The 57,671-nt window shown below is 41.8% G+C and carries 63 protein-coding genes, 1 tRNA gene and 1 other RNA gene (1 of these 65 running past the window's edge); 54 read left to right on the top strand and 11 right to left on the bottom strand.

Features of this window, described 5'->3' with window-relative positions; genetic code table 11:
• The 4 genes from DVB69_RS00780 to DVB69_RS00765 all read left to right on the top strand — a co-directional run.
• Positions 1 to 27: the end of an AraC family transcriptional regulator gene (locus tag DVB69_RS00780; RefSeq protein ID WP_233505290.1), read on the top strand. Its footprint begins 747 nt before the window's first position; the window shows 27 of its 774 coding nt (coding positions 748-774); its start codon lies off the left edge, out of view; the stop codon is at positions 25 to 27.
• Positions 28 to 86: 59 nt separating this feature from the next.
• Positions 87 to 1,136 (top strand): flavin-containing monooxygenase, encoded by a 1,050-nt coding sequence (locus tag DVB69_RS00775; RefSeq protein WP_255415289.1) that lies wholly within the window; start codon positions 87 to 89, stop codon positions 1,134 to 1,136.
• Positions 1,137 to 1,299: 163 nt separating this feature from the next.
• A complete protein-coding gene (locus tag DVB69_RS00770; protein ID WP_116015594.1) occupies positions 1,300 to 1,614 on the top strand; it encodes a MazG nucleotide pyrophosphohydrolase domain-containing protein in 315 nt (104 codons plus the stop codon).
• 37 nt (positions 1,615 to 1,651) lie between these two features.
• Complete coding sequence (locus tag DVB69_RS00765) at positions 1,652 to 2,218, top strand: LOG family protein (RefSeq protein ID WP_116015626.1); 567 nt, start codon at positions 1,652 to 1,654, stop codon at positions 2,216 to 2,218.
• Positions 2,219 to 2,452: 234 nt separating this feature from the next.
• Here DVB69_RS00765 and DVB69_RS00760 read toward each other — a convergent pair whose 3' ends face one another.
• From DVB69_RS00760 to DVB69_RS00745, 4 genes are read right to left on the bottom strand one after another with little or no spacing between them, the layout of a single operon-like run.
• Positions 2,453 to 3,595, bottom strand: a complete 1,143-nt coding sequence (locus DVB69_RS00760; RefSeq protein WP_116015592.1) for an ABC transporter permease subunit — start codon at positions 3,593 to 3,595, stop codon at positions 2,453 to 2,455.
• Positions 3,592 to 4,554: an ABC transporter ATP-binding protein gene (locus DVB69_RS00755; protein ID WP_233505289.1), complete on the bottom strand. Its 963-nt coding sequence runs from the start codon at positions 4,552 to 4,554 to the stop codon at positions 3,592 to 3,594. The genes DVB69_RS00760 and DVB69_RS00755 overlap by 4 nt, the downstream gene beginning before the upstream one ends.
• Positions 4,464 to 5,204, bottom strand: coding sequence for a hypothetical protein (locus DVB69_RS00750; protein WP_116015588.1), 741 nt, complete (start codon positions 5,202 to 5,204; stop codon positions 4,464 to 4,466). The genes DVB69_RS00755 and DVB69_RS00750 overlap by 91 nt, the downstream gene beginning before the upstream one ends.
• Positions 5,197 to 5,751, bottom strand: a complete 555-nt coding sequence (locus DVB69_RS00745; protein ID WP_116015586.1) for an RNA polymerase sigma factor — start codon at positions 5,749 to 5,751, stop codon at positions 5,197 to 5,199. Before DVB69_RS00745 ends, DVB69_RS00750 begins: the two co-directional genes overlap by 8 nt.
• Positions 5,752 to 5,937: 186 nt before the next feature.
• Here DVB69_RS00745 and DVB69_RS17760 point away from each other — a divergent pair, with 186 nt between their 5' ends.
• From DVB69_RS17760 to DVB69_RS00735, 3 genes are read left to right on the top strand one after another with little or no spacing between them, the layout of a single operon-like run.
• Positions 5,938 to 6,171, top strand: a complete 234-nt coding sequence (locus DVB69_RS17760; protein ID WP_233505288.1) for an RNA polymerase sigma factor — start codon at positions 5,938 to 5,940, stop codon at positions 6,169 to 6,171.
• The gene (locus DVB69_RS17755; RefSeq protein ID WP_233505287.1) at positions 6,168 to 6,443 is read left to right on the top strand and encodes a sigma-70 family RNA polymerase sigma factor; all 276 of its coding nucleotides are present in this window, start codon (positions 6,168 to 6,170) and stop codon (positions 6,441 to 6,443) included. The genes DVB69_RS17760 and DVB69_RS17755 overlap by 4 nt, the downstream gene beginning before the upstream one ends.
• Complete coding sequence (locus DVB69_RS00735) at positions 6,436 to 7,377, top strand: anti sigma factor C-terminal domain-containing protein (RefSeq protein ID WP_116015584.1); 942 nt, start codon at positions 6,436 to 6,438, stop codon at positions 7,375 to 7,377. The genes DVB69_RS17755 and DVB69_RS00735 overlap by 8 nt, the downstream gene beginning before the upstream one ends.
• 276 nt (positions 7,378 to 7,653) lie before the next feature.
• Here the strand turns inward: DVB69_RS00735 and DVB69_RS00730 are convergent, their stop codons facing one another.
• Positions 7,654 to 9,021, bottom strand: coding sequence for an aspartate kinase (locus tag DVB69_RS00730; protein ID WP_116015582.1), 1,368 nt, complete (start codon positions 9,019 to 9,021; stop codon positions 7,654 to 7,656).
• Positions 9,022 to 9,178: 157 nt separating this feature from the next.
• Between DVB69_RS00730 and DVB69_RS00725 the strand changes: the two genes are divergently transcribed.
• The 5 genes from DVB69_RS00725 (at position 9,179) to DVB69_RS00705 (ending at position 13,888) form a co-directional block, all read left to right on the top strand.
• Positions 9,179 to 10,471, top strand: a complete 1,293-nt coding sequence (locus DVB69_RS00725; RefSeq protein WP_116015580.1) for a homoserine dehydrogenase — start codon at positions 9,179 to 9,181, stop codon at positions 10,469 to 10,471.
• A 3-nt stretch (positions 10,472 to 10,474) separates the two neighbouring features.
• Positions 10,475 to 11,533, top strand: a complete 1,059-nt coding sequence (gene thrC, locus DVB69_RS00720) for a threonine synthase (protein ID WP_116015578.1) — start codon at positions 10,475 to 10,477, stop codon at positions 11,531 to 11,533.
• Positions 11,534 to 12,436, top strand: coding sequence for a homoserine kinase (thrB, locus tag DVB69_RS00715; RefSeq protein WP_116015576.1), 903 nt, complete (start codon positions 11,534 to 11,536; stop codon positions 12,434 to 12,436).
• Positions 12,437 to 12,752: 316 nt separating this feature from the next.
• A complete protein-coding gene (locus DVB69_RS00710) occupies positions 12,753 to 13,508 on the top strand; it encodes a DUF2087 domain-containing protein (RefSeq protein ID WP_116015574.1) in 756 nt (251 codons plus the stop codon).
• 23 nt (positions 13,509 to 13,531) lie between these two features.
• Complete coding sequence (locus DVB69_RS00705) at positions 13,532 to 13,888, top strand: GIY-YIG nuclease family protein (protein WP_116015572.1); 357 nt, start codon at positions 13,532 to 13,534, stop codon at positions 13,886 to 13,888.
• Between the two features lie 171 nt (positions 13,889 to 14,059).
• Here DVB69_RS00705 and DVB69_RS00700 read toward each other — a convergent pair whose 3' ends face one another.
• Together DVB69_RS00700 and DVB69_RS00695 are read right to left on the bottom strand one after the other, a co-directional pair.
• Entirely contained in the window at positions 14,060 to 15,241 is a 1,182-nt protein-coding gene (locus DVB69_RS00700; RefSeq protein WP_116015570.1) for a hypothetical protein, read from the bottom strand.
• Positions 15,242 to 15,307: 66 nt separating this feature from the next.
• Complete coding sequence (locus tag DVB69_RS00695) at positions 15,308 to 16,036, bottom strand: hypothetical protein (protein ID WP_116015568.1); 729 nt, start codon at positions 16,034 to 16,036, stop codon at positions 15,308 to 15,310.
• 473 nt (positions 16,037 to 16,509) lie between these two features.
• On the opposite strand from DVB69_RS00695, the gene DVB69_RS00690 reads away from it, so the two are divergent.
• Positions 16,510 to 17,367 (top strand): helix-turn-helix domain-containing protein, encoded by an 858-nt coding sequence (locus DVB69_RS00690; protein WP_116015566.1) that lies wholly within the window; start codon positions 16,510 to 16,512, stop codon positions 17,365 to 17,367.
• A gap of 440 nt (positions 17,368 to 17,807) precedes the next feature.
• On the opposite strand, the gene DVB69_RS00685 is transcribed toward DVB69_RS00690, so the two are convergent.
• Positions 17,808 to 17,900, bottom strand: a tRNA-Ser gene (locus DVB69_RS00685).
• Positions 17,901 to 18,028: 128 nt separating this feature from the next.
• Here DVB69_RS00685 and ffs point away from each other — a divergent pair.
• Positions 18,029 to 18,296, top strand: an RNA gene (gene ffs, locus DVB69_RS00680) — signal recognition particle sRNA large type.
• A 178-nt stretch (positions 18,297 to 18,474) separates the two neighbouring features.
• Here ffs and DVB69_RS00675 read toward each other — a convergent pair.
• Positions 18,475 to 20,751 (bottom strand): family 10 glycosylhydrolase, encoded by a 2,277-nt coding sequence (locus tag DVB69_RS00675; protein WP_116015564.1) that lies wholly within the window; start codon positions 20,749 to 20,751, stop codon positions 18,475 to 18,477.
• Between the two features lie 834 nt (positions 20,752 to 21,585).
• On the opposite strand from DVB69_RS00675, the gene dnaX reads away from it, so the two are divergent.
• The 15 genes from dnaX (at position 21,586) to rsmI (ending at position 32,266) form a co-directional block, all read left to right on the top strand.
• Complete coding sequence (dnaX, locus tag DVB69_RS00670) at positions 21,586 to 23,370, top strand: DNA polymerase III subunit gamma/tau (RefSeq protein WP_116015562.1); 1,785 nt, start codon at positions 21,586 to 21,588, stop codon at positions 23,368 to 23,370.
• Between the two features lie 26 nt (positions 23,371 to 23,396).
• Positions 23,397 to 23,717 (top strand): YbaB/EbfC family nucleoid-associated protein, encoded by a 321-nt coding sequence (locus tag DVB69_RS00665; RefSeq protein WP_039043168.1) that lies wholly within the window; start codon positions 23,397 to 23,399, stop codon positions 23,715 to 23,717.
• 11 nt (positions 23,718 to 23,728) lie between these two features.
• On the top strand, positions 23,729 to 24,325 hold the full coding sequence (gene recR / locus DVB69_RS00660) for a recombination mediator RecR (RefSeq protein WP_116015560.1): 597 nt from the start codon (positions 23,729 to 23,731) through the stop codon (positions 24,323 to 24,325).
• A complete protein-coding gene (locus DVB69_RS00655; protein WP_233505286.1) occupies positions 24,322 to 24,552 on the top strand; it encodes a YaaL family protein in 231 nt (76 codons plus the stop codon). Before recR ends, DVB69_RS00655 begins: the two co-directional genes overlap by 4 nt.
• 63 nt (positions 24,553 to 24,615) lie before the next feature.
• Entirely contained in the window at positions 24,616 to 24,879 is a 264-nt protein-coding gene (locus tag DVB69_RS00650) for a pro-sigmaK processing inhibitor BofA family protein (protein WP_116015558.1), read from the top strand.
• 105 nt (positions 24,880 to 24,984) lie between these two features.
• A complete protein-coding gene (locus DVB69_RS00645) occupies positions 24,985 to 26,433 on the top strand; it encodes an aminotransferase class I/II-fold pyridoxal phosphate-dependent enzyme (RefSeq protein ID WP_116015556.1) in 1,449 nt (482 codons plus the stop codon).
• Complete coding sequence (tmk, locus tag DVB69_RS00640; protein WP_116015554.1) at positions 26,426 to 27,055, top strand: dTMP kinase; 630 nt, start codon at positions 26,426 to 26,428, stop codon at positions 27,053 to 27,055. Before DVB69_RS00645 ends, tmk begins: the two co-directional genes overlap by 8 nt.
• A gap of 47 nt (positions 27,056 to 27,102) precedes the next feature.
• Complete coding sequence (locus tag DVB69_RS00635) at positions 27,103 to 27,432, top strand: cyclic-di-AMP receptor (RefSeq protein ID WP_025783662.1); 330 nt, start codon at positions 27,103 to 27,105, stop codon at positions 27,430 to 27,432.
• A gap of 21 nt (positions 27,433 to 27,453) precedes the next feature.
• Positions 27,454 to 27,894 (top strand): YaaR family protein, encoded by a 441-nt coding sequence (locus DVB69_RS00630; RefSeq protein ID WP_116015552.1) that lies wholly within the window; start codon positions 27,454 to 27,456, stop codon positions 27,892 to 27,894.
• Positions 27,895 to 27,949: 55 nt separating this feature from the next.
• Positions 27,950 to 28,957 carry a DNA polymerase III subunit delta' gene (gene holB, locus DVB69_RS00625; RefSeq protein WP_233505285.1) on the top strand — a complete coding sequence of 336 codons (1,008 nt, stop codon included), beginning with the start codon at positions 27,950 to 27,952 and terminating at the stop codon, positions 28,955 to 28,957.
• Positions 28,950 to 29,768, top strand: a complete 819-nt coding sequence (locus tag DVB69_RS00620; protein ID WP_116015548.1) for a PSP1 domain-containing protein — start codon at positions 28,950 to 28,952, stop codon at positions 29,766 to 29,768. The genes holB and DVB69_RS00620 overlap by 8 nt, the downstream gene beginning before the upstream one ends.
• Positions 29,769 to 29,789: 21 nt before the next feature.
• On the top strand, positions 29,790 to 30,143 hold the full coding sequence (gene yabA, locus DVB69_RS00615) for a DNA replication initiation control protein YabA (protein WP_116015546.1): 354 nt from the start codon (positions 29,790 to 29,792) through the stop codon (positions 30,141 to 30,143).
• A 248-nt stretch (positions 30,144 to 30,391) separates the two neighbouring features.
• Positions 30,392 to 31,144, top strand: a complete 753-nt coding sequence (locus DVB69_RS00610; protein ID WP_116015544.1) for a tRNA1(Val) (adenine(37)-N6)-methyltransferase — start codon at positions 30,392 to 30,394, stop codon at positions 31,142 to 31,144.
• Complete coding sequence (locus tag DVB69_RS00605) at positions 31,128 to 31,397, top strand: GIY-YIG nuclease family protein (RefSeq protein WP_116015542.1); 270 nt, start codon at positions 31,128 to 31,130, stop codon at positions 31,395 to 31,397. Before DVB69_RS00610 ends, DVB69_RS00605 begins: the two co-directional genes overlap by 17 nt.
• The gene (gene rsmI, locus DVB69_RS00600; RefSeq protein WP_116015540.1) at positions 31,394 to 32,266 is read left to right on the top strand and encodes a 16S rRNA (cytidine(1402)-2'-O)-methyltransferase; all 873 of its coding nucleotides are present in this window, start codon (positions 31,394 to 31,396) and stop codon (positions 32,264 to 32,266) included. The genes DVB69_RS00605 and rsmI overlap by 4 nt, the downstream gene beginning before the upstream one ends.
• 60 nt (positions 32,267 to 32,326) lie before the next feature.
• Here the strand turns inward: rsmI and DVB69_RS00595 are convergent, their stop codons facing one another.
• A complete protein-coding gene (locus DVB69_RS00595; RefSeq protein ID WP_025783670.1) occupies positions 32,327 to 32,602 on the bottom strand; it encodes a transition state genes transcriptional regulator AbrB in 276 nt (91 codons plus the stop codon).
• A gap of 968 nt (positions 32,603 to 33,570) precedes the next feature.
• Here DVB69_RS00595 and metG point away from each other — a divergent pair.
• From metG to DVB69_RS00470, 25 genes are all read left to right on the top strand, one after another.
• Positions 33,571 to 35,538 carry a methionine--tRNA ligase gene (gene metG / locus DVB69_RS00590; protein ID WP_116015538.1) on the top strand — a complete coding sequence of 656 codons (1,968 nt, stop codon included), beginning with the start codon at positions 33,571 to 33,573 and terminating at the stop codon, positions 35,536 to 35,538.
• Positions 35,539 to 35,661: 123 nt separating this feature from the next.
• Positions 35,662 to 36,429 carry a TatD family hydrolase gene (locus DVB69_RS00585; RefSeq protein ID WP_116015536.1) on the top strand — a complete coding sequence of 256 codons (768 nt, stop codon included), beginning with the start codon at positions 35,662 to 35,664 and terminating at the stop codon, positions 36,427 to 36,429.
• A 135-nt stretch (positions 36,430 to 36,564) separates the two neighbouring features.
• Positions 36,565 to 37,815, top strand: a complete 1,251-nt coding sequence (locus DVB69_RS00580; protein ID WP_116015534.1) for a resuscitation-promoting factor — start codon at positions 36,565 to 36,567, stop codon at positions 37,813 to 37,815.
• 206 nt (positions 37,816 to 38,021) lie between these two features.
• Complete coding sequence (gene rnmV / locus DVB69_RS00575) at positions 38,022 to 38,582, top strand: ribonuclease M5 (protein WP_116015532.1); 561 nt, start codon at positions 38,022 to 38,024, stop codon at positions 38,580 to 38,582.
• Positions 38,576 to 39,466: a 16S rRNA (adenine(1518)-N(6)/adenine(1519)-N(6))-dimethyltransferase RsmA gene (rsmA, locus tag DVB69_RS00570; RefSeq protein ID WP_116015530.1), complete on the top strand. Its 891-nt coding sequence runs from the start codon at positions 38,576 to 38,578 to the stop codon at positions 39,464 to 39,466. The genes rnmV and rsmA overlap by 7 nt, the downstream gene beginning before the upstream one ends.
• A 163-nt stretch (positions 39,467 to 39,629) precedes the next feature.
• Positions 39,630 to 39,896 carry a biofilm formation stimulator Veg gene (gene veg, locus DVB69_RS00565; RefSeq protein ID WP_025783693.1) on the top strand — a complete coding sequence of 89 codons (267 nt, stop codon included), beginning with the start codon at positions 39,630 to 39,632 and terminating at the stop codon, positions 39,894 to 39,896.
• 125 nt (positions 39,897 to 40,021) lie between these two features.
• A complete protein-coding gene (locus DVB69_RS00560; protein ID WP_025783695.1) occupies positions 40,022 to 40,207 on the top strand; it encodes a small, acid-soluble spore protein, alpha/beta type in 186 nt (61 codons plus the stop codon).
• A gap of 191 nt (positions 40,208 to 40,398) precedes the next feature.
• The gene (gene ispE / locus DVB69_RS00555) at positions 40,399 to 41,262 is read left to right on the top strand and encodes a 4-(cytidine 5'-diphospho)-2-C-methyl-D-erythritol kinase (protein ID WP_116015622.1); all 864 of its coding nucleotides are present in this window, start codon (positions 40,399 to 40,401) and stop codon (positions 41,260 to 41,262) included.
• Between the two features lie 58 nt (positions 41,263 to 41,320).
• Complete coding sequence (gene purR, locus DVB69_RS00550; RefSeq protein ID WP_116015528.1) at positions 41,321 to 42,154, top strand: pur operon repressor; 834 nt, start codon at positions 41,321 to 41,323, stop codon at positions 42,152 to 42,154.
• The gene (locus tag DVB69_RS00545; protein ID WP_116015526.1) at positions 42,151 to 42,528 is read left to right on the top strand and encodes a RidA family protein; all 378 of its coding nucleotides are present in this window, start codon (positions 42,151 to 42,153) and stop codon (positions 42,526 to 42,528) included. The genes purR and DVB69_RS00545 overlap by 4 nt, the downstream gene beginning before the upstream one ends.
• Positions 42,529 to 42,675: 147 nt before the next feature.
• Positions 42,676 to 42,960: a septation regulator SpoVG gene (gene spoVG, locus DVB69_RS00540; RefSeq protein ID WP_116015524.1), complete on the top strand. Its 285-nt coding sequence runs from the start codon at positions 42,676 to 42,678 to the stop codon at positions 42,958 to 42,960.
• Between the two features lie 197 nt (positions 42,961 to 43,157).
• Positions 43,158 to 44,531 (top strand): bifunctional UDP-N-acetylglucosamine diphosphorylase/glucosamine-1-phosphate N-acetyltransferase GlmU, encoded by a 1,374-nt coding sequence (gene glmU / locus DVB69_RS00535; RefSeq protein WP_116015522.1) that lies wholly within the window; start codon positions 43,158 to 43,160, stop codon positions 44,529 to 44,531.
• 15 nt (positions 44,532 to 44,546) lie between these two features.
• Positions 44,547 to 45,506: a ribose-phosphate diphosphokinase gene (locus DVB69_RS00530; protein WP_116015520.1), complete on the top strand. Its 960-nt coding sequence runs from the start codon at positions 44,547 to 44,549 to the stop codon at positions 45,504 to 45,506.
• Positions 45,507 to 45,610: 104 nt separating this feature from the next.
• Complete coding sequence (locus DVB69_RS00525) at positions 45,611 to 46,249, top strand: 50S ribosomal protein L25/general stress protein Ctc (protein ID WP_116015518.1); 639 nt, start codon at positions 45,611 to 45,613, stop codon at positions 46,247 to 46,249.
• Between the two features lie 75 nt (positions 46,250 to 46,324).
• Positions 46,325 to 46,888 carry an aminoacyl-tRNA hydrolase gene (pth, locus tag DVB69_RS00520; protein WP_116015516.1) on the top strand — a complete coding sequence of 188 codons (564 nt, stop codon included), beginning with the start codon at positions 46,325 to 46,327 and terminating at the stop codon, positions 46,886 to 46,888.
• A gap of 56 nt (positions 46,889 to 46,944) precedes the next feature.
• A complete protein-coding gene (locus tag DVB69_RS00515; RefSeq protein WP_116015514.1) occupies positions 46,945 to 47,172 on the top strand; it encodes an anti-sigma-F factor Fin in 228 nt (75 codons plus the stop codon).
• An 80-nt stretch (positions 47,173 to 47,252) separates the two neighbouring features.
• Complete coding sequence (gene mfd, locus DVB69_RS00510; RefSeq protein WP_116015512.1) at positions 47,253 to 50,786, top strand: transcription-repair coupling factor; 3,534 nt, start codon at positions 47,253 to 47,255, stop codon at positions 50,784 to 50,786.
• 82 nt (positions 50,787 to 50,868) lie between these two features.
• Positions 50,869 to 51,405, top strand: a complete 537-nt coding sequence (gene spoVT, locus DVB69_RS00505; protein ID WP_116015510.1) for a stage V sporulation protein T — start codon at positions 50,869 to 50,871, stop codon at positions 51,403 to 51,405.
• Between the two features lie 123 nt (positions 51,406 to 51,528).
• A complete protein-coding gene (locus DVB69_RS00500; protein WP_116015508.1) occupies positions 51,529 to 53,118 on the top strand; it encodes a putative polysaccharide biosynthesis protein in 1,590 nt (529 codons plus the stop codon).
• 4 nt (positions 53,119 to 53,122) lie between these two features.
• Entirely contained in the window at positions 53,123 to 54,580 is a 1,458-nt protein-coding gene (yabN, locus tag DVB69_RS00495; protein ID WP_116015506.1) for a bifunctional methyltransferase/pyrophosphohydrolase YabN, read from the top strand.
• 1 nt (position 54,581) lies between these two features.
• On the top strand, positions 54,582 to 54,872 hold the full coding sequence (locus DVB69_RS00490) for an RNA-binding S4 domain-containing protein (protein WP_116015504.1): 291 nt from the start codon (positions 54,582 to 54,584) through the stop codon (positions 54,870 to 54,872).
• An 85-nt stretch (positions 54,873 to 54,957) separates the two neighbouring features.
• Positions 54,958 to 55,254: a sporulation protein YabP gene (gene yabP, locus DVB69_RS00485; RefSeq protein WP_116015502.1), complete on the top strand. Its 297-nt coding sequence runs from the start codon at positions 54,958 to 54,960 to the stop codon at positions 55,252 to 55,254.
• Positions 55,251 to 55,718, top strand: coding sequence for a spore cortex biosynthesis protein YabQ (yabQ, locus tag DVB69_RS00480; RefSeq protein WP_116015500.1), 468 nt, complete (start codon positions 55,251 to 55,253; stop codon positions 55,716 to 55,718). Before yabP ends, yabQ begins: the two co-directional genes overlap by 4 nt.
• Positions 55,719 to 55,774: 56 nt before the next feature.
• Positions 55,775 to 56,194 (top strand): FtsB family cell division protein, encoded by a 420-nt coding sequence (locus DVB69_RS00475; RefSeq protein WP_116015498.1) that lies wholly within the window; start codon positions 55,775 to 55,777, stop codon positions 56,192 to 56,194.
• A 129-nt stretch (positions 56,195 to 56,323) separates the two neighbouring features.
• Positions 56,324 to 56,749 carry a S1 domain-containing RNA-binding protein gene (locus DVB69_RS00470; RefSeq protein WP_116015496.1) on the top strand — a complete coding sequence of 142 codons (426 nt, stop codon included), beginning with the start codon at positions 56,324 to 56,326 and terminating at the stop codon, positions 56,747 to 56,749.
• A 780-nt stretch (positions 56,750 to 57,529) separates the two neighbouring features.
• On the opposite strand, the gene DVB69_RS00465 is transcribed toward DVB69_RS00470, so the two are convergent.
• Positions 57,530 to 57,671: transposase (locus DVB69_RS00465; protein ID WP_199562779.1), on the bottom strand; the 142-nt coding region annotated here is incomplete at its 5' end.

Raw genomic sequence — 57,671 nt, 5'->3', positions numbered from 1 at the left:
AAAGATAGCAGATATATGCAAGTTTGAATATCCTTTTCCACTTATACTTGAAAAAGTAACTATAGGAGGAATGGACGTGAAAAAACGTGTCGAAAAAACTGTTTGAAGTTATCATTATTGGTGCAGGTCAAGCTGGTATTGCTATGAGTTATCAATTAAAACAAAAAGGAATTGAAAATCATCTAATTATAGATACACAAAAACGTATTGGAGACTCTTGGCGTAATCGGTATAAATCACTTGTATTATTTACAACGAAGTCTTACTCAGTTCTCCCGGGTCTAAAAATGAAAGGTGATCCGAAGTCATATCTAACAAAAATTGAAATGGCTGATTATCTAGAGCGGTATGTAGCACACTTCAATTTACCATGCAGAATGAATACTATGGTTACTGGAATTGAAAAAAGGAATGACTATTTTAACATATATACGGATGATGAGAAGTTTCAATCAAGGAAAGTTATCGTAGCTTCAGGAGCTTTTCAAAAGCCATTTATACCACAAGTAATTAAGATTGAAGACAAAGCAGTATTAAATGTTCATTCTTCTTTATATATTGAACCGAAAACCCTCCGTAGTGGTTCTGTGTTAGTTGTGGGCGGTGGTAATTCAGGAGCACAAATTTCGGTAGAATTATCAACCGACAGAGAAGATGTTAGCCTTGCTATCTCATATGAACCCAAATTTTTACCCTTACGATTTCTAGGGAGAAGCATTTTTTATTGGTTGGAGAAATCACAACTTTTATATGCGGGCACAGATACAGTTAGAGGACGACAGTTTCAAAAAAGTAATGATCCCATCTTTGGAATGGAATTGAAGCGGGCCATCAAAGAACAAAAAGTGAAGATTAAACCTAGGGTAACTGAAGTCAAAGGAGACCAAGTGACCTTCTCTGATGGTAGTAAGATGAAAGTAAACAATATTATCTGGGCAACTGGTTTCGTTCCATCATATGAAATGATTCGTATTGAAGGAGCAATAGATAAAAAAGGTAGACCTGTACATAATCGAGGTGTAAGTCCAATTAATGGATTATATTATATAGGGTTACCATGGCAGTATAGTCGCGGTTCTGGTCTTGTTTGTGGCGTTGGAAGGGATGCTAAGTTTTTAGTAGATAAAGTACTCTAATCTATTAGAGTTTGGCGCGTAAACGTAATGAAAAGTGCTCCCTTTTATAAACAATCTGCCATTTAAATTGAAGGTAAGTTTAAACGTTTCTTTCTATCAAACCATATGTTGTGTTACATTTGAGAAGATTTGACTATATGTAGATAGGGGAGGCGAATCTTAAATGGAAGCGAAAGAATTTCAAAAGTGGGTTGCTGAATATTATAAGACAAGGGGATGGTCTGATTTAGATATATTCGTACGTATTGGTTTCTTGTCAGAAGAGACAGGAGAAGTAGCTAGAGCAATAAGAGCTCTTGAAATCGGACGAGATCGGCCAGACGAGCATCCAATTTCATTGACTGAAAGTAAGAGGAATTTAACAGAAGAACTCGGTGATGTAGTAGGTAATGTAGTTGTTATTGCAAATAAATATAATATCGATTTGGAAGAAATCTTCTTAGAGCATAAACATAAACTGACTAATAGATACCAATAACTTGGTAAACAGAGAGCAAAGAGGTGGCAAAATGGAAATTAAAAATCTTGCTGTATTTTGTGGGTCAAGTAAAGGGATAAATAGTGTTTACATAGAGCATGCAGAAAAGTTTGGAGAAGAATTAGCGAATAATGATAGAACTTTGATTTATGGTGGAGCCCAGGTAGGATGTATGGGCGCATTGGCTGATGCCACCCTAAATAGTGGGGGTAAGGTGATAGGAGTGATTCCTCAAAGACTAAAGGCTGTAGAGATTGCTCATGATCAATTAACGGAGCTGCATGTAGTTAATACAATGCACGAGCGTAAATCAAAAATGGCAGAATTAGCGGACGGATTTGTCGCTTTACCTGGGGGTGCTGGCACACTAGAAGAGTGGTTTGAAGTATTTACTTGGTCACAGCTAGGTGTTCATGCAAAGCCTTGTGGATTACTAAACATAAATAACTTTTTTGATCCGTTAATTGCCATGCTAGATCATACAATTGAACAGGGGTTTATGAATAAAGATTATCGAGAAATGATAATTATCTCCTCAGACCCAAAAGAGTTATTAGAAAAAATGGATGCTTATAGTCCGAGCTATGCCGTAAAATGGACTTAAATGATTTGTAATATATCGCAATAAACGAAAAAGTATGTATATAAAATTATGTAAAACCTCTCAATCATAAGGAAGATTGAGAGGTGTGTTGGTTGTTAACTAAACTGTTACCTTTTTACAGCGTGGATATAATAAATTGTTTCAAAGGCAAACAAATAACCTGAGCGATTACTAAAGTCTCTTCCATTTCATCATAAGCAAAACGAAACTTCATTTCCAGGTCGTCTAAAAACATCATGTCTCTTGATACTGTTTCATCCGCTGATACACAGCAAAGTTAAAAATAATTGTAATCGCGACTAGAACAACCATGGTGAGTATCATATTTTGCATGAAATTATCGAAGAAAAACTCTTTTTCCGTGCTCATTAATGTTAAAAAGTCTTTAACTGGATAATTATTGATTGGAAACAGATTTAGCAGGTGATAGATGGGCCCTCTTTTAATAAGTTGTGTCAATGCTTTCGGCAAAAGGAATAGGCCTAATGCGATGAGTAATGAACTGAACGGCGAACGTGTAGTAGAGGAGACATATAGTGTCAGCGCAACAATTGCCAGCAAGCCGATAAATTGAAGCGCAACCGCTAAACCAAATACGTGTAACTGATTGAGTTCAACTGGAAACTTAAACAGCTCCATTGAGACGTTTGTTTGAATACTTGTGTCCCACCCCGTGAAGCCGCCATTGTATATAAAAAATGCTCCTAGTGATAGTGCATGGATAGAAAGGAATACCAAAATTGAAAAGAACGTTGCCGCTATGATCTTGGCAATGGTCAATTGCTTTCTGCCAAGCTTTGTAGACAATAGTAACGGATTCATATTTCTTGACGTATCGCTTGAGAAAACGAGACAGCAAACTAAAATCACCAGAATACTTATGAGAAGAAATATCTGGCTTGTGACGTTATAAAGGTCCTTCCATGTCACAAAACTACCTACTTTTAAGGGCTCTAGAAATTCAGCAAAGCCGATTTCCTTTATCGATTTAATGCTGATTTGATCGATGGTTAATTTGTCACCTTGCTTCATTGCATTATTCATCTGGTCATAGACATCTTCTCCATTAGCGATAAATGTATTTGCAATTTCCCAGGAAAACAAGTCAAAGCTCCTGTTGTCCACGTTGTCGCTTTGATAGTGATCTATGTAATTGGTTAGAACTTCTTTTACTTTTTGATCATTAAACTCTCCGGTGCTTTTCTCTACGACCTGGTGATAATGTTCAACCCCATTACGGTCTATTCCATAAAGTTGCGCCTGATAGAAGCCAATGTACAATATTCCAGCTAACACAAGTAATGAAATGACTAGCGCACCAATAAATGTTTTATTTTGCTGTATTTTTTCCATTTCATACTTCACAATTGTTTTCATCGTCCCGCCTCCTCCCTAAAATAATATAAATACAGGTCTTCCAATGTTGGGTGCACTTGTTTCGCGTTAGGGGCAGGTTTTTCTATCGAAATAATTCGTAGGACTGTCCTGTTGCCCTCGTGTTTTTGGTTGCTGATCAAGTGATCCATCAACATTTGATCAAGCTTATCGTTTTCAACTTCAGTTTCCCATACGTACCCGCGAATGGTTTCGATCAACACGGAAGAAGGCCCTCTGTTTTCGAGAATCCCTTTATTTAGGACGAGAATTTCGTCAGCAATATATTCAATATCTGAAACAATATGTGTTGAAAGGATGACGATTTTATTTTTAGAGAAGGAGCTAATTAAATTCCTGAATCGTACGCGCTCTTTTGGATCCAAGCCAACGGTCGGTTCATCGAGTATCAATACTTCTGGATCATTGATCATTGCCTGCGCAATGCCTAGCCGTTGTTTCATGCCGCCAGAGTATTTTTTTATTTTTTTATTTTTCACGTCCTCTAAGCCGACTAATGTTAAAAGTTCCAGGCATCTTTTTTTTGCTAAGTTTTTATTGATCCCCTTAAGCGCAGCAATATATAACATGAACTTCATGCCTGTGAAATCAGGGTAATAGCTGAAATCCTGTGGTAAAAAGCCCAATACGGAACGGAACGCGTCTGAATTGGCTCTGATGTCCTCCCGATTGTGTGTAACTGTGCCGGTCGTTTGTTTGAGAACCCCGCTTATAATACGAAATAAAGTCGTCTTTCCTGACCCATTTGACCCGAGAAGACCATAAACACCAGGTACTAAACGAAATGAAACGTTATTCAGTGCAATTATGTCGTCATAGCTTTTCGTAACATTCTTCAATTCTAGTTCCATTAGTAATACGCCTCCCATTTCTTCGTCTTCATCATCTCCATTACGATCGCCCCTAAAAATACGGTGGATAACGTAAATGCGATTCCCCAATATGCCACTCCCAATTCATAAACGTTAAATGCGTTGATCAGAATAACGGTCCCCATGACAATAAGTCCTGAACCAATCCAAAAAATGAAGGAAGTTAGATTGTTTCTCCAGATTGTGAACAAGGAAAATAGAACGATGCACGTTATATTGAACGGAACCAACAAATATAAAATGATCTGCCAGAAGGGAATCGAAACGACACCTTGGCAGATAAGGGCAAGGCAGAGGATTAGACATAAATCAGCTACGCCGAAAATCAGCAGTTTGGTCATGGTGTGCTGGCGCAAATCATACTTCAGCGTCTGTTCTAATTCCCACATGCCTGTCGTAAAGCTTTGAAATAGTTCATTTATAAAGAAAAAGGCTGAAAAAATAATTGCTATCGTTACACATTGAATGATAAGTACAGACGGCTCTTTGCTAATCATCTTTGTGATGAAAAAAGCAGTTAAGAGGAGCAGTGAAAATTGGGTGAGCCAAGTGCGTATTCTCGTGAACCGTAAGGATGAACAGAAAAGGTTGAACAGAGAGTAGCGGAGAAGGTGGTTTTGATTGATTTTTTGCTTTCCTAAGTCAATGACTAGCTGCATCTGAACGTCGTCCGCTTTGATTTCATCGTGAGCTATTTTTTTGATCGTGTTGTTATCCATTCATAAACTCCTCTCTATCTAGTGATTTTTTCAACTTTTTCAACCCCTGATTAATCCTGGATTGAGACGTGGCAACCCCTACACCGATAATTTTAGCGATGTCTTTCACTTTTAAATCATGGTAATATTTCAGGATCAGCGCCTCCTTTTGAATATCTGGAAGTGTATTTAATGCGATTTGCAGCTGATTTGTATTTTCCTGCTTGATTAATTGATTGATTGCCATCTCTGAATCGGAATGTAATAGGGTTTCATCCAACTCAAACTGCGTGAGTTTCTTTTTATGGTAGTAGTTGTTGCATACATTGACGGCAATTGTAAATAAATAGTTGAAGAACTTTCCGCTAAACTTATAATTCTCCATGTTTTCGACCACTTTCAGAAAGATTTCCTGCGTTAAATCAGTGGCCAAAACTCGGTCCCCTAAACATCTCCGGACGCAAAACGAAAAGATTTGGTCATAATACTTCGTAACAAGAGTTTCCCACGCTTCTGTATCACCCGCCTTTATTTTGCGGATCAATATGTAATCTTCAATCGTCTTCACCTTTCATAACACGTCCTTACTTCTTCACAAGAAAAATACTCTTCACTATAGATTAACAAAGTTCTTTCAAAAATCATTTAACACCACTAAATAATTTTTCAAATGTTTAAAAATTTTTTTGTTAGTTGTAAACTTTCTTAAGGTCAAAGACTCTATAGTAGTGAAGGGTGTTAGAGAGGAGGAGCTATGGATTCAAAGTTTTTGTTGAAACTCTATAAAGAACAGGCAAAAATGATTTATTTTTATCTAAAGAAGAACGGTTGCAGCCATGAAGATGCAGAAGATATTGTTCAAGAAAGTTATATGAAATATATTGCTTATAGTAGCGGAGTTCCGTCCGACAAAGCCCTCTCCTATATTTTCACTGTTGCTTTGAATGAATTTAGAAAGAAATTGAAGAAAATGGAAAAGAACATGTGATTTCGATTGATGATCTTCATTTCTGGAATAACTTTGCAAATGACGAAGACACAGAGTCTAGTGTATTGCATATAGAAATGAATCAGGAAATCACTTGCACATTAGAACGTATGAAGGAAGTCTATAGGCAACTGCTTGTTTTGAAATACGAGCTGGAGCTTAGTTACAAAGACATTGCTCTATTATTAGGAATGAAAGTAGAAACGGTTAGAACTTATTTATTTCGGGCTAGAAAAGAATTTCAAGAGATGTGGAGGACTTTAAATGGATGAATTCACAGAGAACATTTTTGACGAGAAAAAGATAGAAAAGGCGATAAAAAAAGGAAAAAGGAAGACGATCTTAACGATTGTTTTCGTTGCTGTCATTGTATTTGTCAGTCTCAACATAGTTAACTTCGTTACCTACTCCTACTTTAGTCAAAAGGCGTTTAAGCAACGGGATGCATACGTCCGACTTAGTACTCCGAATGGTTATATTAGTGAAACTGTAGATACGAGCGGAATATTAGGAGGAGAGAGCCAATATAAAGTTTCTAAGGATATGAAAATGAAGTCGCTCGTGATCGAACAAAACCAATACAAATATGGTGTGATACCATCTACCTCAATTTCAAGAGGAGCTGGTGGCAGCATCGGGGTTACAGGAGAGGATTGGAAAATTACGTATAAGGAGAATGGTTGGCGTAATTTAATGTTTTTCCATCCGAACGTTACGTATCAAAAATATAAACATGATGAAGACCTACTTAATAAGATGGATGGAGATCGAATTTATGAAGTTGCCCTCTCTTTTGACAAGCCGTACAAACAGAGTGAACTCCCTTTGTATGAACTTCCAGCAATGACCTGGTTTTGGGTAAATACCTATAGTGCTAGCCAATTAGAAACATTCCAGCAAGAGGCGAAAGAAAATGATTGGTCCTCAACTTTTATAAGTGAGTACGAAGCGTTAGGTTTTTCTACAAATTCACCTGTTTTTTCAACGATTAAATTAGACCAAGAATATAAGGAGTTTTTAAAACTATTGCAAACGAGTGTGTCTCAAGAACATAGAAAGGTCTATGACACGATGAGAAATATAAATAGTGATGACATAGAAATTTTAGGAATCGTCATTTACGGTACAAAAGATGAGTTGGCAGAAATCATAAAGAAACCTATTGTTAAGGCTTCTTCCTTAGGAGGAGTAATTGACAATTATTAACCGGTTGAAGAAAAGAATTTAGTAATCGGGCTAACAACAGAACACGGCTTTCCGTCAACCAAATGTCGAATAGAAGAGGAGTAATCCATCTTAATATGCTGATTTATCAAGCGCTATAGAAAAAACTTTATAAGATCAAATGATTCAATGACTTTTATAAAGATGAAATTAGAACCTACTGAAGAAAGGTTCACTTCGACCAAAACAGATCACCAATGCAAAAAGAGCGAATTCGGGTTAGACACTAATCCGAATTCGCTCTTTTTACATTATCACTTACACATGTGTAGTGGCTGTTTGGAAAAACTCCTCATACAGTGAACGAAGAACAGCTGTTTCATCTTTTTTATGAACCCCGAACACGAGGCTGACCTCAGTAGACCCTTGGTTGATCATCTGAATGCTTGCACCAGTTTTCGCAATCGCTGTAGCAGCACGTGCCGTTAATCCGGTCGTATCCCGCATACGTTCCCCAACAAGAACCACCATCGAGTAATCGCGTCGGAAGTACGCATCGTCAGCTTCAAGTTCTTCTTTCACACGGTGTAAAATTCGTGTTTCTTTTTCTTCCGTCAAGAACATATCCCGAATAATTACGGACATGTTATCGATTCCTGAAGGCGTGTGCTCAAATGGAATTTCTTCTTCTTCCAAAATCTGAAGTAATCGTCGACCGAAGCCAATTTCAACGTTCATTAAGTATTTATCAACGAATAGTGTTGAGAATCCGTCATCCGCAGCGATTCCTACGACCGGGTTCGTACCGCACTCCCGCTCTTTCACAATCATCGTGCCACGAGCACGCGGATTATTCGTATTTTTAATGCATACCGGAATCGACCGCAAGAACGCAGGGCGCAACGCTTCATCGTGAAATACTGTGAAGCCTGCGTATGAAAGCTCACGCATTTCGCGGTACGTCATCGTATGGATTGCACACGGTTTGTCGACCACGTTCGGATTGGCAGAAAACACCGAATCGACATCGGTAAAGTTCTCATACAGTTCAGCCCTAGTTGCTGCAGCGAGAAGGGAACCTGTGATGTCTGAGCCGCCACGATTGAATGTGCGAAGTGTTCCGTCTTTTGTATAGCCAAAGAATCCTGGGAACACGACAATGCCAGGTCTATTCCGTAATTCAGCAAGGAGTTCCTCACCCTCAGGAAGCGCCTGCACCCGTTGTGGACGTTCATTGACCAACAGACCGCCTTCTTTCGGACAGACGTAGGTCGCTTCCATACCAATCGACTGCAAGTACGCTGCAATGAGTTTCGCGTTGTTGTCTTCACCTGATGCTTTTAGGCTATCCATGAAAAGAATTGGATCTTCCTTGTCCAAAGAGAGTCGTTCACGTAAGTCTTTTTCAATCACAGTATTCATCGAGCCATCGAGCCCCAGCTCTTTTGATATCTCTTCGTAGCGAGCAAGGACTTGTCGAAGTTCTGGTTCTGCATCTTGCCCAATCAAGGCCTTTTCTGCAAGAAGTATGAGCAGATCCGTCACTTTGGTATCGTCACTGTGACGTTTGCCTGGAGCGGAAACGACAATAATTTTTCGGGATGAATCGGAATGGATAATGTTTGCTACTTTTTTGATTTGTTGAGCCGATGCAACAGACGTTCCGCCAAATTTACAAACTTTCATTTAACCAGATCCAATCTTTAATTAATTGTGACTTGTGTGATATATTGAATAACAATAACATGATAGGGTTGTTCTGTGAAGACTTTATCTTTATACTGTCTCTATGGAAAGAACATTTGTTGTTTCGTAGTGTACATATAGTGGGAGGAATCGTCAAATGAGAAAAGAAATCGGAATTGGCTTATTAGGTTTCGGGATTGTAGGAAGCGGCGTTGCTAAAATTTTGCACAACCACCAGGATGACTTGCAACATAAGCTTGGCGTACCTGTACGCATTAAGCGTGTGTTGATAAAAGATAAAACTAAAGAACGGGATACAGAATTGCCGAAAGAGGCGTTCACGGACCAACTAGACAACTTGCTGAATGACGACACAATCGATTTCATCGTCGAAGTGTTTGGAGGAACGGATGACGCGAAAACAGCTATAGAACGTTCTTTAAAAGCGGGAAAAGGTGTTGTCACAGCCAACAAAGATGTCATGGCAGTCTATGGAAAAGAGTTACTCACGTTAGCCGATGAAAACAGTTGTGATTTGTTCTACGAGGCGAGTGTGGGTGGAGGGATTCCACTAATTCGTACACTTGAAGATGGGCTTGCTTCTGATCGAATAACATCGCTGTTAGGTATTGTGAACGGGACCACGAACTTCATCCTCACGAAGATGAAGGAAGAAAAGAAAACGTATGAAGACGCACTTGCTGAAGCAACAGTTCTTGGCTACGCAGAAGCGGACCCATCTGCCGATGTAGACGGCATTGACGCTGCCCGTAAGATGGCGATCCTCGCGTCGCTATCATTTTCGACAGAAGTGCATCTTGATGATGTATACGTGCGTGGACTACGTGTCATTGAAGACGGAGATCTCGAACTTGCAGAGCAGTTCGGCTATACCATTAAGATGGCAGGATCTGCGAAGAAGGATGAAAACGGTATAGAAGTGGCGGTTGAACCTGTATTCATCAAAAACGAACACCCACTGGCTTCTGTCAACAACGAGTTCAACGCAGTCTATGTTTATGGAGATGCAGTCGGGGAAACGATGTTCTATGGACCCGGTGCTGGTTCGTTGCCGACTGCAACGTCTGTTACCTCAGATATCGTAGCGGCTTGCAGGAATCTATTGCTTGGAGTGAATGGTAAACGAATTCATTCCTACCAGTATGAGCGCAAAGTGAAGTCAGATGATCAGAAGTTTGCAAGCTATTTCTACCGAATTTCCGTTCAGGATGAAATTGGCGTGCTGTCTCGTTTGTCTTCTATATACAGCCACAATAAGGCGAGCTTGGCAACGGTGATTCAACATGCAGATCCAAAGCGCGAAGATGCGGATTTAATCTTCATTACACATGCGATTTCCAGGGACCAACATTTGAAAGTCATCGAAGAATTGAAAGTGGCACCGGAAGTGAATTGCGTACTAAGCCACTATCGAGTAGAGGGGGAATGACCGATGAGACGATGGAATGGACTAATAGAAGAGTATCGGGAATGGCTTCCTGTAACGGAGCAAACACCTGATTTAACACTACAAGAAGGGAATACGCCACTCATTCACTTAAAAAACTTATCTGAACAGTGGGGTGTGAACTTATATGTAAAAACGGAGGGTGCCAACCCAACGGGATCGTTTAAAGACCGTGGGATGGTAATGGCTGTTGCAAAAGCGAAAGAAGAAGGAAAAACAACACTTATTTGTGCGTCAACGGGCAATACATCAGCATCAGCGGCGGCCTATGGTGCACGCGCAGGGATGCGTACAATTGTCGTCATTCCGGCAGGCAGAATTGCGCTTGGGAAATTGGCGCAAGCGAAGATGTATGGCGCTGAGATTCTTGAAATCGAAGGGAACTTTGACGAAGCGTTGCAAATGGTACGAGAAGCTGGCGGAGGCGATATTGCCCTTGTCAATTCAGTCAATCCGTATCGTTTAGAAGGTCAAAAAACGATTGCATTTGAGACAATTGAACAGCTAGGCTGCGTACCGGACATTTTTGCGTTACCAGTTGGAAACGCCGGCAACATATCAGCTGCTTGGAAAGGCTTTACAGAGTATGCGGAGAAAAAAGGTGGAGACAAGCCACGATTGTTAGGTGTACAAGCGGATGGTGCTGCACCGATTGTTTACGGTCGTGTGTTTAAAGAGCCTGAAACGGTTGCGACTGCCATTCGCATTGGTAATCCAGCTAGCTGGCACTTAGCAGAAACAGCTTTGTCGGAATCAGGTGGTCATATTTTATCGGTAACAGATGAAGAGATTCTTGAAGCGTACAGCCTGCTTGCGTCAACGGACGGTGTATTTGCAGAGCCCGCTTCATGCGCAACGATTGCAGGACTGAAAAAGCGTATCGATGCGGGAGAAATTAAGAAAGGAACGACGATTGTGGGTGTCTTGACGGGGAATGGATTAAAAGATCCTGAAACCGCAATTCGCGTTAATGATGGGAAGCCATTCATGACACGTGCAGAATTCGAAGCATTCGCAGCTGGCTTAAAAAAGGAGGCGAAGTAAATGGGCAGTACTCCTTTTACCGTGACTGTTCCAGCAACGACTGCAAATCTTGGGCCAGGCTTTGACAGTATCGGCATGGCGCTGTCGTTATATATGACAGTGAATGTAGAACCCGCAGAACGATGGACGGTGGTCTATGAAGACCAAGAGATGAAGGGACTTCCAACTGATGAAGACAATCTAATCGTACAAACCATACAAAGGGTGGTACGTCGTACGGGTAGCGAAACGATTCCCTGCACTTTACGTGTGAAGTCTGATATCCCTTTAGGTAAAGGACTCGGTAGTAGTGCCGCAGCAATTGCGGCAGGGGTTGAGATCGCGGACCATCTCCATGGATTGAAGCTGAATCAGAAAGAGAAGATGTGGTTCGGCGTAGGCATCGAAGGTCATGCCGATAACGTGACAGCTGCGATTGCCGGTGGGGTGACGATTTCTTTTTACGACCATTCATCACTAGAAGTCATGAAGTTCGATGCACCACCAATTGGCGCAGTAGTACTCGTCCCCCCCGTTGAGATGAAAACCGGCGACTCTCGTGGACTCCTTCCTAGTCATTTGGACCATAACAAAGCAACTGAAGGAAGTGCTGCAAGTAGTCTGATGGCGGCAGCTCTTGCTAAAGGGGAATGGTCACTAGTTGGCCGCATGATGGATCACGACATCTTCCATGAGCCATACCGTAAAAAGATGTTTCCAGACTTCGATGCAGTCCGAGAAGAGAGTCACGCGCATGGCGCGTACGGCATGACATTGAGTGGCGCAGGTCCTTCACTGTTTGTTGCGGTACATGAGGGGCGTGAAGAAGAGGCGGCCCGTCTGCTTGAAGAGAAATTTCCCTACTACACATGTATTGCCGTTACACCAGTAGCGGAAGGTGCAACGGTAGTTGAATCACGATGAAAACAGAGGACACATTTGCTTCATGCATTTGTGTCCTCTGTTTTTTTGTGTCTAATAAGGTCCTCCCTAAAAATCAAGTCCGTTCTTATCTCATTCCTCTATTTATCTGCAGGAACTTATCACTCCTGATCTATATAATTTTCAACCCCAGAGGTAAACGAAAGATTAATCTGTTAGTCCATGAGTAAATAATGCATTGAAAAGTTTGCTTTCTGGTTGACACAACCAAGAAAAAAGAATAGTATTCAGGAGAAAAGGCAAACGGTATAATTAATTATTTGTTTAAAATCAAACAATAGAGAGTTGTGTTTATATAATGGAAAACCCGGACTTATTTTGGAGTGCCTCATTTACTGAATTAAAAAATGGATATCTAGAAGACCAGCATACCTATACTTGTTTGCTATGTGGTGAACGAATTGATAAAGGGATTGTTTATCCGGATGGAAATATGCTCTACGAAGCGGAACGGTACATGCGTCTCCATATCGAAAATGAGCATCAATCTGTATTTGATTACCTAATTGAAATGGAGAAAAGACTGACGGGCCTTACTGATCACCAAAGCCAGCTGATCCGTCTTTTTTATGCAGGGAAAAGTGATAAAGAAGTTCAGCAGGAAATGGGGATCGGCAGCGTTTCCACGGTACGGCATCATCGCTTTGCATTGAAAGAGAAGGAACGGCAAGCAAAGATTTTTTTGACGATGATGGAACTGTTGAAAGAAAAAGGTGACCATACACCGGCATTCATACCTCCGCATAAAACGGCCAAGATGATTGACGATCGGTATGCGATTACCGATGTGGAGCAGCAGGAGATCCTTAAGAAGTTCTTACCTGATGGTATAAGTGGTGGGTTAACGAAGTTTCCCCCTAAAGAAAAACAACGATTGGTTGTACTAAGGGAAATTGTGAGCTTGATTGAGAGTCAAACCATCTATTCAGAAAAAGAACTCAATGAGCTATTAAACAAAATACACGACGACTATGTCTTAATTAGAAGATATTTAATCGAATATGGGTTTTTGGATCGAACCGCAGATGGAAGCGAGTATTGGCTGAAGAACTAATAATGGAAAGCGAGTGAAAAGAGATGGAACGTAAAAAAGAGCTAAAGCAACAATACAAAGAAACCTCGATTGAAGCGGGAACTTTTCAAATCAAGAATACAGCGAACGATAAGGTCTTTGTAGGAAGTACTAAAAACTTCAAAACACTCAATGGCGTGAAGTTTCAATTAGAAACAAATACGCACACGAACAAACAGCTTCAACAAGATTGGGATCAATTCGGTAAAGACGTATTCACCTTTGACGTTTTAGAGAAACTAAAAAAGAAAGAGGATCCTTATTTCAACGAGAAAGAAGCATTATCCGAACTCGAAACGAAATGGTTAGAACAACTACAACCTTACGGAGAGCGTGGGTATAATAAGCAGAAGTCCTTTTGATGAAAGGTGATTCGCCAACTATAAAAAAGCTGTCCGTGATTAGGTTTCCCTTTTCAGTGGACAGCTTTTTGAGTTATAGAACTATTAGAGAGGTGCATGTGTATTTTGCGGAAGGGACTTCAGAAGAAGCTAAAGAAACCTTATAGGTAATTAACTGTAGCGAATGTATTACTACTTTAATATTTTCAAGTCATATGAGTAAACTTTTTTGTTTTGGGAATCTTTTATGATTGTATCGAGACCATGGATATCAATAGAATCCGTTAAAATCCCTTTCTCCAGTGAATAAGATTCTAAATAGTATTGTTCCTTTTTATTGGGGCTATATCGTAATACATATAGATTTCCATCTTTAAAGTATGTTTCTTCGTTGTGGCGAACTTTAGAGCTACTGACATTCTTAAGACTAAATTCTTTTGAAACGGCTGTGGTATTTAAATCGAAAGAATGTATTTCACCTAATCCGTTAGCATAATATAATTTTTTGTTATGCAGTGTTGCAGAATTTTTGTAATTATAGGGAATAGTAGCGGTTAGATCAACATTATCGTAGTTAATCAATTCAAAGGTTTCTTGCTCCAATGTTTCTTTGTTAATTCTATAAATCGATACAACTTCATTTGTATCACTAATAATTGTAGATAAAATTAGATAATAATAGTCCTCATCCGATAATATTGGCGCGAGAACTTGCATATTTTCAGTAGATTCAGATTGGACTTCAGTTAAATCATTAACTTTAAGTTCTTCATCAAAAGTGATTTCCTTTAAACTAAACCGGTTAGTTTCGAAGTCTTGTGTGAGTACGTGAACAGAGTTTTCAGCTGTTCCGGAAGCAACAATATAATAAGGTATACTATCTACATTGAAACCTTTAGTATCTCCATATCGAACATCCGAACTGTATCCATCTTCTACAAACCCACTGTTATAGACACTGAAGAATAATTCTTTTCCTGGAAGATAACCAGTCCTTTCACCTGTATATTGAGGAGTTTCCATTTTAAACTTTTTAATGTTGTCACTTATAATATTTATGTTGTTTTTATCCTCTAATAGGATCTGATCCTTGCCTACTGCTATGCTTCCAAGTTCTAGCCCTTTCATAGCAAGTGCTTGAACTGAATTATCATCCTGAACAAAGACGCCATAACTTAATCCTTTATTATCGATATCCTGGTCAGCTGTCGTTGATAAATAGATAATTGCTTTAGTGTTCTTTAATAACTCCTTTTCAGAAATTTCTTCTGATGAAAGTAACAAAGTATCAGGGATATTTTTTTCTTTGGTAAGACTAATGACTACAATAACGAACACTAATAAAGTGGCACCTATCAATACCTTTTTCTTCATATTCAGTACCTCCAGATTAACAAACAAGACCATCTTAAATTAATTAGACGGTCTTGTTTATTAAGATTAGATGTTTCTTACTAGAACAGTACCTTTAGCATCTCTAACATCACGTGGATAAACACCTAACCCGCCGTCAACATCTAAATCTAACGAGCCATTTAGTTTATAAGCAGACCAAATTAATTTGGAGCAGTTTTTAGCTCCAGTATGACTAGTCGAACGATTTGTAGCAAAATTATAAGAGTAGGATTGTCCAACCTGAGTATTCGCCCAGTTTGCAGCGTTCGTACGATTTGTGGTAGATGTTGTGACCGATTTAACCATAGCTCCAGAGCTATCTACCTTACGTGCAGTAGTTGAAATTGTTCGAACGCCAGCAGAAGGAACAGATTCTACAATTGTTGTTGAAGAAAAGTACATACCCACATGGCCATGATCTAAATAAGCAGTTTGTGAAGGCGTATAATAAAAATTTCCTTTTGTACTAGAACCCACACTTACAGTTCCCCCAGAACCTCCATAGGCAGATATATCAGAGCGGGCTAATTTCTCCTCTTTACCCTTATCTTGATCATTTTTTAGCTCTGTATAAATTTGCTCAATAATACTTTGTTCTGACTGGCCTGTATTAGATGCTATCGCTCGAATATCTTGTAGCAATTCTTGTTTCGAGAGATCAGGCTGAAGTTTTAATATTTCATTTAGACCGGTACTAGCACTAGCATCCGCAGAACTTGCTTGGCTAAATAACAATGTGGTTGTTAAAGACAGGGCTAGAATAGTTTTTTTCATGTTTGTAACTCCCTTGGGTTTATTTGTATTAGACTGGGCTGTTGAAACTAACAAAAGATTTTAATCACAACTTCCAAACTCGTAAATACGTCCTCAAGAGAAACTTGTTACAGCGGTATTACAAATCTGCCACAAATACTAGTTTAGTTACATTTTCAGTTGCCCTTTGGAAATGCGCTAGAAACAGTGATTATGCTAGTTGTAATATTCGGTTAATTATTATCATAAAACATGGACTGAATGAGCGTTTGAATAGGAAAGGTATTATAAGCACGAGTTACAAGATCCTTGTACGTTATTTCTAAGATATTAACCACCACCAATAAACCATATGTCTAACATCGAAATGATTAAATCTAACATGGTCGGCACCTCCTATCTTTGTAATAACACATCCACTCTATGCAATAATACTTCTATTAGGATAGAATGGTTTAAAAAAAGTCGCAAATGACTATTTGGGAGGAGAATAGATGGAGAAAAACATAAATTCAACCATTAAAAAGATTAGAAGCGATAAAGATTTTTCGCAGAAGTATATAGTCGATGGAATAATGACGCAAAGTGCCTATTCGAAATTCGAGTTAAATAAAACAGATATTACTTATTCATCTTTAGCTAGTATACTTGAAAATCTAGAAGTAACATTTGAAGAAGTCTTATATATTCAAAATGGGTTCAAACATACTGAAAAGGATGCGATATTCAAGAAATTTATTTCACTTTCATTTAATAATGAAGAAAATATTAAAGAGTTGTTAAACATGTCTGTGAGCTATTTAGACAAAAAAGACGACCAATTAATAAGTGATATTAAATCGTTAGCCGAGGCTTTACTAATACTCATATACACTGCTGATAAAACAATGTTGGTAGCAAGTGTCTCAAATGTATGGCAAAGACTTTCAGTGAAAAACCAGTTCTACTTTTCTGATTTATACTTGTTAAATTCGATTTTTTACTTTTTTCCACTTGAAACAATGCTTGAAATAAAAAGGCTAGCATTTAAAAGTATTGAAAGGTACGGGGATTTTCAAAACATACAGCGTTTAAAAATAAACTTCTGTGTAAATATATCCCTAATGCTAATAAAAGATAAATGTTATGTAGAAGCATTGAAAGAGATAGAAACTGCTATTATATTTTCAAAAAAACAAAAGGCATATTTGCAATTAGCTGTTTGTTATGTGCGTAAAGGTATATGTTTAAACAGCTTAGGTAATAGCGGATTCCCGTGGGTTCAAAAGGGGATGGAGCTTCTAACTGTTTTAGAAGAACATGAGCTATTACAAATGGCAACAGTCGAGATTAGTCAATATTCGGATACTTAATATTATAAACGCTACACACTGAAGAGCAGATACAGAAATAATGTGTTGAACAATTACTCGAAATAGCGTGCATGGCTTTTCCATGCCACTACTTTGCAAAGCATTGTCTGGATGAAGGTGGAAACCTTTTCACCTTTTGCGAGACCAAATCGGTCACAACATGATTGAGACATCAGCCGTATACCGCAACCCTTCATAAGATGAACAGCACAAGAAGAATTTTGAATCCTTTAGAGTTGGGAAGAACATATGATAGGAATCGATGTGTGCCCAATAGGGGGTTCAAGGAGAAGGATAGTATCATCTCGTGCAAGTATGACCTGTTTATCCTCTAATCTTAGGTCGATTTAGGTTTATCTAAAAACAAAAAAGTTGTCCATGATCAGGTTTCCCTTTTCATGAACAACTTTTTTCTATGTTATCGTACTAATACTTATGTATGGAGGAGGTAGAGGGATTCGAACCCCCGCGGGTTTTGACACCCCTGTCGGTTTTCAAGACCGATCCCTTCAGCCGAACTTGGGTATACCTCCGTGTTAGACAAGTAATAATATATCAGGCATTAGAAAAGAAGTCAACAATTTTAAATAAAAAATTTCAGCCTGATAGACAAATGGGTGAAAGTTGATTTTTTTGTAGGCTACTCGTATAATAAGAGTTGCCGTGCTAGGTGGGGAGGTAGCGGTGCCCTATAACTTGCAATCCGCTCTAGCAAGACTGAATCCCTTTTCTGAGGCCGTCCGTATTGTAGGGTCTGCCTTTTGCACGTAGTGTTGACATTTGGGTCCCGCGCAATGGGAACCCATGAACCATGTCAGGTCCGGAAGGAAGCAGCATTAAGTGGAATTTCTCATGTGCCGCGGGGTCGCCTAAATCGAGCCAACGACAAGAGTAACGCTTATGTGCGGCGGTCGAAGGAAGGTGCACGGCGTACATAGCAAAAGCCTCTCATCCCGATGTGGATGAGAGGCTTTTGCATGTTTTTAGATAAATTCCTTAAACATTAGAAACAGGTCTTGAAAAAACCGTTTAAAGAATTTTCATTAGTTCCTTTAGCAGCAGGACTATAAGGAATGTGAAGTAATGTCCTTAAATGAACGGGCTAAGTTATTTTAGGGAAGAGTTTGGAACGAATCCTACCACGTTTGTAGGAGACTTAATAAGTGTCCAACTTCCAACCTTATATCCGATTCTAACTTTTTCATTACGCTTTAAAGTACCTACTTGAGCAAACTTATCTGACGGTCCTTTTTTGATCAAACAAGAATCACTGTTTACAGTCATTTCGCTATCAAAAGAGATAGTAGGGCTATTTAAACGAAGATTAAAATCAATGGCTCTCGCTAAAAAGATTGCGTAGTCAGATCTAATAATCTTTTTATCTGAACCAAACGTTCCGTCTTCGAATCCAACTGCTATACCTCTTGTTATAAGCGCTTTAGCAGCTCCAGATGTAGAGTTATTATAATCATATTCAAATGTTCTACTGATTATAAGAGCCATTTCACCACGTGTCAGAGGTGCATCAGGTTTAAACGTACCATCGTTGTAACCAGAAATAATGTTTTTATCAACAGCAGATTGGATATAGCCCGATGCAAACGAATTAGCACCTACATCATTAAAGGTTGTTTTTCTTTTGGTTCCATCAAGATTTAAAGAACGACCGATCATAGCCATAGCTTCTGCACGTGTAACTTGCCTATCTGGATTATAATAACCATTCGTATCACCTGATACTATGTCGCCTTCTGCTAAGAAGGTAATTTCTTTATAAGCTCTATGCCTCGAACTAATGTCATTAAATAGTACCGGAGTTGGTAGTTCCGCTATTCCGTCCTCCAAAACGAAAGCGTTTTTACTTTCAACGCCTGTAGGAGACACGGATTTAATGCCATAAGTGTATACTTTGCTTCTATTTGCGGTGGTATCCAAGTAAACCGTATTCCCTTTTGTGTTATAGACAATGTCTAAAATATTTTTAGGATCTTCATAAGAACCTTCTAGTGTTCCATCAAAACGGTATATGACGTATTTTCTTGGAAGATTACTACCTTTGTCTATAATAGTCAGTTTGTTTTCGGAAGATTCTTTACTCAACTGAACGTCAGTTGGGCGATTAGGTATCGAAGAACCCTTCCAAGATACAGCAGGCGTTAAAGCTTTTGAAGGATACATTTGTTGTTTAAGGTATGTAGCATAACCGAGAGCATTGCTGTTAATACTTCTTAAAGAGAAATGCATTTGTCCTTTTGCACTAGTATTCGTTCTATTCGCAATTACTTGATTCGTAAGCTCCGTTTTGTCACTCCATGTTTTATCAGCATCGTTGCCGACTTTATAATCAGCCACACCGATGTACAAGTTGACAGGGTGAGCTTTTGCATAAGTTTGGACTTCGCGTCCCCACCAATCTAATAACTTAGAGTAATTTGCGGCTTTAAAATTTCGTGACCAATAGATTTGAGGAGCAATATAATCAATGCTGCCATCTTTGATCCATTGTCTAGTATCGGCGTAGATGTCATCAAAGTTACTCATTCCATTTGTATCGCTACCCGTAGAATCTTGTCCCTTATTTCTCCAAATTCCAAACGGAGATATTCCATATTGAACGTGTGGCTTTGTTGCTTTAATCGTATTGTAGACACTCTTAACTAATTGATTGACATTATTACGGCGCCAATCTTCAACTTGTTTGAAAGAACCCTTATACTTTTTAAAGGCTTCTTGATCTTTAAATGTTTCACCTTGTACTTTATAAGGATAGAAATAATCATCCATGTGTACAGCGTCAATATCATAATTGGCCACTAATTCTTTTACAGTAGAAACTAAGTAATCTTGTACTTCTGGAAGACCTGGATTTAAATAGTATTGATTGCCATACTTCACTACCCACCCAGGATTTTTACGAGCAATATTATCAGTAGCTAAATCCGATAATTTCTGAGAAGGCATTGTAACACGATAAGGATTTACCCATGCATGCAGTTCTAAACCACGTTTATGTGCTTCATCTATCATGATTTGTAAAGGATCATATCCAGGATTTGTCCCCTGATTTTTACCTGTTATATAGGAAGACCAAGGAGCGAGTTTGGATGGATATAATGCATCATTTAATGGTTTAGCTTGGAAAATAACCGTATTGAAATTATCGGCTTTTAGTTTGTCCAATGTGGTTTTTACCCATTGAGTATACGCAGACTTATTCATTCCAGCTTTCATATCAATATTCGTAACGGTTGCAATCCACGCAGCGCGCATTTCAGTTTTAGGATTGGTTGTACTAGCGTAGGCATTTTGAATAGTGAATAATGGAATGATTAATACTAACACTAAAAAAGTTGCTAGATAACGGCATAAAGTTTTTTTAGACATTGTGATTGTGTTCCTCCTCAAGATATTAGTTTATCTATATACTTAGATATAAGGATAATAGTTAACATTGTACAGAAAAAGAATAATTTTTCTATAACATTCAACACTAGCGCCGTATTAGAATAAGTGACTAGCTTTCAAAACTGTAATTTCTATACTGGTTTTTGCCCAAAATACCAATAGTAACCTATTTATCTTCCAAAAAATCACCTACAGTGGATAAGATTACACGAAAATTTTTATTTAAACAGTGGCTTTTCACCTATTTATACCGAATTATTTCCAAAAAAGGTTAACTTCCTATGACGAATTCACAATATTTTAAAGTACATATGGCCTTGCTAATGGAAGTGTTCCTTTAAGTCCAGTTTTACACTTGAAACAATGGATATTTCTCTATTGAGTTAGTATATTTGACTTGCTTGTTGTTCGAAAAAGCCTTCAGATTATCGGTTTTATCTCAAATGTTTTTTTATTTAATAGGGAGTGCTATAGGAACAGATTCACCACTATTATTAAGTACAAAACGTGCTCAAAAAATCACATTATAAATGCTAACTTAGTATAGAAATAAGAGTTGGCGCATTTGTTAACTTATTCAGAAATACGGTGAATGTATATGCTTAAACTAACAGAGGCTTTAGTGGAATAAGAGCTTTAATATAATCGACGGTTCAGAATAGAGTTGTCCCGTCTATGAAAAAGCTGCACGGAAATTACCGATTTATTCTATAAGAATGCAATTGTAAATACCTCCCTCAAACAACGTCTTATCTGTTCGTTTGTGATATACTTATAGGAATGAATCAAGCGAAAAGAAAGGGGAGCGGACGGTTGAGTTATCAAGCTTTTTACCGGGTATACCGGCCTCAGACATTCCATGAAATGTCAGGACAGCAACATGTTAAACAAACACTTCAAAATGCTCTCCTCCATAACAAAACGACCCACGCCTATTTATTTTCAGGTCCCCGCGGAACTGGAAAGACGAGTGCCGCTAAAATTTTTGCGAAGGCATTGAATTGCGAGAACGGACCCGCCAAAGAACCGTGTAACGAATGTGAGACGTGCCGAACGATCACAGAAGGATCGAATACAGATGTGATTGAATTTGATGCGGCGTCCAATTCCCGTGTTGAAGAGATGCGGGATATCATTGAAAAGGTCCGATATGCACCGGCTTCTTCCAAATATAAAGTCTATATTATCGATGAAGTGCATATGCTTTCAAATTCAGCCTTCAATGCGCTGTTAAAAACGCTTGAAGAACCTCCTGCCCATGCGGTGTTCATCCTAGCAACAACTGAACCGCACAAACTGCCGCTCACGATTATCTCTCGCTGTCAGCGATTCGACTTCAAACCGATTACAGCTATAGAAATTGTGGAGCGTATGACACACGTTTTAAAAGATGCGGACATTGAAGCTGACGCAAGCGCCCTAAAAGTGATTGCACAAGCGGCTTCGGGGGGGATGCGGGATGCGCTCAGCATGCTGGACCAAGTCGTCTCTTTCAGTGGTGATCGAGTCACTGCAGAAGAGGCACTGCTCGTCACAGGATCTGTTGGGGAAGACATCTTCCATCAACTTGCACAAGCGTTGCTTACGAAAGACGCTGGTGCTGCACTGACATTGTTAAATCGTCTCGTAGCGGAAGGGAAAGATGTCTCCCGTTTGGCAGAGAATTTAATAACGTTTTTCCGTGATTTACTGTTATTACGGACAGCACCTGACCTTACAGACTTACTAGAGGTCATTTCGGGGGATGAACGCTTTGTTGCATTAGCCCAAGCATTTGAGCCGGATACTTTATATACTTATATCGATATTTTAGGAGAGACCCAGCAAGAAATGCGTTTCTCTAATCATGCAAAAGTGTATATTGAATCGGCGTTATTGAAAATGGTTCAAACGCGTGGCGCTTCTAATTCAGGAACGGTCGGTTCAGTTGCATCGCCTGAACTCGAACAAAAAATTGCCACACTTGAACGGATTGTTGGAGAATTGCAGCAACAACTTGCTAACGGTGGAGGACTTGCTGCACAAGCAGGTGAGAAAGCACCAGCAGCACGCAAAAACTCTTCGAATAATGCTCGTGCCTACAAGATTCCGACCGGCAAAGTCCATCAAGTGTTAAGTAGTGCAACTAAGCAAGATATTCAAGTGATCCGGGAAGAATGGGCACGCATGATGCAGACAATGCAGCGTTCACATTCTGCACTTCTTGAAGAAACAGAGCCAGTAGCAGCATCGGATAGTGCGTTTGTGTTAAAATTTAAATATGAAATTCATTGTCTCATGGCGTCTGAAAATGTGTCGCTAAGTTCAGGTCTTGCGGAAGCGTTGCGTCAACAAACAGGCAAAGCCTACGACGTGGTCTACGTCCCTGAAGAGGGATGGCTTAAAGTTAGAGAGGATTTCATCCGAAAGAGTGGAATGTCCAAGCAACATTCGCAAACAGATGAGAACTCTGCAACTAGCGGTGAAGCATCTGGAGTTTCAGAGCCTCAAGAAGTCCCAGCGTTTCTTGAAGGCGCTGAACTGACACAAGATGACCCGATCGTTTCGGAAGCAGAAAAGTTATTTGGTAAAGAATTCATTACCGTCCATGACGAGTAACTAAACTTAAAGAGGAGGAAATAAGAATGCGTGGTATGGGAAATATGCAAGGTATGATGAAGCAAATGCAAAAGATGCAAAAGCAAATGGGTGAGGCTCAAGAAAAACTAGGTGAAGAGCGTTTGGAAGGTGCAGCAGGCGGTGGTATGGTGAAAGTAATCGTTTCTGGCGACAAAAAAGTTGTCGAAGTGATTGTGGACCCATCCGTTATCGATCCGGAAGATGCTGAAATGTTACAAGACCTTATCGTAATTGCAACGAACGACGCGATGGAAAAAGCAGAAGAATTAACGAACTCTACGATGGGACAATTCACGAAGGGATTGAACCTTCCAGGGATGTTCTAGGAGGCAAAACCATGCATTACCCTGAACCGATATCTAAACTGATTGACAGTTTTATGAAACTGCCAGGCATCGGCCCGAAAACCGCGGGCCGGCTGGCGTTTTTTGTGTTGAGTATGAAAGAAGATACTGTGCTCGACTTTGCGAAAGCGTTGGTTGATGCCAAACGAAATCTAAGGTTTTGCTCTGTTTGCGGACATATTACCGACATCGATCCATGTCATATTTGTCAGGACCAGTCTCGAGACCGTTCTCTCATTTGTGTAGTCCAAGATCCGAAAGACGTCATTGCCATGGAAAAAATGCGTGATTACAAAGGACTTTATCATGTCCTTCACGGTGCGATTTCACCTATGGATGGTGTGGGGCCTGAGGATATTAACGTTCCCGACTTGCTGAAACGTCTGCAAGATGAGGATGTTGAAGAGCTAATTCTAGCAACCAATCCGACGATTGAAGGCGAAGCAACTGCTATGTACATTTCACGCCTCGTGAAACCTTCAGGTATTCCAACGACCCGTATAGCCCACGGGTTACCGGTAGGTGGAGATTTAGAGTACGCTGATGAAGTAACGCTCTCGAAAGCATTAGAAGGGCGGCGACAACTGTGAGACGGTCAGGGGGACTGTTTCGCAGGAAGAATAAGCTGAAACGAGAATTCGATGAAACGTTACGCACATTAATGTTAGATACACGAGAAGAGTGGGAACGGGCGAAGTCGATTGAAAAGTATGCAGATGATTATGATCAGGAAGTTATGATTCGAAAAAAGATCGCTGAAAGCAATCATTTCTATTTGTACAAAGAAGCTAAAATTAGAAATCTTGGCATTGAGTGAACTAAATAAGGATTGCTTTGCATAGACTGCTAGTAGTCTATTGTAAAGGGGGCAACTTCTGCTATGAAAGTTGCTATAATTCTTGCACTCGGTGTTGTCCTGCTATTCGTACTACGTTTGACCAAGCCTCAACTGCAAACGGCGGCTGAAAAACTGTCCATTTTATGGTTCCGACTCGCTTTTGCGTTTTTAATTCTCTTTATCCTTAACATCGCAGGTGGTTTTGTTGGATTGTACGTGCCGATTAATATTGGATCAGGCTTTTTACTGGCAGTGCTTGGTATTCCAGGATTGGGGTCTTTACTCGTCCTGGCAGTTTTCCTGTAAGGATGAATAGTCGAAAGGTGCCCAACCGTGAAGTCAGCCACTGTGTGCTGACTTTTTTTACATAGAAGATGGAGCAAAATCTCATATAGAAAGGAGGAGAAACGAATGGATCATACAAAAAGACCGGTAGTAGAAGCGTTGCAGACCTTTTTAGCAGCACGGCCAGTATCTTTTCATGTACCTGGACACAAGCACGGCTTGCTCTCTAGGCTTCCCCAGGATCTCAAAGCCGCTCTACGATATGATGTAACGGAGTTGACAGGACTGGATGATCTGCATGCACCTACTGAAATGCTTGCAGAAGCACAAACGATGTTGGCAGATGTATATGGAGCGGATCGGAGCTTTTTCCTTGTGAACGGCTCTACAGTTGGCAACATAGCAATGATTCGTACAGTTTGTGCACCGGGGGATACATTGCTCGTACAGCGCAACGCACACAAATCCGTGTTCCACGCGTTGGAATTAGCCGCGGTACAAGCTGTCCTGCTCACACCGGAGTGGGACGAAGCAACTTGCACAGCAGGCGCGGTTTCATCAGCAACTGTGGAAGAAGCGTTAGAACGGTATCCAGATGCAAAAGGCGTAGTGGTTACATACCCAACGTATTATGGAACAACAGGTAGTGACTTGCCTATGATTGTTGAAAAAGTGCACAAAAGGGGTATACCTGTACTTGTAGATGAAGCACACGGAGCCCATTTCGTAGCAGGCACCCCATTTCCAACATCTGCGCTTCGCCTGGGCGCCGACATCGTTGTTCAATCGGCACACAAAACGTTGTCTGCGATGACCCAAGCATCTTTTCTACATGTAAACTCACAGCTAATAGATATAGAACGGTTGGCTCGTATACTTTCCATGCTACAAACAAGTAGCCCATCGTACGTGTTGCTCGCATCTCTAGACGATGCTCGCGCGATGATTGCTACCTATTCAGCGGATGATAAGCAAGCGTTTCTTATATGGCGGGGCGAATTTATCGACCAGCTCAGGAAGATTAAGGCGCTTGAAGTGATTGAGACAGAGGATCCATTGAAAATTCTAATTCGACAACAAGAAGCATCCGGCTATACGTTGCAGCATTCATTGGAAGAGAAGGGAATCTACACAGAACTCGCGGACGAACGCCAAGTGTTACTCGTACTTCCTTTACTGACTGAAGGAACCTCATACCCAACACAATCCATTTGTGAAGCAGTCGAGTCAGCCGTACAACTGTTGAAAAGAGACTCTGTAAGGGTCCCTTTAAAGGATGAGACGAATGAGGAAGAGCCACGTGAGTTAATCATTACAACGAGTTCCCTCTCAAAAAAAAATACGGACTGGGTAAGTGCAGAGTCTGCAAGTGGATATCAAGCAGCTGCAGCAATTATTCCCTATCCACCAGGAATTCCACTTGTCTTAAGTGGTGAGCAATTGAATCTTCAACAAATCCAAGAGGTTTGTGAAATGATGGAATCAGGTGCAAAGTTTCAAGGATCAGTTCGAGCAAATGGACCAACAGTGGAATTTGAAGTGTTGCGTGCACAAGGAGAAGATGGGAATGACTAAAGGAATATTCATCACATTCGAAGGGCCAGAAGGGGCTGGGAAGACGACGGTTATAAAGGAAATACATAACCGTTTACAACAACAAGGAAAATACTCGGTTTTAACACGGGAGCCCGGCGGAATTCGGATTGCAGAGAAAATCAGAACGATTATTTTAGATAATGATCATGAAGAAATGGATGGTCGGACAGAGGCATTGTTATACGCAGCTGCAAGACGGCAACACCTAACCGAAAAGGTTGTTCCTGCACTGGAAGAGGGTGCAATCGTCCTTTGCGATCGGTTCGTTGATAGTTCCCTTGCGTACCAAGGATATGCAAGAGGTCTCGGTATCGATGAAGTGCTTGCAATTAATGAATTTGCGATCAATGGACTTATGCCCGATCACACCATCTACTTTGACGTGTCCCCGGAATCCGGTTTAGCTAGAATTGCAGCAAGTGGTGAACGGGAACAGAACCGTTTAGATAATGAAACACTGCAGTTTCACAAAGACGTTGCTGAAGGTTATCGTCTCGTACTGAAACGATTTTCGAAACGGATTCAACCCATTGATGCCAGTGGTTCGGTAGATGAGGTTACAGAAATTGTGTGGAAAACGATTGCATCGTTCATTTCTTAAGCCATTTCATGATATAATAAAAGAAAGTGGAAAAGGAGAGATACCCCGTGAAACTTATAGTTGCAGTAGTACAAGACCAAGATAGTAATCGTCTTTCATCGGCATTGACGAAGGGTGACTTTCGAGCAACGAAATTGGCAAGTACAGGCGGATTCTTGAAATCAGGGAACACGACATTTTTAATCGGTACTGATGATAGTCTTGTCCCGAAAGCGTTGGACCTGATTCGAGACAACTGTCGTTCGCGTGATCAAATGGTAGCTCCCGTCTCACCAATGGGCGGAAATGCTGACTCCTATATTCCCTATCCAGTTGAAGTTGAAGTCGGAGGCGCAACGGTTTTTGTTCTACCAATTGAACAATTCCGTCATTTCTGATTCATATCGGAGTGAAGTTTTATGAAAGTTAATAATGAATATCGTCCGGGTCTGGATAAATTGCGTAATGATCCGTTAAAGTCTCCTCAAGGTGGGGAGCGGTTTGGGCAAATGGTTCAAAAACAGGAATCACGCCTGCATGGAGAACAGATTGCTCGTCTGCTTGGCGACATCTCCAGCGCAGGTGACCGTCTTGCCCGGTCTCGTAACTTGCGGGATATGGCTAAATATAAAATGCTCGTCAAACGTTTTCTAAAAGAGTCTGTAGGAACCGGTCTAGGTCTGAAGCAGTCACATACGTGGAACCAGTACGGAGAAGGACGGCGGCTAAAAATTGTTGAAACAATTGACCAAAAGCTAATAGAATTGGCCGAACAATTGCTTCAAGATGAAGAGTCTTCCATGGACCTTCTCGCTAAAATTGGTGAAATCAAAGGACTTCTCATCAATCTATATACATGAGGACGTTTTCTGGTACTTAAGAAAACGTCTTTTTTATACGAAAGGAGGCAGCTACTTGGAAAATCAGATAAGCAGTCGAATCGCTAATGAACAACCAGCAGTTGCTGCTAGATTCAGTGCTGCCTACCGCAATCATCGAATCGGTCACGCTTATATATTTGATGGTGAAAAAGGAATAGGTAAGCACCAAGCTGCATTATTCTTTGCACAATTATTATTGTGTGAGCAGCCAAAAGAAGATGTTCCATGTGGAACATGTAGTGCCTGTAAGCGCATTGCCTCAGGGAATCACCCGAATATCTTAATGATTGAACCAGACGGACAGGACATAAAAAAAGATCAAATGGCAGGATTACTCACAGTTATGACGAAAAAGGGATATGAGAGTGGACGTCGTATCTATATGATTGGGCAAGCTCATCGTATGAATACGGCAGCAGCCAATGCACTCCTCAAATTTTTAGAAGAACCTGAAGGAGATGTGACAGCCATACTGCTGACAGATGCTTATCATATGGTATTGCCTACAATCCAGTCCAGATGTCAGCGGATTTCTTTCCTCCCTCCACAACGGGAACAGTTGTTGGAAATCTTGAAGGCTGAAGGCATTTCTCCATCACTTGCAGCTACGGTAACATCACTTACAGCAGATGCAAGCCGTGCTGCAGAACTCGCATCGGACGAGCAGTTTGTAAGTCTACGGAAAACAGTGGTAAAGTTAGCACAAGCCATCGATCATCACGTGTCTGATGCATTATTGCTGATCCAGTCTGAATGGGCTCCTTTCTTGAAAGAAAAAGAGGATACCGAGATGGGATTGGACTTGCTTCTATACATGTACCGTGATATTGTGGCGAAGAAAGCGGGACTGTCTGCCACACCCGCATACCCGGATTTAGATGAATTCATAACCAGTCTAGCAATGAAAATGACTTATGATCAGCTAACTTCAATTTTAGAATCAGTTTTGCAGGCAAAAAAGCAATTGCATCGCAATATGCACCGGACGCTTTTAATGGAGCAATTGGTGCTCAGTATGCAGGAGGGGTTATTCGTTGTATAACGTTGCAGGAATCCGTTTTAAAAAAGCGGGTAAAATACATTATTTTGACCCAATGGACTATGACTTGAAAGTCGATGATTATGTAATCGTCGAATCTACGCGTGGCACAGAGTATGGGAAAGTGGTCAGCATGATGGTGGATATGGATGGTTCTGATTTAGTTCTGCCATTAAAGAAAGTTATTCGTCCCGCTAGTAAAGAGGACATGGATAAGGTGGAAGAGAACCAACTGGACGCTCAAAAAGCATTCACTACGTGTGTCGCCAAAATTCAAGAACACAAACTTGATATGAAACTTGTCGATGTGGAATATACATTTGATCGTAATAAAGTGATTTTCTATTTTACAGCTGAAGGTCGAGTCGATTTCAGAAACTTGGTAAAGGACTTAGCTTCCATCTTCAGAACTCGAATTGAGCTACGCCAAATCGGTGTTCGAGATGAAGCTAAAATGCTTGGCGGAATTGGTCCTTGTGGTAGAATGCTTTGTTGTTCTACATTCCTAGGTGATTTTGAACCAGTTTCTATTAAGATGGCAAAAGACCAGAATCTATCACTGAATCCTTCAAAGATCTCGGGATTATGTGGAAGACTTATGTGTTGCTTAAAATACGAAAATGACGAATATGAGGAAGCTAAAGCACTTATGCCTGATATTGGCTCTCGTATTGAAACACCAGATGGATTAGGAAAGGTTGTCGGTCTCAACCTACTAGAGCGTCTGCTGAAAGTGAAATTGATCGATCAAGATCAAACACTTGAATATGCTTGGGAAGAACTGTCGAAGAAGACGGGGCAGCCCGTCAATTGATGAAGTGATGAGGTGACAAAGTTGAAAGAAGGGAACTTTCTCGATAAGGTAATCGAATACGAACAACAACTTGACTCTATGCACAAGCGATTCCGTGAAATAATCGGTTTTGTTGCCAAGATGACGGAAGAAAACCATTCACTTCAACTTGAGAACCATCATCTGCGCTCGCGTCTGGACGAGCTGGATCAACAAGCTGTTGCTGATAAAAAGACTGCAGAACGCTCGCAACGGGCAGATGTTGGCGAAGGCGTAGACAATTTGGCTCGTATTTATAATGAGGGATTCCACGTATGCAATGTCCACTATGGAAGCACGCGTAAGGGCGAGGATTGCCTGTTTTGCCTCTCGTTTCTAAGTAAACAGAATTTGTAAATTTTAGCCGATCCCTATTTTTTTCTAGGTGTCGGCTTTTCTATATTTCATGGATACGTTGAACTGAAGGTTTCCATAGTTTCGGACATATTAGTTGCTTGGAGTGTAAGGTGGCGACTCCGGAGAAATCAGCGAAGATTGAACACCCCGCAGGTAGCGTCCATCTGGAGCGGAAAACACCGGGACTATGTCGAATTATTTAATTCAACTTATACTGAAGTAACTATTATCTTTTAAAGGAGTACCCGATGGAACCAATTGAATTACGAGGTGACGAACGCCTCGATTACTTACTTGCAGAAGACTTGAGAATTATTCAAAGCCCATCTGTTTTTTCCTTTTCATTAGATGCTGTCTTGTTAGCCCGATTTGCGTATATGCCCATTCGACGAGGAAAGATTGTGGATTTGTGTGCAGGAAATGGCGCAATCCCATTGTTTTTAAGCGCACGCACCTCTGCTGATATTACAGCGGTGGAGTTACAAGAACAATTAGCAGATATGGCCAGTCGTAGTATTGCGTATAATCAGCTGGATCAGCAGATTACAATGCTATGTGACGACGTTATTGGTATCGCATCTAAAATCGGATTTGATCAATATGATGTAGTGACATGCAATCCACCCTATTTTAAAGCTTATGAGAGCAGTGAAAAAAATCAAAAGGAACCGCTGACCATTGCTCGACACGAGGTGAAATTGACGCTTGACCAAGCAGTCCATTCAGCAAGTGAATTGCTTAAACAAGGCGGGAAGGCAGCGTTTGTCCATCGTCCCGGAAGACTATTGGATATTATCACTTCGATGAGGGCGAACCGACTGGAGCCGAAGCGTATTCAGTTTGTTTATCCAAAAGAAGGAAAAGAAGCGAATACGTTACTCATCGAGGGGACCAAAGATGGGAAACCGGATTTGAAGATACTTCCACCCTTATATGTCTATCAAGAGGACGGCACGTATACCAACGAAGTGAGGCAGTTATTGTATGGAACAGAAGCGTGACCACCTGTTTTACGTACTTGAATGTAAAGATGGCTCTTATTACGGGGGATACACGACGGATCTCGACCGGAGAGTTGCCATGCATAATTCAGGTAAAGGAGCGAAGTATACGCGGGCAAGAAAACCTGTTCGTTGTATTCATCATGAAAAATTTGAGACGAAGCGGGAAGCGATGCAAGCTGAATATCGATTCAAACAGTTGACGCGACCTGCAAAAGAGCGGTATTTGGAACAAGAGGAGGCAGACGGATGATCACGCAAAAAAGCGCAGAATGCGAGAATGGTGTACTGTATCTAGTTGGTACACCTATTGGGAATTTAGAAGACATGAGTTATCGTGCAATCCGGATTTTAAAGGAAGCAGACATGATAGCAGCTGAGGATACGAGGAATACAGTGAAGCTGTCTAATCACTTTGAAATAGATACTCCTTTCATGAGTTATCATGAGCACAATCTTGAGGTGGGCGGGAGAAAAATTTTAGAGCTGTTGGCAGAAGGGAAAACAATTGCACTCGTTAGTGACGCAGGGATGCCGTGTATTTCAGATCCTGGTGCCGATATTGCAGAAAAAGCGATTGCGAACGGATACGCCGTTGTGCCTGTACCTGGACCCAATGCAGCGATTAGCGCGTTAGTTGCATCTGGTATTCCTACACAGCCCTTCTTGTTTTTCGGTTTTTTAGATCGGCAGAAGAAAAAGCGCCGTCTCCAATTGGAATCACTACAGAATCGACAAGAGACTCTCCTCTTTTATGAGGCACCGCATCGGTTGAAAGAAACGTTGCGAGCTTTGAAAGAACAGTTTGGATCGGATCGAAGGATCACACTTGCGAGGGAACTTACGAAAAGATATGAAGAGTTTGTTAGAGGCACGATTGAAGAGGCGCTTAACTGGGCAGAGTCAACAGAGATTCGCGGAGAATTTTGTTTAGTCGTGGAAGGTACAGACGAGACGAAACCAGAAACTGAGGAATTATGGTGGAGTGCGTTAACTCCAGTGGAACATGTTGAACAATTGATGGAACAAAAAGGATATACATCAAAAGAGGCAATTCGTGAGGCGTCAGCAGATCGGGGCGTGAGTAAACGAGAGGTTTACCAGGCATACCACGTTGAATAAAAAAATAACATCTGTGCCTACTTGAATAGGCACAGATGTTATTGAAATAAAACCATTAAATCAAGACATTTTGTCTTCGATTTCAGCAATTAGCTGTTTAGCACCTTCGGGACTGAGGATCAGTTTACCGTCGATTAGTGTTAGATTGTCATCTGACACTTCTCCAGTAACTGAACATGTCATATTAGGCATGTATTTCTTCAAGATGATTTTATCGTCATCCACATAAATTTCTAGTGCATCTTTTTGAGCTATGCCGAGTGTCCGACGCAATTCGATAGGGATAACTACACGGCCGAGTTCGTCGACCTTACGTACAATTCCAGTAGATTTCATATTAAGTTTCCTCCTAAAATATAATGGTGATTCGTCAGATTTCGACATTTTTCTCTTGTCTGTCTATTATCATACCAAGTCTTCCATTTAACGTCAATAGAGAAGAGTATAAACTATGCAATGAATAATAGATACATGAAAAACACACATAATGATGAATGAAAGTTACAGAGTTGGAACTCATAGAAAGTTTTCACATTAATTTATAAAAATTTAAAAAGGGTTTGGCTTCCTGCGTTAGTCACACTATTATTGAGAGCAAATCTTGGACAATCAAATAGCAATACATCACTTCCTTATCCAGGTAGGCAGCAAGTTCATTACATATAAACACTGTTCCAATTCCTTCAAATGCATCATGCATTTGGAAGATAAGAACGGAGGTGGTTTCATAATATAGTGAAGCACTCTTTTTTCGTCCACCTAAAAGAAAGTTCGATGACTACGCTCTTTGCTGCAAAGAATCATTTCAAGTAGAAACGAAAGGGCAAGCATGATTGAATTTAAATAGGCGGTTAAGACATTTTCATCGGTTGGAGATGAAGGATTCATTACAGGTGCAAAGGTGCTGGCATCAACTGGTTATAGACTGCTAACAGATGTTGAGCTTTTGCATCGTGTGAAAAAGGACTACGAAAAATGTTTATTTACTTGAAGGTCCTCTACTATATTATCTTAATACTAACAAACAGCTTATACTTCCTGATCAAGAGGAGTATAAGCTGTTTTTAACTTGGAGATATTTATATATAGAAGTAAAGGGGAATTTGTTGCTAACATCCATAGAAAATAAATGTACAGCTAACGACCAATTACAAAAACAAGAATAGTATTTTAAAAACACCATAACTTTTAGTGTAGATAAGATTTTTTATGAAATCGATCTAATCATTACACACCTTACCGTAGCTATATTTTCAGAAGTTCGATAAAATGAAATAATCGATAAGGGTACAGGAGGAATTGCAGTGGCTGAACAGAAAAAGACATTTTATATTACAACACCGATTTATTACCCAAGTGGTAAATTCCATATCGGTACGGCTTACACAACCGTGGCATCCGATGCAATGGCGCGTTATAAGAGACTCCGGGGATATGACGTACGTTTCTTAACGGGAATGGACGAGCACGGACAAAAGATTCAAGAAAAAGCAGAAGAAGCAGGGCGTCCTCCTCAAGAATACGTTAATGATATTGCGGACTACGCAAAACGTATATGGAAGCTAATGGACATCACGTATGATGACTTCATACAAACAACAGAAGAGCGTCATAAAAATGCGGTCCAGAAGATTTTCCAAAAGTTTCTTGATAATGGCGATATCTATAAAGGGGAATACGAAGGTTGGAAATGTATTCCGTGTGAATCGTATTTCACTGAAGCGCAGCTAATTGATGGAAATTGTCCGGATTGTGGTCGACCGGTAGAACGTGTCGCTGAAGAATCCTATTTCTTTAACATGAAGAAATATTCAGATCGTCTCCTTCAATATTACGAGGACAATCCAGGATTCATAGAACCAGAATCACGTAAAAATGAAATGATCAATAATTTCATTAAACCGGGTCTGGAAGACTTATCCGTATCACGCGTTTCCTTCGACTGGGGCATTAAAGTTCCAGGAGATCCGAAGCATGTCATTTACGTATGGGTGGATGCGTTAACCAATTACATTACGTCACTTGGCTACTTGTCAGATGACGACTCATTATTTAACAAATACTGGCCAGCTGACGTTCAAGTTGTTGGTAAAGATATCGTTCGTTTCCACACGATTTACTGGCCAATTTTCTTGATGGCGTTAGACTTACCACTGCCAAAGAAAGTATTTGCACATGGATTCATCATGATGAAGGATGGTAAAATGTCCAAGTCTAAAGGAAACGTTGTCTATCCAGACATGCTCGTTGAACGGTTTGGTTTGGACGCAACTCGTTACTTCCTATTACGTGAACTTCCGTTTGGTCAAGATGGAACGTTTTCTCCCGAATCATTCGTTGAACGAACGAATTACGATTTAGCGAATGACTTAGGAAACTTGTTGAACCGATCCATTTCGATGATCAACAAATACTTTGACGGTGTTGTGCCTGTGGAACTAGCAGAGCCAACGGAGTTTGACGAGAGTCTTCGTTCTACGATGACGTCTACGGTACAAAAGTATGAAGAGTCTCTAGAAAAAATGCAGTTTAGCATCGTACTTTCAGAGCTATGGGCACTCGTATCCCGTACAAATAAATACATTGATGAAACAACACCATGGGTTCTTGCAAAAGAAGAGACGGATCGCGGAAAGCTTGCCTCTGTTATGGTCCACTTGGCCCAGTCATTGCGCCATATCGCGATCATGTTGCAACCTTTCATGCCCGAGTCACCGAAAAAGATCATACAACAACTCGGATTGGACGATTCGCGATTGGCTTGGGATACGTTAGGCGATTTCAACACCATACCAGAAAACACGAAAGTGATTGAAAAGGGTGTACCGATCTTCCCTAGACTGGATAATGAAGTTGAAATCCAGTACATTAAAGAGCAAATGGCCGTTACGGCTCCTAAAGAAGCAGAAAAAGAAGAACCTAAGGAAGAAAAGTCGGTGGTGGAATCCCCTGAAATTACAATTGATGCATTCAATGCCATCGATTTGAGGATTGCAACGGTAACCGCTTGTGAGAAAATACCGAAAGCGGATAAATTGTTGAAGCTACAAGTTGACCTCGGTTACGAGCAACGTCAAGTTGTTTCAGGCATTGCTGAACATTATGAACCTGCCCAATTAGTGGGACAAAAAGTAATAGTCGTAGCAAACTTGAAACCTGTTAAATTACGTGGGGAATGGTCCCAGGGGATGATTTTAGCGGGTACTTCAGACGGTGTGTTAAAACTTGCAACAGCAGACGCATCTCTTGCAAATGGGTCACGAGTGAAATAATATAGGGCAGCGGCTTTCTTCGGAGAGCCGCTGCTGTCTTTTGTTTGTAACAGTTTTGTAATGAAACTGCGATGTTGGTGTAAAGACAAGGCAGTACACTATAACTTATGTGAGGCGAATGAAATGTTAATAGATACACATGTCCATTTAAATGATGAACAGTATGAACAAGACATAGACCAAGTTATCCAACGAGCGATTGACGCAGGTGTTGAGCGGATGGTAGTCGTTGGATTTGACCGCCCCACCATTACCAGAGCAATGGAGCTTTCTGAAAAACATAGCTTTATATACGCAGTGGTGGGTTGGCATCCAGTTGATGCAATCGATTGTACTGAAGAAGACTTGAAATGGATCGAAGAGTTAGCTGCACATCCAAAAGTTGTGGGAATCGGAGAAACCGGACTCGACTATCATTGGGACAAATCACCGAAAGATATCCAACAAGAACTATTTCGAAAGCAAATACGACTTGCTCAAAAAGTGGAGTTACCGATAATCATTCATAATCGAGATGCCACAGCAGATGTCGTAAAGATCTTACAAGAAGAAGAAGCAGGAATTACGGGTGGCATTATGCACTGCTTTAGCGGAAGTGTAGAAACTGCTAAACAATGCATAGAGATGAACTTCATGATTTCTCTTGGTGGCCCAGTGACCTTCAAAAACGCCAAGATGCCGAAACAAGTTGCAACTGACATACCTCTAGAGTACTTACTTGTCGAAACAGACGCACCGTACCTTGCCCCTCATCCACACCGTGGTAAAAGAAACGAACCTGCATTTGTTGCCCTTGTTGCACAACAAATCGCTGAACTAAAAGGAATATCACTCGAAGAAGTAGCTAAAACTACTACTCAAAACGCAATGAAATTATTTTCCATCAACTGACTTTGTTGCCGGAAGAAGTGCCCTTTCCATGCAAGAAGGGGACTTCCGGCATTTCTATGCGGGAAGGTTAGATCAGTTGACAGCGTGAAATTGAGTCTATATAATCAGCCGAGTGAATAAGGAGGAGAATTTTTCATGACGAAACGAACCATGGGAAACCGATACTTTCAATCATCGAGGATACATAAAATCGTGGCTGGGACTGCAATTCTTGCGATTTTTATTACTGTTCTTTCTCTTGTTGTCTATGAAGGCACGAAGAAGAACGTCACGCTTGGAGCGGGTGGCAAAACAGTGGAATTTAAAACACACGCAAAAACAGTAGGAGATGTACTGGCACAGCGTGATATAGAGATTGGGTCACACGACGCAATCTCACCCTCAGCAACAACGTCCATCAAAGATGGAATGGCGATTGATTGGAAACAGGCGAACCCCGTTGCAATAAATATGAATAACGACTCGACAACAATCTGGACAACAAAATCTACAGTTAAAGAAGTACTGGAAGAAGCTGGAGTTGAACTGGCGGATCATGATTTAGTTGAACCAAGTTTAGATAGTAAAGTTGAGAAGAAAAGTGAAATTACAATCGATAAAGCTTTCCAAGTTACGTTGAAAGACGGAAAGCAGTCTACAAAAGTGTGGTCCACTTCGACTACGGTCGCTGACCTTTTAAAGAACGAAAACATCCAACTAAGTGAATTGGATCGGGTAGAGGGCGACCAGGAGCAATTATTGCTTCCGAAATCTGTTATCTCGATTGTTCGTGTGGAAAAGGTCACCGATGTAGTGGAAGAGACGACGAATTTTGACGTGAAAAAACGTTCTGACAATAGTTTGCTGAAAGGACGAGAAAAAGTGGTCCGAGAAGGTGAAAATGGGAAAGTCAGAAAGAGATTCGAAATCGTCACGGAGAACGGGAAAGAAGTATCACGTAAGCTCATCCGTGAGCACGTTGTCGCACATCCAAAAGCTAAAGTAGTTTCTGTAGGTTCGAAAGTGGCACTTGCGAGTGCGTCACCGAAACCATCTACTGTGAAGACGGCCTCTTCGAGTAAGACGAGTGTTTCACGTGGAAATGGAAGTGAGTCTGGTAAAGTGATGTATATGAATGCAACTGCTTATACAGCACATTGTACGGGGTGTAGTGGAGTTACAGCTACTGGCATTAACTTAAGTGCCAATCCAAGCTTAAAAGTAATTGCAGTAGATCCGAGTATTATTCCGCTCGGTTCAAAAGTATGGGTGGAAGGCTATGGCTACGCAGTTGCAGGGGATACGGGTGGTGCTATTAAAGGCAACCGCATCGACTTGCACGTGCCGAGTGACGCGGCTGCCCGACAGTTCGGTAGACGTCAAGTAAAAGTCAAAGTATTAAACTGATAGCACTACGCACAGTCCATATAATCAGTATCCAACAATCCGCATGGCTAGATTTAAGCCGTGCGGATTGTTGCGGTCATAGACGTATTCTGTACAACAGCTCACGCAGCCGTTAGAATTGAAGAAGAATTGTTTTCAGAAAAGCATCTGTCTGAAACAGGAACCAAAAGCACGTATGATCATACCTTGCAGGAAAGAGGAATACAGTGGATATAAAAGAAGTCATTGTAGTCGAAGGGAAGTCCGACACGATTGCCATACAACGGGCGACTGGCGCAGACACAATTGAAACTAACGGCTCAGCGGTCGGTCAGGAAGCACTTATTAAAATTCGTCACGCTCAACAAACACGTGGCGTTATCGTTTTTACGGATCCCGACTATCCCGGAAGAAGAATTCGGGCAATCATTGAACAACAAATTCCAGATGTCAAACACGCGTTCTTAACGAGAGATCGCGCGATTGCGAAAAATGGAAAGAAAGTTGGAATCGAGCACGCTACGGATGAAGACATTCGCAATGCCCTTCAAGCCGTCTATACAGTCGATACAACTACAATAGAAGAAACACCACGCGATCTACTAATTGAAGCACGATTAATTGGGCATCCTGAAGCTAAAAAACGACGTGATCGATTGAGTGAACTCTTACAAATTGGTCAAGTGAATGGCAAGGGATTACAAAAACGGCTTACCATGTTTCGGATTAGTGAAGCTACACTCATGCAGGCGTTATTAACGATAGACGAGGAGGAACAAGAATGGTGAAAGACATCGCAACCCCTGGGCGAACAAAAGAAATACTGGAGAAACACGGTTTTTCCTTTAAAAAGAGTTTAGGGCAGAACTTTTTGATTGACCCCAATATATTAAAAAATATCATTTATCATGCCGGTATTGATAAGAAATCTGGAGTCATCGAAATCGGACCAGGAATTGGAGCACTGACAGAACACATCGCTCGTGCTGCAGGAAAAGTAGTTGCATACGAAATTGACGATCGTTTGTTGCCGGTTTTAGAGGACACGCTGTCACCCTACTCTAATGTATTAGTCATTCATCAAGACATACTCGACGTCGATTTGAATGCAGCAATCGAAGAACATTTCTCGGATGTTGACGAAGTGACTGTGGTCGCAAACCTCCCTTACTACGTGACAACGCCGATTATTATGAAGTTTTTGATGGGCAAAGTCCCGATTGAGCGAATGGTTATCATGATGCAACACGAAGTTGCAGATCGTATTACTGCCGTTCCGGGGACAAAAGCGTATGGGTCCCTTTCCATTGCAATTCAGTATTATATGGATGCGGAAGTCGCGATGATTGTCCCAAGAACTGTCTTTATGCCACAACCGAATGTGGAGTCAGCTGTCCTTCGATTGTCTAGAAAAACAGAACCGCCAGCTTCGGTTATCGATGAAGAGTTTCTTTTTAAAGTGGCAAGAGGATCGTTCGTCCAGCGACGGAAAACCATTTTAAACAACTTACAAACTTCTCTCCCTCAAGGGAAAGCAAAGAAGGAAGCAATCCTAGAAGCGCTTGCTAAAGCAGGCATCGATCCGATTAGAAGGGGAGAGACGCTCTCCATCGAGGAATTTGCAAACCTGTCGAATGTTCTGTATGAAGAGTTTGGAAGAAGCGAAAAATAAGACATCTTATAGTTATGACTATTTTAAGAAAAAAAGAATGTCGAAAGATGAAAACTTTCTACAAAAGGATTGACAAAGCGGAATTAAACCTGTTAAAATTTAAATTTTAATTGACAGAACTTTTTAACTGTGTTATGATTGTATACAGTGAGGTGGAAGCGACGTGCCAAAAACATTAGCGGACATTAAAAAGTCATTGGATGCCCACTTAGGAAAACGTCTGCACCTTCGTGCAAACGGCGGTCGTAAAAAAACGATCGAAAGAGCTGGAATCCTTCGTGACACGTATCGTGCAGTATTTGTAGTGGAACTTGATCAGGACGAAAATGCTTTTGAACGGGTATCATACAGCTATGCGGATATTTTAACTGAAGCAGTTGAAATAACGATACTGGACGGTGGAGACACCACAGCGTTTGAGATTAAATAGCACTTTTATCATTTTTGATTTATTTTTAAACAAAACACCTTCCAACTTTCGTTTGAAAGTTGGAAGGTGTTTTTTTGTAGTTAATGTTCATACTACACGTGTCAGCCAAGAAGGAGGAAACCTAAATGGCGAGAAGAAACGGCGTAATGTCTGAGCAATTAAAAGAAGAAATTGCAAAAGAACTTGGATTTTACGATGTAGTTCAACGTGAAGGTTGGGGCGGCATCAAATCGCGAGATGCCGGAAATATGGTAAAACGCGCAATTGAGATGGCAGGACAAGGAATGGCGGATAAAGACAGACCGCAATAATGTTCAGTCAACCCTGTATGACCCAAATCCAACGAATGGCTGACAAAACGGGCTGTTGCTACGCACACTGTGTGCTGTGCACAGCTCTTTTTTTGTTTCTACATGGTTTTTTTATCGAATCTAGGCAATTTTATAACCGCCTATGGTAAAATAGTGAGCAATGAAGTTTGAATGGAGGCAGCCAGATGAGTATGATATCTGAAAAAGCGCCAGCTAAAATAAATTTAACGCTCGATGTCCTACAAAAACGTCCGGACGGTTTTCATGAAGTTGAAATGATTATGACGACAGTAGACCTGGCAGATCGTATTTGGCTAAAACCTTTAGATCGTGGCATTACTATCCACTCTTCGGAACGGTTTGTACCGAATGATAGACGTAATTTGGCTTGGCAGGCAGCGGACATTTTACGCAAGAAATTCGATATCCGAAGTGGTGTTGAAATCACTCTCGACAAAAACGTTCCGGTAGCAGCGGGCTTGGCAGGGGGTAGTTCTGATGCAGCCGCGACTTTGCGAGGATTGAATAGAATGTGGAACCTTGGACTTTCGTTGGACGAGCTAGCAGTGCTCGGCGCAAGTATTGGTTCGGACATTCCGTTTTGTGTGTATGGTGGAACGGCTCTTGCTTCCGGTCGTGGAGAGCAAATCCAACACTTATCTGTTCCACCAAATTGTTGGGTGGTCCTAGCGAAGCCTCCTATATCAGTGTCGACTGCGGACATTTATGGTGGTTTGGATATCCAAAGTATCGAACATCCTGACACAGCTGGCATGATGAATGCACTCGCTTCATCCGACTATGAAACGTTGTGCAAGAAGGTAGGAAATGCATTGGAACCAGTCACAATGCGTCTTCATCCTCAAGTGAGCGTATTGAAAGAACAAATGTTGAAGTTTGGAGCGGACACAGTACTGATGAGTGGAAGTGGTCCAACAGTGTTCGGACTCGTGCAACATGAATCCCAAGTGGCACGAATTTATAACGGACTGAAAGGATTCTGTCCAGAAGTATATGCTGTCCGGATGATGGGAGAGCGTAACAATCTTGCTTGAAAACGGACAATTGTGGTAGTCTGAACTTATAATATTCGGGTTTTAGGAGTTGTTGGACATGAAGTGGAAGAGGAGTGAACGTCTCGTTGAGATGACACGCCATCTGTTGGAGAACCCTCACCAACTCATCCCGCTAACGGTTTTTGCAGAACGTTTTCAGGCAGCAAAATCATCAATCAGTGAAGACCTGACGATTATTAAAGAGACATTTGAAGAAAGCGGAACCGGTAAACTAATGACAGTTTCTGGAGCCGCCGGCGGTGTGAAATATATTCCGCTAGTGTCTGATCGAGCGGTGCGAGAGGTGATCGCACAAATGATTGAAGAATTGAGTCACTCAGACCGGTTATTGCCGGGAGGATACTTATATATGACTGATTTACTCGGCAACCCACAACTGATGGATAAGGTGGGAAGAGTGTTTGCATCGGCTTTTGCAGATCACGGCATTGATGTTATTATGACAGTAGCAACGAAGGGGATCCCAATTGCCCAAGCAATTGCCCGTCATTTGAATGTTCCTGTCGTGATAGTAAGACGAGATAGTAAAGTGACAGAAGGATCGACCGTGAGTATTAATTATGTTTCCGGATCGACACGGAGAATCCAAACGATGGTCTTGTCCAAGCGCAGTATGAAGAGCGGACAGCGGGTCTTAGTGACGGATGACTTCATGAAAGCCGGAGGAACGATGCTCGGCATGCGCCATCTAGTTGAAGAATTTGATTGTGAATTGGCCGGTGCTGCCGTACTTGTTGAGTCTGAACACACAGAAGAGGTCCTTATCGAGAACTATCGTTCACTCGTGAAGTTATGTAAAGTGAATGAGCGAGATCGAACAATCGAATTGGAAGATGGAAACTACTTTTTGGAAGGTGGAGATGAAAGATGAACTATGTAGCGACTGAACAAGCACCGAAAGCGATTGGACCCTATGCACAAGCAGTAAAAGTAAATGGGTTGGTTTACACGTCTGGACAAATCCCGCTAAACACAGACGGAGAAGTTGCCGGCGCGACAATAGAAGAACAGACAAACCAAGTTTTTGAAAACTTGAAAGCAGTTCTTGCAGAGGCAAAGTCATCTCTAAATCAAGTAGTCAAAGCTACGGTTTTCATTAAAGACATGAATGAGTTCGGGGCACTTAACGAAGTATATGCAAAGCATTTCGGAGATCACACACCAGCTCGTTCAACAGTGGAAGTGGCACGTCTTCCGAAAGACGTGAAAGTTGAGATTGAAGTGGTCGCGGTTGCGGCGGAGTAACATTAGGCGTTCCCTTAAGGGGGACGTTTTTTGTAATCAAGGGAATTTTAAATAATCGGAAAAATTTAAATTTACATAAAGGAATCTTGAAAGTTTTGTAGAATGTGTACTGCATACAGTTTTCGAGAAAGGGGAATGGGAACGAGTATGCAAGTTACTAATGTTCGCTTACGAAAGATTGAAACCAATGGAAGAATGCGCGCAATCGCTTCTATTACATTTGACGAGGAATTTGTTGTGCATGACATACGGATTATTGAAGGAAATGATGGTCTTTTTGTAGCAATGCCAAGCAAACGAACGCCAGATGGTGAGTTTCGTGACGTGGCACACCCTATCAATCCAACATCACGAACAAAAATCCAAGATGCCGTTTTAGAAGCTTATTTTTCAGAAGAAAAAGAACCTGTTTTAGAAGAAGTAACTGTATGAAAGAAATATGTCGATGAATTGTCACAGAGCCGCTGCTATTTTGAGCAGCGGCTCTTTACATGCGATTTCTATCAATATCGTATAGAAAAAAGACATCAATAATAGAATAATGACATCGACTTGTCAAGTAGGAATAGTTGAAAAATCCCACCCACTCAGCTATAGTCATATATGAAAATATAGATGGGGGACGGCTCATGACACATACATATGCAATTGTTTTGGCGGCTGGTCAAGGCACACGCATGAAATCCAATTTATATAAAGTGCTTCACCCAGTCTGCGGTAAACCTATGGTTGAACACGTAATTGACCATGTAAAAGGTATTGGGGCAGATCGAGTAGTAACAATCGTTGGACATGGGGCCGAACTCGTTGAAGAGACGCTGGGTCAAAAAAGTGAATACGTCCTTCAAGCAGAACAACTAGGAACAGCACATGCAGTTCAGCAAGCAGAAACGCTTCTAGGTGAATTGGAAGGGACAACACTCGTTATTTGTGGGGATACACCGCTTATCCGATCTGAAACAATGGATGCACTAGTTCGCAAGCACAAAGAGCTTGGGGCAAAAGCGACTATTCTCACTGCAATTGCGGATAATCCTACTGGATACGGTAGAATTATACGTGGAGAACAAGGCGAAGTGCTTCGCAATGTGGAACAAAAGGATGCAACGCCTGTAGAACAAGCAGTCACTGAAATCAACACAGGGACGTATTGTTTCGATAACCGTGCCCTTTTTGAAGCGCTAAAAAAAGTGAAGAACGATAATGCACAAGGTGAATACTACTTACCGGATGTAATGGGTATCCTTCAATCTGAAGGAGCGCTAATCGGAGCGCATGTATCAGATGATTTCAGCGAGACACTTGGAGTCAATGATCGAGTTGTACTTGCGCAAGCGGAGAATGTCATGCGTCATCGTATTGCTGAAAAGCACATGCGAAATGGAGTGACTATCATTGCTCCTGAAACTACCGTCATTAGTTCAGATGCTGTCATTGGTCGTGATACGGTCCTTCAACCTGGAACAATTATTGAAGGTCGTAGTAAGATTGGTGAAGAATGTACGATTGGACCCAATAGCCACATTATAGACAGTGAAGTAAGTAATCGGACATCGATTCATTCATCCGTAGTCAAGTCAAGCAAAATTGGATCGGATACGACGGTTGGTCCGTTCGCCCATATCCGTCCAGACACAGATCTCGGGGATCATGTGAAAGTCGGTAATTTTGTCGAGATTAAGAAATCAACATTTGGTCGGGGAAGTAAAGTTTCCCACCTTAGCTATATTGGGGATGCTGAAGTAGGTTCTGCCGTCAATATTGGCTGTGGCTCTATTACAGTAAACTACGATGGTAAAAATAAGTTCAAAACAACAATTGAAGATGAAGCATTCATCGGTTGTAACTCGAATTTAGTAGCACCAGTCAAAGTAGGGAAAGGCTCCTACGTCGCTGCTGGTTCAACTGTCACTAAAGATGTACCGGAAAACGCTCTTGCAATAGCACGTGCTCGCCAAGAGAACAAAGAAGGATATGCAACGAAACTAAACTCTAAACGATAAAACAGGAGGTCCATCATGGGCAATCAGTATCCGAATCACAAACTTAAACTTTTTACTTTAAACGCAAACGAACCTTTAGCAAAAGAGGTAGCTGAGGTTATCGGTAGACCACTTGGTGAATGCTCTGTAAAACGTTTTAGTGATGGGGAAGTTCAAATTAACATCGAAGAAAGTATCCGTGGCTGCGATGTATTCGTCATTCAGTCGACATCGAATCCCGTCAATGACAACCTAATGGAACTCCTAATTATGATCGACGCATTGCGCAGAGCATCTGCTCGTACGATCAACGTCGTTATGCCTTACTACGGCTATGCGCGTCAAGACCGTAAAGCCCGTTCTCGTGAGCCAATTACAGCAAAACTCGTTGCAAACTTGCTTGAAAAAGCTGGAGCGGATCGCGTAATTGCAATGGATCTTCATGCGCCACAAATCCAAGGCTTCTTCGACATCCCGATTGATCACTTGGTTGCGGTACCTTTGCTTTCTGATTACTTCAAGAACCAAGGATTCAAAGGTGACGATATCGTTATCGTATCCCCAGACCATGGTGGAGTGACACGAGCTCGTAAGATGGCGGATCGTCTGAAAGCTCCGATTGCAATTATCGACAAGCGTCGTCCAAAGCCAAATGTCAGTGAAGTCATGAACATTGTCGGGCAGGTAGATGGTAAAATCGCAATTCTAATCGATGACATCATTGACACAGCGGGTACAATCACTGCGGGTGCAAAAGCCATTATCGAAAGTGGAGCGACAGAAGTCTATGCATGTTGTACACACCCAGTATTATCTGGACCAGCTATTCAACGCATTAATGACTCACAGATTAAAGAATTGGTAATCACGAATACTATTGAACTTCCGGAAGACAAAAATTCACCCAAAATCAAGCAGCTATCCGTTGCAAAACTTATGGGAGATGCGATTGTTCGCGTATTTGAAGAGAAGTCAGTGAGCACATTATTCGACTGAGCCGGCACCAAAGATGACTATGATTGCGCGTGAAATGTTTTGGAACGTCTGGTAGCGGGTATTTACTATGTAAGAAAACTTTATTTAAAAAGGGGACTAAACATATGAGTACAGCATTACAGTCAGAAAAACGAGAAACAGCACCACAATCAGCATTGCGTCAATTACGCCAAGAAGGAAAAGTTCCTTCCGTCGTATACGGTTTTAAAACAGATTCAACTTCCATCACTGTTGAAGAACGTGACCTTATTAAAATTATTCAAGAACATGGTCGTAATGGGGCGTTTAAATTAGATGTGGGTGGAAAAAAAGTGGACGTTATGCTGAGTGATTATCAGGCAGACGTATTAACAGGAAAAGTCGAGCACGCAGACTTTTTATCAATCAATATGTCTGAAGAGCTCGAAGTAGACGTTACAATTCACTTAACGGGAGAGTCCGTTGGGGAAAAAGCTGGCGGCGTTGTTCAACAGCCACTTTGGGAAGTGAAAGTGAAAGCGAAGCCTTCTGATATTCCAGAGCACATCAATGTAGATGTATCTAAATTAGATGTTGGTGAAGCGATTCAAATTTCAGACTTACGCGCAGGCGCGAAGTATGAAATCCTGAACGAAGATGAAGAAACAGTCGTCCTCATTTCTGCCCCACGGACAGAAGAGGAACTAGAAGCACTTGATGAAGAGACTGCTAGTCAAACTGTAGAACCTGAAGTTGTAAACGAGAAAGACGGAGACAAGGAATAATCACAAAGAGCGCACGGCACCCCGTGCGCTTGTTTTTTCGTTTGCTGATTTTTTTCAAAGAAAGTGAGTAATTAGATGAAAATGATAATTGGGCTCGGAAATCCGGGCAAACAATATACATCAACCCGTCATAATGTCGGGTTCCAAGCAATCGACTTGTTAGCAGAACAACTGAACGCACCCACAATGCAAACGAAGTTCAATGGAATGATTACCACTGTGCATATAGGAACAGAAAAAGTCATGCTCGTAAAACCATTAACCTATATGAACCTGTCCGGTGAATGTGTGCGTCCTCTTATGGACTATTACGAAGTGAACGATGACGAGATTGTCGTTATTTATGATGATCTGGATCTCACACCGGGTAAGCTACGCCTTCGCGAAAAAGGTGGCGCTGGTGGTCATAACGGTATGAAGTCATTGATTGCCCATTTAGGAACTAACGAATTCAATAGGATTCGCATTGGTGTGGGTAGACCTGATGGACCTATGAGTGTCGCGGATTATGTATTAGGTGCATTCAGCAAAGACGAACAGCCGATGATTCAAGAAGCTGTGGAAAGAAGCGCGTCTGCTTGTCGTGCATGGAAAGAACGACCTTTTCTTGAGATTATGAACGAATATAACGGGGCTTAAGCATAAGTCCGCCCATACCTGCCTATACTTGTACAAAAAGAGAGGCGGTCTGATGGGTGATTTCTTATCGCTGTAAACATTGCCAAACAGAGATTGGTTCAATTCCGTTCGCATCCGTCGAGGAAACGATCCGTGAATTACTAAAGGCTGACGAAACAAACCAGGAGCGCTTTGTCGAAGTGACTCATCAAGGAGGACTCGAAGTTCGTTGTATTTGCGAACAGTGCGAGTGTTCGATGCATGCGTCTCCGAATTACTACACAGTAGATAAGTGGCTTCAATAAGAAGCCTGGCTTTGGCACCTTTTGCGGGTGTGCAAAGCTTTTTGTGCTTATCCATTTCATGGAGAAAGGGACGGATTCGAATGGATTCACTACTAAGCTACTACAAAACAACTTCAGAAGTTGAGCGGTTGACGAGCGAACTGAAACAAGGACACGACCGGCAATTGCTAACGGGACTAACGGGTGGTGCGAAGACGCTCCTTTTCCAAACACTGCAACAAGAAACCAGCTGTCCAATGCTCATTGTCTCGCCGAATATGTTGCAAGCGCAGCGTACATACGAAGATCTTGTTAAGCTGTTAGGCGAAAATTACGTCCATTTATATCCAGCAGAGGAGCTAGTCGCTGCAGATTTTGCTTTTGCCAGCTTCGAACTCCGTGCTGGACGTATCGATACACTGAATCATTTGGCAAAACATGCAGAGGGTATTTATATCACGCCTGTTGCAGGGTTGAAAAAAATTGTTCCTACCAAGGAAAGATGGGAAAGCAGTACATTATCTGCTGCGATTGGGGACTCAATTGAAACAAGTGATTGGCTCCAGCGCCTGATGAGTATGGGATATACTCGTCAGGACATGGTGACAGCACCGGGCGAATTTGCTTTGCGCGGTGGCATTTTGGATGTCTATCCACTCACAACGGAAGATCCTGTACGGATTGAGCTGTTTGATACAGATATCGATTCTATACGAACGTTTTCGGCTGAAGATCAGCGCTCTACAGGAAAACTAGATCAGCTGACACTCTTACCTGCAACCGAGTTCACTTGGTCTGCAGAAGATCTCCAGCAGATTGCAGACAAGCTTGAAGGCGCTCTTTCTAAAAGTTTGAAGAAAGTGAAAGACGAGCTCGTAAAAGAGAACTTATTGCTTTCAATATCAGGAGATATCGAACTGATGAGGGCTGGTGTGCAGCCGGAGCATATGGTGAAGTACGCCGGGTTTGCAGGAGACCAAGTAGCAGAGCTAGGTAGCTATTTTCCGGAAAATGCACTTGTCGTATTTGATGAAATCAATCGCATACAAGAAACAGCAGCAACTCTTGAAAAGGATGAAGAAGAATGGCGCATGTCGTTATTGGAAGAAGGAAAGATTGTCCATGATGCTAAGCTATCTGTTTCATTTATCGAAGCCCATGCTGCGTTGAATACCAAAATGATTTACATGTCGTTATTCACAAGAAGTTTGCCCGGAATTACGGTGAAGGAAATCATCTCGTATTCATGCAAACCCATGCAGCAGTTCCACGGTCAAATGAATCTGTTGAAATCCGAAATGGAACGTTGGCAGCACAGCAAGTTCAATGTATTCATCCTTGCAGAAGGGAAGGAACGTGTGGATCAGGTTCACTCTATTTTGCAAGACTATGATATTGATGCGACAGAGAACGGAGCTGCGACAAAAGAAGGCATGATCACTGTAGTAGATGGCAGTCTGCACGCAGGCTTTGAACTTCCACTGCACCGTCTTGCCGCTATTACGGACGGAGAACTTTTTAAAGGGAAACCGAAGCGTAAGACACGTCCACAAAAGGCATCGAATGCTGAACGAATTAAGAATTACTCGGAAATCCAACCTGGTGATTACATCGTTCACGTCAATCATGGTATAGGTAAGTACTATGGAGTCGTCACATTAGAAGTCAGCGGAATCAGTAAAGACTATCTTGATATTCGGTACCGCGGCGAAGACAAGCTGTTTGTCCCTGCGGATCAAATCGACTTAATCCAAAAGTATGTTGCCTCTGGTGATAAGGAGCCGAAACTTCATAAACTAGGCGGAGCCGAGTGGAAGAAGACGAAAACAAAAGTTACTGCTGCGGTAAAAGATATTGCAGATGACCTTATTAAGCTTTACGCAGAACGTGAAGCTCAAAAAGGCTATGCGTTTTCTGAGGATGATGATCTTCAGCATTCGTTTGAAAATGCGTTTCCTTATGAGGAAACGGAAGATCAGCTCCGCTCGATTGTGGAAGTGAAGCAAGATATGGAAAAGGAACGGCCAATGGATCGGCTGTTGTGTGGAGACGTTGGCTATGGAAAAACGGAAGTTGCGATTCGAGCTGCTTTCAAAGCAGTTTCAGACGGCAAACAAGTTGCATTCCTAGTACCGACAACCATTTTAGCGCAGCAGCACTATGAGACTATGAAGGCAAGATTCGCAGACTTTCCATTAGAAGTATCATTGTTAAATCGCTTCCGTTCCAAGAAACAGCAAACGGAAACGAAAAAGGGACTGAAAAATGGAACGATCGACGTTGTCGTAGGAACGCATCGATTGCTATCTAAAGATGTAACCTATCAAGATCTGGGACTGCTAATTGTCGATGAAGAGCAGCGTTTCGGTGTCACACATAAAGAAAAACTGAAACAGCTGAAGACGAATGTCGATGTCTTAACGTTAACCGCAACACCTATTCCGCGGACATTGCACATGTCGATGATCGGGGTGCGGGATCTTTCCATCATTGAAACCCCACCAGCGAATCGTTTTCCTGTACAAACGTATGTCATGGAAAATAACCTCGCACTCACACGTGAAGCGATAGAACGTGAGATGTCTCGAGGAGGACAGGTTTTCTACCTGTATAACCGAGTGGAAGATATGGCGAAGAAGGTCGATGAAATACGTCAGCTTGTTCCTGAAGCTCGTGTCGGATTTGCCCATGGTCAAATGGGGGAAGCGGCTTTGGAAGAAGTCATTCTTAGTTTCATAGAGGGTGAATACGACGTTCTCGTCACAACAACGATTATAGAAACGGGAATGGATATCCCGAATGTGAATACCTTGCTTGTACACAATGCAGATCGAATGGGACTCTCCCAGTTGTATCAGCTAAGAGGGCGCGTTGGACGTTCGAATCGCGTGGCGTACGCGTATTTCCTATATGAACGCGACAAAGTGCTAACGGAAGTTGCGGAAAACCGACTGCAAGCGATAAAAGAGTTCACGGAACTGGGTTCAGGTTTTAAAATTGCTATGCGTGATTTGTCCATTCGAGGGGCAGGAAATTTACTTGGATCCCAACAACACGGATTCATCGACTCTGTCGGGTTTGACTTGTACTCTCAAATGTTGCAAGACGCGGTTGAGGAGAAACAAACGGGTATTTCTAAAGAGGACCGCCCAGATCTGGAAATTTCACTCCCAATCAACGCCTATTTACCGGATACCTTTATTAATGATGGGTATCAGAAAATCCAGATGTACAAACGTGTCAAAGCAATTGAAGCAGAAGAAGATTTTAACGAACTGTGGGATGAAATGACAGACCGCTTTGGGGACCTTCCATTTGAAGCTGAATTACTGCTTCGTGTCGGTCGAATAAAGGCTTGGGGGAAAGCCGCAGGCGTTGTTTCCATTAAGAAACGGCAAACCGTCATCGAGATACGATTCTCACCTGAAGGAACTGCACTAATAGATGGAGCGAGACTTGTGTCAGAAACGTTGAGTTTCGGGCGTGCCGTAGGTTTCACGATGGACAATGGAAGCTTACTTATTACAATCGATGATCGGCAACTTGGAAAACAAACTGAATTTGATATACTTGAGGCGATTATGCGTCTTTTACAAGGTGCATCGAAAAAAATAAAGGAAGTGGATGTCGGATAGAGCCACCTCTGCATAAAATGCCCATGTATGAACCATACTGAAACCGTAGCGCGGATTTCATATGGAAAGTGAGGCATCATGCATGAAGGCAACCGGTATCGTCCGCAGAATCGATGACTTAGGAAGAGTGGTCATCCCGAAAGAGATTAGACGTACACTTCGGATACGTGAAGGAGATCCACTTGAAATTTTTACGGACCGTGATGGGGAAGTGATTTTGAAGAAGTACTCCCCAATTTCAGAGCTCGGCCAGTTTGCGGTAGAATATGCAGAAACCCTTTATCAAACACTCGGTACTCCGGCACTCATAAGTGATCGGGATGAAGTGATCGCTGTAGCGGGACTTGCGAAAAAAGACTACATGAATCGCCAAATCTCCGCAGATGCAGAAGAGATGTTAACCAAACGTACAATGATCACTGAAAAGATGGAGAAAACCGTTGAATGGGTTCCTGGGCAAACAGAACACGTAAAATCGTATTGTGTTACGCCGATTGTAGTGAACGGTGATACGATTGGTGCCATTTACCTTCTTTCGAAAGTCCATTTTATTGGTGAAGCGGAACAGAAAACAGCAGAAACCGCGGCACTTTTTTTGGCAAAACAAATGGAACAGTAATGCACCTGCACAACCTGAGAATATCGGGATGTGCAGGTTTTTTTGTGCGTATATTGTCATGCTGTCGTTTCAAGCTTCGAATGGTATAATAGACAGCATCTACAAGACGAAAGAGGATTCAGTATGGCCGCATCGGAATGGAATATGAAGACATTCATGAAAGGGGCCTCGATCTTAACGATATCTGCACTGATTGTAAAGTTACTTGGGGCTGTCTATCGTGTACCCTTTCAAAATCTTGTCGGAGACAAAGGATTTTATATTTATCAACAAGTGTATCCTTTTATCGGGATTTTCATCATCTGGACAACGTATGGAGCGGCAGTAGCAATTTCCAAGTTACTGGCAAGTACGCAACTTCCTGAAGAACGTCGTGCCATTTTAAAATTATCTTTTGTATATTTAGGTGTGCTAAGTATTATCGCTTTCGTCTCTCTCTTCTCAGGAGCGTCCCTAATCGCCTCTCTCATGGGAGACTCTGAATTAGCACCCTTGTTACGGACCGGTGCATATGTACTGCTCGTCATGCCATTTCTCGCTGTATTTAAAGGAACCTTCCAATCACGTGGAGAAATGATACCAATCGCTGTTTCTGGTGTGGGTGAGCAGGGGATACGTGTTGCGGTTATATTAATCGGTACTTGGATAGCGGTTCAATCAGGTGCTTCGTTATACGAAACTGGAACCATAGCTGTCTGGGGAGCCGTCGTCGGGCAGACGGCGGGTGTCGTGTTACTTGTGTTATGGAGCCGTAAAACACGGAGAGGACCTGTTGTAGCTATCGACAAAAGAAGAGTAATTAAGGAACTCACACGGGTCAGTTTAAGCATCAGTGCGAGTTCACTTATTTTACTGCTATATCAGATGGCGGATGCGTTTACGATCTTGAATTTATTGACAAGCTCCGGTGTACATGAAGAAGTCGCAATGACGGGAAAAGGGGTTTACGACCGGGGACAACCGCTTGTACAGCTCGGCAGTCTAATTGCAACAACGCTTGCAATGGCAATTGTTCCGCTCATAGCACACCATACTGTGAAATCGGGAGGGCGCAATGCCTGGGGGTTTGTTCAACTGACGTACCGTGTAGCCATTTTGTTTGGTTGGGCAGCGGCTGTTGGACTTGCTTTATTAATACCTCAAGTGAATGTGTTGCTGTTTGAAACGAACGAAGGATCATTCGCACTTGCTGTTTATTGTGTACAGATCTTCTGGCTGTCGCTAATCTTACCATTATGTGCAATCTTGCAAGGTGCAGGTTCCGGTAAAGTCCCAGCGATGCTACTCCTCGGTGGACTCGGGGTGAAAATTGTCGCGAACGTCTTGCTTGTTCCACCTTATGGAATAACAGGCGCCGCATTTGCTGGCAACATGGGCTTTGCAGTAACAGCAGCGGGATTGCTCATCTACTTTAAAAGGGCTTGGCCGAATCGGCTTGCCCCCCGACGTTTTTACGGGTGGATTTTACTTGCAACGGGTGCAATGATTGTTGTTGTCGAGTTGTGGTTAACTATAAGTAACACGTTCACCCAGGACACTGGCTCAAGGTCAGTGGCAGCACTGTCTGCGTTTCCTGCAGTGGTGTTAGGCGCACTCGTGTTCCTTATCATTGTTATGAAGACACGCATCCTGGCAGAAAAGGATTGGTACTTACTACCATTCGGAAGAAGATTGGCACGTATACAATTATTACTGACGAAAAAGAGAAGGTGATGGCATGTATCCAATTACAATTGTAGGACTAGGTTCAGGTGAACTGGATCAGCTGTCCGTTGGAGTTTATCGGAAACTTAAAGCTGCTCAGACACTGATTGTCCGCACAGATCAGCATCCAGCGGTGGATGAATTGAAATCTGAAGGCGTTCAAATGACGAGTTTTGACAGTGTGTATGAATCCCAAGACGCGTTTGAAGCGGTTTATGATGAAATCGTAGAGCGATTATTGAAGATGGCGGAAGAAAAGGCAATCACGTATGCAGTACCTGGTCATCCGCTCGTTGCTGAGCGAACGGTTCAATTGCTCATTGAGCGGGAGAAGGCGGGGCAGGCTGTACTCGACATTGCAGGAGGGAATAGCTTCCTAGATCCGATATTTGCTGCACTCAGAATTGATCCTATTGAAGGGTTTCAACTAGTAGACGGTACTGAATTACGTCCAGACGATGTGCAAATGCGTCAGCACGTACTGATCGGCCAAGTATATGACGCTTTTGTTGCATCGGATGTGAAGTTAACGTTACTGGAGAAGTATGCAGTGGATCATCCGGTCACGATTGTGACGGCTGCAGGGACCTCAGCTGAAGAAGTGCGTACCGTGCCACTTGTTGAACTGGACCGGGAAACGCGTATAGATAATTTAACGACGGTTTACGTACCGCCTGTTGTCGAGCAGACAGAGCGTTTGAAAGAATGGCAGACATTCCGCGAGATTATTGCAAAACTGCGGAGTCCTGAAGGGTGTCCGTGGGACCGTGAGCAGACGCATGAATCGTTGAAGCGGTATATGATTGAAGAAGCACATGAAGTGTTGGACGCCATTGACCGTGAAGATGATAACGATATAGTTGAAGAACTTGGCGATGTGTTGTTGCAAGTATTCTTACATGCCCAAATTGGTGAGGATGATGGATACTTCACAATGGAGGACATCTTGCAAGCAGTTGGCGACAAAATGATTCGCAGGCATCCGCACGTATTTGGAGAAATTGAAGTCGCGGATTCTGATGAAGTCTTGAAAAACTGGCAAGACATTAAGAGTGAAGAGAAACCGAAGAGGGATTCATTGCTTGACGGACAAGCGTTGTCCAGTTCGTCACTTTTGACGTCCTTCAACTTCCAAAAAGCTGCAGCGCGAGTCGGGTTTGACTGGCCGGATGTTGCGGGGGCGTTCGATAAGTTCGAAGAAGAATGGCAAGAATTCAAAGACGAGGTGGCAAATGGAACCCAGGATTCACGGACAGATGAGCTGGGAGATGTCTTTTTCACACTTGTGAACATCGCGCGATTTTTAAAATTGTCACCCGAGGAAGCGATGCAACACGCCAATCAGAAATTCAATACTCGTTTTTCTTATATTGAACGTTCTGTATCAGCAGGTCGTGGTTCGTTTGATAATTATACAGTGGATGAACTCGAAGAATTTTGGCAACAAGCAAAGCGTAAAGGAGGAAACTAGGATGAGACTTGATAAATTTTTAAAAGTGTCACGGTTAATTAAACGTAGAACTCTTGCGAAACAAGTAGCTGACCAAGGTCGGATTACAATTGATGGAAAAGTAGCAAAAGCATCATCAGACGTTGCACCGGGGAATGAACTTGCAATCCGCTTCGGCCAAAAGATCGTTACGGTTAAGGTGAACGAGTTGAAGGCATCTACGAAAAAAGAAGATGCTACGATGATGTATGCAATTATAAAAGAAGAAAAACTTGAAAAAGTGGATCCGGAGTTTGTGGATGACCAAGACTGATTAAACATGACAGGAAACTTCCTGTCATGTTTTTTGTTGCCTGTGCATAGGATGGCAGTGTACAAATCAGACAGGGGGACAGACTATGCAAATTCAAACTGAAAGCCCAGCTTACACAATTCCATCCGGTGATCACGTCGTGACCATGCGGAACCGTAAACGAATGGATCTTACATCTGTTAAAACAATCGACCGGTTTGACCAAGAAGAGTTCTTAGTCCGCACGTCGCAAGGAATGCTTACCATTAAAGGAGAAGAATTACGCATCGTTCACTTGGATGTGGACAAGGGACTTCTCACACTCGAAGGCACCGTTGCCACGCTTCAGTACGATGAAGAAGAGACGGGTTCACGTAATTTCCTCCATAAATTGTTCGGATGAGCATATCCGCGCAGTTTGTGAGCTTGCTTGCAATGATGGGAACAGGAATCATCGCAGGTGCATTCATGGATATGCTTGGTACGGGTATTGCCAATACAGGGAAGGCCTCCATTATTCGCAGAAGAGCGATTTGGCTTGAAACATTTGGATGGTTACTTGCGGGATGCTTCGCATTTGCTGTATTGTTCTTTTTTCGAGATGGGGCGTGGCGGATGTACGACCCGCTGGCCCAGCTATCAGGGTTATTGTTGTATGCGACAGTATTCCACAGACCTTTTAGACTCTTAGGGAGAATTATTATTGCCTTGCTCATCCGTCCAGTCCTATTAGTTTTTCAGATAATATTCTGGTTCATCAGATATGTATTCCGAGTGATTCGTGCACTTATTTTGCTCCTATCCCAGCCCTTTCGATTCATCTATCATAGATTCTTCAGATATCACTTCAAAAAAAACCCAAAGTAAGGTATACTATATAATTAAGATATCTGTAAAATTGTAATTGAGGGGATGTGCAGGAGATGGAGCAAAAGGCTAGGAAGTTCACTTCCTCATCGGTTGCATCAATTGAAACTGAATATGTCCGCTCCATGCAACGAAAAGAGGACTGGCGACGCAAGCAAAAGAAGCGGCTTAAAGTGAAGCTACTTATTTTTGCAATAATTATTGTGGTCACATTCGGGGGCATTGCGAGCTACAATCACCAGCAGAAAAAAATGTTGGCCTCAAAACAACAAGAAAAACAGGAACTGATCGAACAGCTTGCGGTAAAAACTAGTGAACAGGAACAACTGAAGAATCAGTTGTTGAAACTGGATGACGAAGAGTACATTGCCAAGCTCGCACGTAAGGAATACTTCGTTTCGAACAAGAACGAAATCATCTTCTCTCTTCCAGAAGGGAAGAAAAAATTAAACAAAAAAGACGACGGAAAAGAGTAGTCTTATTGACACTCTTTTTTTGTTGGATATAATGAAAGTAGGAATCTTGCGCAGGCAAGACCCGTAAAAACGGTTGCTAGGCTTCCGAAATGGGAGCCCGCTTAAATACTAAGGAGGAGCATTTTTTTTATGTCAATTGAAGTAGGCAGCAAGTTAGAGGGTAAAGTGACAGGGATTACAAATTTTGGGGCATTCGTTGAATTGCCGACCGGCGTAACAGGACTCGTCCACATCAGTGAAGTGGCAGATAACTACGTCAAAGATATTAATGACCATTTAAAAGTCGGCGACATGGTAGAAGTGAAAGTCATGAACGTCGGTTCTGATGGCAAGATTGGTTTGTCGATCCGGAAAGCAAAACCGGAATCGGAACAACGGCCGCAGCGCCCGCAGCGACCGTCACGCCCTCGTCAGGGAGCGGGACGTCCTCCAGAGCGTCCTGAGAATTTCGAAACGAAAATGGCGAAATTCATGAAGGAAAGTGAAGAAAATCTAACGACACTTAAGCGAGCAACTGAGTCGAAACGCGGAGGTCGCGGAGCGCGTAGAGGCTAAAAACGCTTTATAACGGTTGGAAACGACCCTGTTAAGCTGTTTCAATGCAGGAAAAAATGTTTTATAGATAAAAGCTGAGGATGTGCGTCGCGCATACTCAGCTTTTTTGTTGTGTTAAAAAGAGGAATACTGAATCTGACTGAGGTTCCAGTAGTGCGCATTTTTAATAGCTGATGCAATGGATTCTTGCTGAAAAACAAGCGAAGCGCTACCAATTAGTCTTTTATGGCAGTTGGATTGTGTCTTGTTATCAAGAAATTCAGTATCATATCGCGGAAATTCATAGAAGTGATTGGGAAACTCACGATTGTGATGAATAATTCCTTCTTAGTGTCAGAAGATGTAAATTAACTGATTGGGAACGCGAATCGGTACATAGGAGGGGCTTTATAAGTGGAAAGGTGAATTTATGAGCACATTCGGAGATTTATGAGCAGTTACGGAAAGCTTATGAGCACATTCGGAGATTTATGAGCGTTACGGGGAGTTTATGAGCACAATCCGAGATTTATGAGCGTTATGGAGAGCTTATGAGCACAATCCGAGATTTATGAGTCAAGTCCTAAGTATTGTGTAAATTCCTGGATTTGTTTTCAGCGCATAAGTTCAGATGGTTATAAACTCTACCTGGCGGTCATCGATTCGACTGCTCGCAACTTTACATGGAGGGGCGGGCATGATAGGCTCGGCCGAAAAAGCCAACCTTATGTGCTGGATTTCCTGGCTTGGGAGTCATGCCCGCAGAGGCTCCGTGTCAAGTTGCTTAGGTTGTCAGACGGCTTACGATTTCTTTTCCGTAAATAGTTTCCTGTTCCAATTGGCATTGGTTTTGGTATAGCTCATCAATGTTGCGCCAATGAGGCGGAAGGCGGACTGGGTGTTTGGGAAGATACCGATCACCTTCTCGCGTCTGCGGATTTCC

It is taken from the genome of Sporosarcina sp. BI001-red, from assembly GCF_003384035.1.
GTDB lineage: Bacteria > Bacillota > Bacilli > Bacillales_A > Planococcaceae > Sporosarcina.
The sequence above is the reverse complement of the archived record's forward strand: the minus strand, read 5'-3'. Positions and strand labels throughout refer to the sequence as shown.

What these genes read in the sequence shown, in the direction of transcription:
- DVB69_RS00770 (WP_116015594.1), top strand. Translation starts at nt 1,300, where the DNA reads ATGGAAGCGAAAGAATTTCAAAAGTGGGTTGCTGAATATTATAAGACA.
- DVB69_RS00760 (WP_116015592.1), bottom strand. Translation starts at nt 3,595, where the DNA reads ATGAAAACAATTGTGAAGTATGAAATGGAAAAAATACAGCAAAATAAA.
- DVB69_RS00750 (WP_116015588.1), bottom strand. Translation starts at nt 5,204, where the DNA reads ATGGATAACAACACGATCAAAAAAATAGCTCACGATGAAATCAAAGCG.
- DVB69_RS17760 (WP_233505288.1), top strand. Translation starts at nt 5,938, where the DNA reads ATGGATTCAAAGTTTTTGTTGAAACTCTATAAAGAACAGGCAAAAATG.
- DVB69_RS00735 (WP_116015584.1), top strand. Translation starts at nt 6,436, where the DNA reads ATGGATGAATTCACAGAGAACATTTTTGACGAGAAAAAGATAGAAAAG.
- DVB69_RS00730 (WP_116015582.1), bottom strand. Translation starts at nt 9,021, where the DNA reads ATGAAAGTTTGTAAATTTGGCGGAACGTCTGTTGCATCGGCTCAACAA.
- DVB69_RS00725 (WP_116015580.1), top strand. Translation starts at nt 9,179, where the DNA reads ATGAGAAAAGAAATCGGAATTGGCTTATTAGGTTTCGGGATTGTAGGA.
- thrC (WP_116015578.1), top strand. Translation starts at nt 10,475, where the DNA reads ATGAGACGATGGAATGGACTAATAGAAGAGTATCGGGAATGGCTTCCT.
- thrB (WP_116015576.1), top strand. Translation starts at nt 11,534, where the DNA reads ATGGGCAGTACTCCTTTTACCGTGACTGTTCCAGCAACGACTGCAAAT.
- DVB69_RS00710 (WP_116015574.1), top strand. Translation starts at nt 12,753, where the DNA reads ATGGAAAACCCGGACTTATTTTGGAGTGCCTCATTTACTGAATTAAAA.
- DVB69_RS00705 (WP_116015572.1), top strand. Translation starts at nt 13,532, where the DNA reads ATGGAACGTAAAAAAGAGCTAAAGCAACAATACAAAGAAACCTCGATT.
- DVB69_RS00700 (WP_116015570.1), bottom strand. Translation starts at nt 15,241, where the DNA reads ATGAAGAAAAAGGTATTGATAGGTGCCACTTTATTAGTGTTCGTTATT.
- DVB69_RS00695 (WP_116015568.1), bottom strand. Translation starts at nt 16,036, where the DNA reads ATGAAAAAAACTATTCTAGCCCTGTCTTTAACAACCACATTGTTATTT.
- DVB69_RS00690 (WP_116015566.1), top strand. Translation starts at nt 16,510, where the DNA reads ATGGAGAAAAACATAAATTCAACCATTAAAAAGATTAGAAGCGATAAA.
- DVB69_RS00675 (WP_116015564.1), bottom strand. Translation starts at nt 20,751, where the DNA reads ATGTCTAAAAAAACTTTATGCCGTTATCTAGCAACTTTTTTAGTGTTA.
- DVB69_RS00665 (WP_039043168.1), top strand. Translation starts at nt 23,397, where the DNA reads ATGCGTGGTATGGGAAATATGCAAGGTATGATGAAGCAAATGCAAAAG.
- recR (WP_116015560.1), top strand. Translation starts at nt 23,729, where the DNA reads ATGCATTACCCTGAACCGATATCTAAACTGATTGACAGTTTTATGAAA.
- DVB69_RS00650 (WP_116015558.1), top strand. Translation starts at nt 24,616, where the DNA reads ATGAAAGTTGCTATAATTCTTGCACTCGGTGTTGTCCTGCTATTCGTA.
- DVB69_RS00645 (WP_116015556.1), top strand. Translation starts at nt 24,985, where the DNA reads ATGGATCATACAAAAAGACCGGTAGTAGAAGCGTTGCAGACCTTTTTA.
- tmk (WP_116015554.1), top strand. Translation starts at nt 26,426, where the DNA reads ATGACTAAAGGAATATTCATCACATTCGAAGGGCCAGAAGGGGCTGGG.
- DVB69_RS00630 (WP_116015552.1), top strand. Translation starts at nt 27,454, where the DNA reads ATGAAAGTTAATAATGAATATCGTCCGGGTCTGGATAAATTGCGTAAT.
- DVB69_RS00610 (WP_116015544.1), top strand. Translation starts at nt 30,392, where the DNA reads ATGGAACCAATTGAATTACGAGGTGACGAACGCCTCGATTACTTACTT.
- DVB69_RS00605 (WP_116015542.1), top strand. Translation starts at nt 31,128, where the DNA reads ATGGAACAGAAGCGTGACCACCTGTTTTACGTACTTGAATGTAAAGAT.
- rsmI (WP_116015540.1), top strand. Translation starts at nt 31,394, where the DNA reads ATGATCACGCAAAAAAGCGCAGAATGCGAGAATGGTGTACTGTATCTA.
- DVB69_RS00595 (WP_025783670.1), bottom strand. Translation starts at nt 32,602, where the DNA reads ATGAAATCTACTGGAATTGTACGTAAGGTCGACGAACTCGGCCGTGTA.
- DVB69_RS00585 (WP_116015536.1), top strand. Translation starts at nt 35,662, where the DNA reads ATGTTAATAGATACACATGTCCATTTAAATGATGAACAGTATGAACAA.
- DVB69_RS00580 (WP_116015534.1), top strand. Translation starts at nt 36,565, where the DNA reads ATGACGAAACGAACCATGGGAAACCGATACTTTCAATCATCGAGGATA.
- rsmA (WP_116015530.1), top strand. Translation starts at nt 38,576, where the DNA reads ATGGTGAAAGACATCGCAACCCCTGGGCGAACAAAAGAAATACTGGAG.
- DVB69_RS00560 (WP_025783695.1), top strand. Translation starts at nt 40,022, where the DNA reads ATGGCGAGAAGAAACGGCGTAATGTCTGAGCAATTAAAAGAAGAAATT.
- ispE (WP_116015622.1), top strand. Translation starts at nt 40,399, where the DNA reads ATGATATCTGAAAAAGCGCCAGCTAAAATAAATTTAACGCTCGATGTC.
- purR (WP_116015528.1), top strand. Translation starts at nt 41,321, where the DNA reads ATGAAGTGGAAGAGGAGTGAACGTCTCGTTGAGATGACACGCCATCTG.
- DVB69_RS00545 (WP_116015526.1), top strand. Translation starts at nt 42,151, where the DNA reads ATGAACTATGTAGCGACTGAACAAGCACCGAAAGCGATTGGACCCTAT.
- spoVG (WP_116015524.1), top strand. Translation starts at nt 42,676, where the DNA reads ATGCAAGTTACTAATGTTCGCTTACGAAAGATTGAAACCAATGGAAGA.
- glmU (WP_116015522.1), top strand. Translation starts at nt 43,158, where the DNA reads ATGACACATACATATGCAATTGTTTTGGCGGCTGGTCAAGGCACACGC.
- DVB69_RS00530 (WP_116015520.1), top strand. Translation starts at nt 44,547, where the DNA reads ATGGGCAATCAGTATCCGAATCACAAACTTAAACTTTTTACTTTAAAC.
- DVB69_RS00525 (WP_116015518.1), top strand. Translation starts at nt 45,611, where the DNA reads ATGAGTACAGCATTACAGTCAGAAAAACGAGAAACAGCACCACAATCA.
- pth (WP_116015516.1), top strand. Translation starts at nt 46,325, where the DNA reads ATGAAAATGATAATTGGGCTCGGAAATCCGGGCAAACAATATACATCA.
- mfd (WP_116015512.1), top strand. Translation starts at nt 47,253, where the DNA reads ATGGATTCACTACTAAGCTACTACAAAACAACTTCAGAAGTTGAGCGG.
- spoVT (WP_116015510.1), top strand. Translation starts at nt 50,869, where the DNA reads ATGAAGGCAACCGGTATCGTCCGCAGAATCGATGACTTAGGAAGAGTG.
- DVB69_RS00500 (WP_116015508.1), top strand. Translation starts at nt 51,529, where the DNA reads ATGGCCGCATCGGAATGGAATATGAAGACATTCATGAAAGGGGCCTCG.
- yabN (WP_116015506.1), top strand. Translation starts at nt 53,123, where the DNA reads ATGTATCCAATTACAATTGTAGGACTAGGTTCAGGTGAACTGGATCAG.
- DVB69_RS00490 (WP_116015504.1), top strand. Translation starts at nt 54,582, where the DNA reads ATGAGACTTGATAAATTTTTAAAAGTGTCACGGTTAATTAAACGTAGA.
- yabP (WP_116015502.1), top strand. Translation starts at nt 54,958, where the DNA reads ATGCAAATTCAAACTGAAAGCCCAGCTTACACAATTCCATCCGGTGAT.
- yabQ (WP_116015500.1), top strand. Translation starts at nt 55,251, where the DNA reads ATGAGCATATCCGCGCAGTTTGTGAGCTTGCTTGCAATGATGGGAACA.
- DVB69_RS00475 (WP_116015498.1), top strand. Translation starts at nt 55,775, where the DNA reads ATGGAGCAAAAGGCTAGGAAGTTCACTTCCTCATCGGTTGCATCAATT.
- DVB69_RS00470 (WP_116015496.1), top strand. Translation starts at nt 56,324, where the DNA reads ATGTCAATTGAAGTAGGCAGCAAGTTAGAGGGTAAAGTGACAGGGATT.